The sequence below is a fragment of the Sphingomonas telluris genome, from assembly GCF_022568775.1.
GTDB lineage: Bacteria > Pseudomonadota > Alphaproteobacteria > Sphingomonadales > Sphingomonadaceae > Sphingomicrobium > Sphingomicrobium telluris.
This window is the reverse complement of the sequence record NZ_JAKZHW010000001.1, coordinates 222,905-280,575: the sequence shown is the minus strand read 5'-3', so window position 1 is coordinate 280,575 and position 57,671 is coordinate 222,905. Positions and strand designations below refer to the sequence as shown.

The window sequence follows — 57,671 nt, the reverse complement described above, 5'->3', positions numbered from 1 at the left end:
CCGGGCGGACATCGATCACGCGAATGCCTTTGGGCGCGAGACGGTGGCGAAGGCCCTCGAGGAAGCGGCTGAGCCCGCCCTTAGCCGCGCCATAGACGTAATTGCTCTGCCGCCCGCGCTCGCCTGCGACGGAGGTGATTACTGCGACCGCAGCGCCGGAGTGAAGACGGTCCGCCAGCAGGTTCAGGAGGACGGCCGGGCTGGTAAAGTTCGTGAGCAGCGCTTTGGCGGTGAGGTCTGCGCTGCCCTCCGCGCCCTGCTGGTCGGGCAGCGTGCCGTAAGCGATGAGAGTCCGGTCGGGAGAGCCGCAGGCCTCCACCATCGGGCCGAAGGCCGCGACATCGTCGAAGTCGACGCCGTAGGTCGAAACGGCGGACGCTCCCCGAACCTGGAGGTCCTGCGCGATCGTATCCAACCGCTCCCGCTGACGCCCGGCGAGGAAGATCCTCGCGCCTTTCGCTGCGTACAGCCGCGCCACCTGCTCGGCGATGGCGGAGGTTGCACCAAATATCGCGACGCTAAGCGCCGAAGAACTATCGCGTGCCAGCGCTGCGTCTCCAGAAAGTCGATGAAAAGGCCGGGTCCACGTAGCGCCGAAAGGTTTCCAGTTTCGGAAAGCCCTGCACGAGCATTTCGGCTGATGCCCGGCCGTCCTTCGCCGCATAGACGCGACCGCCCGCGTCCAGCGTAATGGCGTCGAGCCTGTCGAGCAGCTCCAGCGTCCGCTCGCCGCGATTGGGAAAGTCGACCGCAAGCGTCGTGCCGGGCATCGGAAAGGACAGCATGCCCGGGCTGGTGATGTCTCCGAATTCCTTCAGGACCGTGAGGAAGGAGCCCTGCCTGTCCTCCGCGATTGTTGGCAGCAATGCAGCCGTGGATTCGCGGGCAAGATCCTTCGGAACGACGCATTGGTACTGATAGAAGCCGCCGCGCCCGTACATCTTGTTCCAATCGCTGACGCCATCGAGGGGAAAGAACACGGGGCCGTAAGGCGTGCATTCCGTTCTGCGCATCTCGCCGAACAGCTTGCGTCCGTAGACGGCGTTGAACAGCTTGATGGTCGGATGGCTGATCGCCCAGGACGGCGCTTCGACCGGCACGCGCGGGCCGCCGGACTTCGCCTCCTTTGAGTTCTCGCACGTTGTGAAGCGCGAGCGCGTGTAGATGCCGCGCCCTGCTGCTTTGCCCTCGGCGAGCACATCGACCCAGGCGGCGTGATGAGTCCAGCCACTACGGCTCTCCTCGGCAACCTCGAAATAATGGTCGAGGTTGCGAATGCGGATGTCCTCCACCTCGAGCATCAGGCTGGGGACCTTCATCAAGCGGATTGACGCGCGCGTGACCAGACCGGTCAGCCCCAGTCCGCCAATGGTAGCTGCGAACAGCTCCGCATTCTCTTCAGGCGAGCAGCGAAGAAGCTGCCCGTCCGAACGGGCGAGGTCGAACCAGTTCACGTGGCGGCCGAAGGTGCCCTCAACCTCATGGTTCTTACCGTGGACGTCGTTGGCGATGGCTCCGCCGACGGTCACGAACTTTGTGCCCGGCACGACCGGCAGGAACCAATAGCCATCGGTCTGAGGCTTCGTGGCAAGCAGGGCGAGGATCGCATCGAGCGACACCCCCGCCTCGCAAACGATCTCGCCCTTCGCCTCATCGAAGCTCACGAAATGGTCGAGGCGTTGCGTGTCGATGAGCACCGCATTGTCGTTGAGGCAGGAGTCTCCGTACGACCGGCCGAGCCCGAACGGCAGCACGGGCCCTTCCCCGCGCACTGCTTCTCGCGCCTCGTCGATGGTGCCGGGGATCAGCCGGACATGATCGAAGCGGTGGCACCGCCCCCAGGAGAGCACCTGTTCTGCGCGACGAGCGATTACCATGCGAGGAACAATGACACTCCGACCAGGACGCCCAGAGCGTAGGACGCGCGGTCCTTCAGGGCGAAGACGACCGGATCATCATGCATCTGGCCCCTAAGCGCCAGCAGCCACACGCGCAGGATCCAGTAGGCGAGCGCCGCCACCGACAGGCCGAGCCAGCCGGGATTGCGGAACAAGTTCCCGTCGAAATGCTGCGCGCCGAGGTAGATCAGGAAAACGACGATCGAGCAGAGGGCCGTACCGAGCCCGGCCGCGAGAACCAGAGGCAGGTCCTCCGACTGATAGCTTCGTCCGGGAAGCGATGCGCGCTCGCTCTGAACCGCCTGCGCCAGCTCCGTATAGCGCTTCACGAAGGCCAGGCTCGTGAAGAAGAACATGGAGAAGGCGTAGAGCCAATAGGGTGAGCTGTTCGGAAGCAGGGAGGCGCCCACCGCGATCCGCACCGTGAAGAGGAAGCCGAGACAGATGACGTCGAGGAGTGGCACCCGCTTCAGCTGGAACGAATAAGCAAGCGACACAGCCGCATAGACCAGCAGCGTCAGCGCGCATTGCACGGGCAGCGCAAGCGCGAGCGCGGTCGCAAGCGAGGCGAGCAGCGCAGCGACGATCGCGCCGTGCACTACGGAGATAGCGCCGCTCGCGAATGGCCGCGATTTCTTCGATGGATGCTCGCGATCGTGAGGCATATCCGCGACGTCGTTCACGACATAGGTCGCCGAAGCGACCGCGCAGAGCGCCACGAACGCCATTAGGGTGTTCAGCGCCTGGAATGTCGTGAGCAAGGGGATCGACAGGAGGGCCGGTACGAAGACCAGCAGGTTCTTCGACCATTGGTGAACGCGAAGCGCTCGGCTCCAAGTTTTGAGCCCTGCTCTCGGCGTGCTTAGTTCCCGCCCCACGTCCAACACGAATGTTCCCCCACGTGCGAGGTGGAAGCTAAACGATTACGCGCAAGGCAAAAAGCGAAAGCTGCGCGCCGCCCCAACGGCGCGCAGCTTTCGATCAGTGGCAACCGATGGAGTAGGTCGATCCATCGGGGGCTGCGGACGAGGTGCCGCAGTTCGACACGTTACCCAGTAGAAGCACACCAGCCATGTGCGGCGTGGCCATCGAGGTGCCAGACAAGGTCGCGTATCCACCGCCCTTGTAGGTCGAATAGATGCTTACGCCCGGGTCGGCGTAATCGACCGGCGGCTTGCCGTAGTTCGACCAGGACGCGAGCGTCTTCGCGGAGTCCACCGCCGCGACCGTATAGATGTTCGGTCCGTTCGCGCTGGCCGGGCTATGGTTGTTGGCGTTGTCGCCTTCATTGCCGGCTGCGAGCGCGAACTTCACCTTGCTGGACGCTGCGACGACCGCGTCGTTCAGCGCCTGCGAATAGCCGCCGCCCAGGCTCATATTCGCCACGTCGCCGGCGATGCCGTGGTCGGCGACATAATCGATGCCGGCAATCACGCCCGAGGTCGATCCCGAGCCGCTCGCGCCGAGAACCTGGACTGCCACGAGCTTCACGCCCGGAGCCACGCCGACGACGCCCTTGCCGTCCTTCTTCGCGCCGATCGTTCCCGACACGTGTGTGCCATGGCCGTTCCGGTCGCTACCCGTTCCGCCGACGAAGCTGACGCTGCGCGCGACATCGACGTTGAGATCGGGGTGGGTAAAGTCGATGCCGGTATCGATGACCCATGCCGTCTTGCCGGAGTTCGACTGGTCCGTCGTGCCGCCCCTGACCATCGTGACGCCGTAAGGTGTCTGTTCCGACCCGCCGCCGCCTCCAGGCTTGCCCGAAGGCTTCGCGACGACCGCCCGCATCACCTGGTCTTCTTCGCATCCGGTGATCCGCGGGTTCTTCGCCCGCATCTCGGCGATCGGGCTGCGTCCGTTAGAGAGCGCTGCGGCCCGGACTGCGAAGCCCTTGATCGAATGTTCGTAGGTGTGGAGCACCTGCCCGAGCACCGGGCCCGCCGCCTTATTGGCTTCGTTGCGCACGCTCGCCCCAGGCATGGAGCGGTCGAACGTGCAGATATACTGGTTGCTGATCTTCGCGAGAGTCGCGTCCGATTGAGCGTCCGGTCCTTGCCCGCTTGCCGGACTGGCAACTCCAAGAATGGCAGCAGCCGACGCGTACAGCACCCATGATGCGCGCATTGTAGATCCCCCTGTTCCAAGGCCCCGAGTCGAGAAAGGGGATGCTCCGCCTCATCTAACTCGCTGTCAACATAGGTGAATTTCGGTGTTAGCGACGCCCGTCCCACTTTGCTCCACCACTTGACTTCTGAGCGCTCTCGTCTAACTGGCGCTCCTCGCGTGAGCCTTCGGGCGCGCGCAACCGTCCGAGACAGTTGCTGGGGCTCGCCCCTTAATTTGCAGCCTAGACGGGGACAGGAATCATTCGAAGCGCTTGCCGCTTCGTCGTGCGTTGCATGCAACGCCATCGAAACCAACTCCCCACGGACACGAGTGCCTGAGCGGCTTCGCTCAGGTTTTGTTGAACCTCGCTCGAAGCAATTCGAGCGGAATACGGAGTTGGCATGGATCGTTCGCAAAAAGCCGATCTGGTCGACGAGCTGAAGAACGTCTTCACCGAGACGAGCGTGGTTGTGGTCACCCGCAACAACGGTCTTTCGGTGGCGCAGTCCACGGACCTGCGCCTGAAGATGCGCGACGCCGGCGCCCAGTATAAAGTTGCGAAGAACCGGCTTGCACTCATTGCGCTGGACGGCACGCGTTACAGCCCGATCGGGGACCTTCTGAAGGGCCCGACCGCGCTTGCAACGTCTACCGACCCTGTCGCGGCCGCCAAGGTCGCGGTGGAATTCGCCAAGACGAACGACAAGTTCGAAATCGTCGGCGGAGCAATGGGCGACACCGTGCTCGACGTGAACGGGATCAAGGCGCTCGCCGCCCTCCCGTCGCTCGACGAACTGCGTGCGACGATCGTGGGCCTCATCCAGGCGCCCGCGAGCAAGATCGCCCGCACCGTCAACGAGCCCGGCGCACAGCTTGCCCGAGTCTTCGGTGCCTATGCGGCTCAGGCTGCCTAAGGCCGACCTTTTCAAACAACGCACGACACATGGGGCTGAAGCCCCGCAAAGGAGTATCAAATGGCTGACATTGCTAAGCTGGTCGACCAGCTGTCCGAACTGACCGTTCTCGAGGCTGCGGATCTCGCCAAGGCCCTCGAAGAGAAGTGGGGCGTTTCCGCTGCGGCTGCTGTCGCGGCTGCTCCGGCTGCTGGCGGCGGCGCTGCTGCCCCGGCCGCTGAAGAGAAGACCGAGTTCGACGTCATCCTCACCGGCGACGGCGGCAAGAAGATCAACGTGATCAAGGAAGTTCGCGTGATCACCGGTCTCGGCCTCGGCGAAGCCAAGGCGCTGGTCGAAGGCGCTCCGAAGGCGCTCAAGGAAGGCGTCAACAAGGACGAAGCCGAGAAGATCAAGAAGCAGATCGAGGAAGCCGGCGGCACCGTCGAGCTCAAGTAAGCTTCTACCAGCTTCAAGCTACAAGAGAGGGGGCGGCTCCGCTGGGGCCGCCCCTTTTCTATGTTCTCACGTGAATGACCGCCCAGCGGTCGGCGTAGACTCGCTTCCAGCGCGGGTCGTGGTCCAGGACGGGGATCAGTGGCGATCCGGGCTGTAGCATGGTCCAGTGGACACCGAAGCGCTGCACCGCGCGCTCGAATGCTGCGCCGTCGCCGAGGACCATGGCATTGTGGTCGGCGGTGAAAGCGTCTCCGTACATGTCCGCCCGACCATCGATGTAGGGGCGGATGCCGTTGAGAATGAGCGGGCCGCCGAAGCTGTAACTGTTGAAGACCGGCTGGGTGCGGAGTTCCGGCGGAATGGCGGCGAGGGCCCTCGCTGGATAGGTTCCGCTATCGGCTCGCGTCTCCGGAAAGGCGGATCGGATGAGCGCTGCTGCGGCGATGACCGGCACTAGCCAGATGAGCGCCTTGCCCCCGCTTTCTGCGCGGCGTTCGGTTGGCGGCAGGACCAAAGCGGACACCAGAACGAAGAGCGGCTGATGGCGCGAGTGAAGGACGGCCATCAGCGCCAGTCCGGCGAGAAGGACCAATCGGACTAGTCCGAGCTCTCGGCCCCGCAGGATTGCGGCGACGGCCGCCGCGGCCAGCAGAATGAAGAACAGAAGATCGTCGGGGAGGCGACTTGAACGCCACTCCTGAATGAGCGGCAATGTCTTCATACCGCTTACTTGCAGGGGATAGAGGAAGCCCTGGATGCCGTGCGGGGTCACGAAGGCCAACGCGGCCGAAAGCAGCCCGAACGCTCCCCATTCGATGATCACCCGTCGGCGGTCCCGCTCCTGCAGCAGCGCCTCCAGCGCAAAGGCCGCGGCGATGGCGAGCCCCATCAGGTAGCTCGCATGAAGGTTCGCCCAGACGATCATCAAACCCGCCCAGGCGAGCGGCGGAGCACGATGCCGCTCCCGGGCGCGAATGAGGGCTGAGACCCACAGCACCAGAATTGGCCAGGTCAGGACGTGGGGCCGCGCGAGCATGAAAGGCGCCAATACGGCCGCGATCCCGGCAAGTCCGAGCAGTACGTATCGAAGCGGTAGCCAGCGCAGGAGCTGGCGAGCCAAGAGCGTCAGGGTGATCGCAATGACGGCTGCGAAGAGCGCCGTCAGGCCCGCCCAAGCGCCGGCGCCGAACGCCAACGCCATGAGAACCTCGGCGAGCCACTCGTGCGCGGTCCAGGCGTGTCCGGCGAAGGTGAAGGAGAAGGGATCGACGTGCGGAATGGCTCGGGTGGCGAGGATCAGCTTGCCGGTGGCGAGGTGCCAGCTCGTGTCGCCGTCATTGAGGATGGACTGGGTCAGGGCAAGGTAAAGGAACACCGCGAGGATCGCGGCGCCAACGAGACCCTCCCCGCCCAACAAGACTGACCGGAAACCGACCGCGCGGCTGTTCGCCATCCCCACCCCCGCGTACGGGTTAGAACAAGCTCAGAAACCGGGCAATGGAATGGCTACTGCCCGTTGGTGACGGTCTTCTCGATGGGCTGGCCGGACTGGGGTGGGTTGGGCTGGTCCGGCGTATTGGGCCGCGCTTGAGCCGACGGCGGGGTCGTGTCCGTGTTCGTCATGGCCGCGGCATTGCCCGCTTCCTGCAGCGCCTCCTGAGGTGGAGTTCCAGCCTCCGCGGCATTGTTGAGAACTTCAGCGGACGCAGGATCGGACTGGTTGGCGGCTTCCTGCAGCTGCTCTTCGTTCGACTTGCCGCACGCGGCGAGAAGGATGGTCGCGGCAATGATAAGGCTGGTACGCATGGGGCCCTCGGAACTGGTGACGACTTGCCAACCGAAGGCCCGGCGGCCGGGTTCCGCAAAAATCCTACACCTGCCCCTTCACAAGGGCGGAAATAGGATTATATCGGTTCCATCCAACAAATAGACGGCTCCGCCGCACGGTGACGTGCGCCCGGGGCTTTTCCCGTCCTCTCCGGGACAGGGTCCGACAAGCGCACGGACCGAACGCATTGGAGAGGAAAAACGGGGGTAGCGCTCCAAACTCCACTCCGGTCAACGCCGGAGAACCGAGCTGGGCTCCCGCTTCCTATGCGTGAGCTTCGGCTCCAGCGCAGGGAAGACAATGGCGACCAAGGCGATCGACGCACCGGCCAAGAGCCGTTCCACCAACTCGCGGCGCATCCGGAAGATTTTCGGCAACGTCCACGAAATCTCCGAGATGCCGAACCTCATCGAGGTTCAGCGCGAGAGCTACGAGCAGTTCCTCCGTTCCGATCCCGCGACCGGTTACGTTTCCGGCCTTGAGAAGACCCTGCGTTCGGTCTTTCCGATCGAGGATTTCGCCGGCACCGCGCACCTGGACTTCGACCGCTATGAGCTCGAACCGCCGAAGTACGACACGGACGAGTGCCGCCAGCGTGGCCTGACCTACGCCGCGCCGATGCGCGTCACCCTGCGCCTGACCACCTTCGAGATCGATCCCGAGACTGAGACCAAGTCGGTCATCGATATCAAGGAGCAGGACGTTTACATGGGCGACATGCCGCTCATGACGCAGAACGGCACCTTCATCGTCAACGGCACCGAGCGCGTGATCGTCAGCCAGATGCACCGTTCGCCGGGCGTCCTCTTCGACCACGACCGCGGCAAGACCCATGCTTCGGGCAAGTTCCTGTTCGCGGCCCGCGTCATTCCCTATCGCGGCAGCTGGCTCGACTTCGAGTTCGACGCCAAGGACATCGTCAACGTCCGCATCGACCGCAAGCGCAAGCTGCCGGTCACGACTCTGCTGCTTGCGCTGCAGCTAGGGCCGGAGGAAATCCTCAACCTCTTCTACAACACGGTCAGCTACGTCCGAGGCAAGAACGGCTGGGAAATCCCCTACGTTGCCGACGCATGGCGCGGCCAGAAGCCGCTACACGACCTGGCCAACGCCGAAACCGGCGAGATCGTCTTCAAGGCCGGCGAGAAGATCACTCCGCGCCGCGCCAACCAGGCGGCCAAGGACGGCCTGAAGGCCCTCGTCGTTCCTACCGAGGAAATCTTCGGCCGCTTCTCCGCACACGACCTTGTCAACGACAAGACCGGCGAGATTTACATCGAGGCCGGTGACGAGGTCACTCCGGAGAACCTCGAGAAGCTCGACAAGGCGGGCGTGAAGACGCTCGAACTGCTCGACATCGATTACGTGAACACGGGTCCGTGGATCCGCAACACGCTGAAGGCCGACAAGAACGAGGAAGCGGATTCGGCGCTTGCCGATATCTATCGCGTCATGCGCCCCGGCGAGCCGCCGACCCGGGAAACCGCGGATGCGCTCTTCTACGGCCTGTTCTTCGACCCCGAGCGCTATGACCTTTCGGCGGTTGGCCGCGTGAAGCTGAACATGCGCCTGGGCCTCGACGTCGAGGACACGGTCACGACCCTTCGCCGCGAGGACATCCTGGCGGTCGTCAAGGAGCTGGTGAACCTGAAGGACGGCAAGGGCGAGATCGATGACATCGACAATCTCGCGAACCGCCGCGTCCGTTCTGTCGGCGAGCTGCTGGAGAACCAGTATCGCATCGGCCTGCTCCGCATGGAGCGCGCCGTGAAAGAGCGCATGAGCAGCGTCGACGTGTCGACGGTCATGCCGAACGACCTGATCAACGCGAAGCCGGCGGTTGCCGCGGTCCGCGAATTCTTCGGCTCATCGCAGCTGTCGCAGTTCATGGACCAGACCAACCCGCTGTCGGAAGTAACGCACAAGCGTCGCGTATCGGCCCTCGGGCCGGGCGGCCTCACCCGCGAGCGCGCGGGCTTCGAGGTTCGCGACGTTCACCCGACGCACTACGGCCGCATCTGCCCGATCGAGACGCCGGAAGGCCCGAACATCGGTCTGATCAACTCGCTCGCGAGCTTCAGCCGCGTGAACAAGTACGGCTTCATCGAGACGCCGTACCGCCGCGTGGTCGACGGCAAGGTGACGAAGGACGTCGTCTACCTCTCCGCGATGGAAGAGGCGAAGCACACGATCGCGCAGGCGAACGCTGAGCTCAACACCGACGGCACGTTCGGCGAAGAGATCGTCTCTTCACGTCGTGCCGGCGACTTCCTGATGGCCCCGCGCGATCAGATCACCCTCATGGACGTGTCGCCGAAGCAGCTCGTTTCGGTCGCGGCCTCGCTCATCCCGTTCCTCGAGAACGACGACGCCAACCGCGCTCTGATGGGCTCGAACATGCAGCGCCAGGCCGTGCCGCTGCTTCAGGCGGATGCACCGCTGGTCGGCACCGGCATGGAAGAGACCGTTGCGCGTGACTCCGGCGCGGCCATCGGCGCTCGCCGTTCGGGCATCGTCGACCAGGTCGACGCGACCCGTATCGTCGTTCGCGCCACCGGCGACCTGCGCGCGGGCGAATCGGGCGTCGACATCTACACGCTGATGAAGTTCCAGCGCTCCAACCAGAACACCTGCATCAACCAGCGCCCGCTGGTGAAGGTCGGTGACACGGTCGAGGCCGGGGAAATCATCGCCGACGGTCCGTCGACCCAGTTCGGTGAGCTCGCGCTCGGCCGGAACGTGCTCGTCGCGTTCATGCCGTGGAACGGCTACAACTATGAGGACTCGATCCTGATCTCCGAGCGGATCGTGAAGGACGACGTCTTCACCTCGATCCACATCGAAGAGTTCGAGGTCATGGCCCGCGACACCAAGCTCGGGCCGGAAGACATCACCCGCGACATCCCGAACGTCGGCGAGGAAGCGCTTCGCAACCTCGACGAGGCGGGCATCGTCTACATCGGTGCCGAAGTGGAGCCGGGCGACATCCTGTGCGGCAAGATCACGCCGAAGGGCGAGAGCCCGATGACGCCGGAAGAGAAACTCCTCCGCGCCATCTTCGGTGAAAAGGCGTCGGACGTGCGCGACACGTCGCTCCGCCTGCCCCCGGGCGTGTCCGGCACCGTGGTCGAGGTCCGCGTCTTCAACCGTCACGGCATCGACATCGACGACCGTACTCGTGCCATCCAGGCCGAGGAAAAAGACCGCCTGAAGAAGGACGCCGACGACGAGCGCGCCATCCTCAACCGTGCGACCTTCGCGCGTCTGAGGGAAATGCTGCTCGGCCAGGTGGCCACGGCTGCTCCGAAGACCATTAAGAAGGGCGCGACCCTCGACGATGCGGCTCTCGAGGCGACCGAGCGTCACGACTGGTGGAAGATCGCGGTGAAGGACGATGCCCGCCAGGCGGACATCGAGGCGCTGAAGGGCCAGTACGACGAGGCTGCCAACGTCATCACCCGCCGCTTCGACGACCGCGTCGAGAAGCTGGAGCGTGGCGACGAGCTGCCGCCGGGCGTGCTCAAGATGGTCAAGGTCTTCGTCGCCGTGAAGCGCAAGCTTCAGCCGGGCGACAAGATGGCCGGCCGTCACGGCAACAAGGGCGTGATCAGCCGCATCCTTCCGCAGGAGGACATGCCGTTCCTCGAGGACGGCACTCCGGTGGACATCGTGCTGAACCCGCTCGGCGTGCCGTCGCGCATGAACGTCGGTCAGATCTTCGAGACGCACCTTGGCTGGGCGGCTCGCGGTCTCGGCAAGCAGATCCAGGAGATGCTCGAAGGGATCCATGAGCGCGGCAAGGACGTCGCGGGCAAGGACGCCAAGCAGCTCCGCGTGAAGCTGAAGGATATCTACGGCGACAATTACGCCAAGGATATCGACGCTCGTGACGACGATGCAGTGATCGAGCTGGCCTCCAACCTCGTCGGCGGCATCCCGATGGGCACTCCGGTGTTCGACGGTGCCCGCGAAAGCGACGTCTCGGCCATGCTCGACAAGGCCGGTCTGAACACTTCGGGTCAGGTGACTCTGTTCGACGGCCGCACCGGAGATCCGTTCGACCGTCAGGTGACCGTGGGCTACATCTACATGCTGAAGCTCCACCACCTCGTGGACGACAAGATCCACGCACGTTCGATCGGGCCGTACAGCCTCGTCACCCAGCAGCCGCTGGGCGGTAAGGCCCAGTTCGGCGGACAGCGCTTCGGCGAAATGGAGGTGTGGGCACTGCAGGCTTACGGCGCCGCCTACACGCTTCAGGAAATGCTGACCGTGAAGTCGGACGACGTCGTCGGCCGTACCAAGGTCTACGAAGCGATCGTCAAGGGCGACGACACGTTCGAGGCGGGCATCCCCGAGAGCTTCAACGTTCTCGTGAAGGAAATGCGCAGCCTTGGCCTCAACGTCGACCTCGACAGCGTCGTGGACCCGGACGCGGAGCCGCCTGCGCTCGCAGCGGAGTAACGACACGAAATCGGCGGGGCTTCGGCCCCGCCACCCCGTCCCTGCCCCTCTCAGGAACCGAGGGGACTAGAGGAAGAGAAACAAGATGAACGAACTGACCCCATTCGCAAATCCGATCGCCAAGCCGGAGACGTTCGACGAGATCCGCATCGGCATCGCGAGCCCGGAGAAGATCCGCAGCTGGTCGTTCGGCGAGATCAAGAAGCCGGAGACCATCAACTACCGCACGTTCAAGCCGGAGCGTGACGGCCTGTTCTGCGCGCGCATCTTCGGCCCGATCAAGGACTACGAATGCTTGTGCGGCAAGTACAAGCGCATGAAGTACAAGGGAATCGTGTGCGAGAAGTGCGGCGTCGAGGTCACCGTCTCGAAGGTCCGCCGCGAGCGCATGGGCCACATCGAGCTCGCCGCGCCCGTCGCGCACATCTGGTTCCTCAAGTCGCTTCCGAGCCGCATCGGCCTACTTCTCGACATGCAGCTGAAGCAGCTCGAGCGCATCCTGTACTTCGAGAGCTATGTCGTTCTTGAGCCGGGCCTGACCCCGCTCGAGCGCCTCCAGCTGCTCACCGAGGACGAGCTTCTCGCCGCCCAGGACGAATATGGCGAGGACGCCTTCTCGGCCGGCATCGGCGCCGAGGCCGTGAAGCAGATGCTCATGGATCTCGACCTCGAGGGCGAGAAGGAAGCGCTGCTCAAGGAATTGGCCGAGACCAAGTCCGAGCTGAAGCCGAAGAAGATCATCAAGCGCCTCAAGGTCGTCGAGAGCTTCCTCGAGTCCGGCAACCGTCCCGAGTGGATGATCATGGAAGTCATTCCGGTCATCCCGCCGGAGCTCCGCCCGCTCGTTCCGCTGGACGGCGGCCGCTTCGCGACGTCGGACCTGAACGACCTCTATCGCCGCGTCATCAACCGTAACAACCGTCTGAAGCGGCTCATCGAGCTGCGCGCTCCGGACATCATCGTCCGCAACGAAAAGCGCATGCTTCAGGAGGCCGTCGACGCTTTGTTCGACAACGGCCGCCGCGGCCGCACGATCACGGGCGCCAACAAGCGTCCGCTGAAGTCGCTGTCCGACATGCTCAAGGGCAAGCAGGGCCGCTTCCGTCAGAACTTGCTCGGCAAGCGCGTCGACTATTCGGGCCGTTCGGTCATCGTGACCGGTCCGGAGCTCAAGCTTCACCAGTGTGGCCTGCCGAAGAAGATGGCGCTCGAGCTGTTCAAGCCGTTCATCTACTCGCGCCTCGACGCCAAGGGCCTCAGCATGACGCTGAAGCAGGCGAAGAAGTGGGTCGAGAAGGAGCGCAAGGAAGTCTGGGACATCCTCGACGAGGTGATCCGCGAGCACCCGGTTCTGCTGAACCGCGCGCCGACGCTTCACCGTCTCGGCATCCAGGCCTTCGAGCCGGTCCTCATTGAGGGCAAGGCGATCCAGCTTCACCCGTTGGTCTGCGCCGCGTTCAACGCCGACTTCGACGGGGACCAGATGGCCGTTCACGTCCCGCTGAGCCTAGAGGCCCAGCTGGAAGCGCGCGTGCTCATGATGTCGACCAACAACATCCTGTCCCCCGCGAACGGCAAGCCGATCATCGTCCCCTCGCAGGACATGGTCCTGGGTCTCTATTACCTTTCGCTCGAGAAGGCGGATGAGCCGGGCCAGGGCATGCTGCTTAGCGACATGCAGGAAGTCCACCAGGCGCTCGCCGCCGGTGCGGTGACCCTGCACTCGAAGATCGTCAGCCGCGTCCCGCAGACGGACGAGGAGGGCAACACCTACATGAAGCGGTTCGAGACCACTGCGGGCCGCATGCTCCTCGGTGAGACCCTGCCGAAGAGCCACAAGGTGCCCTTCGAGACGGTCAACCGCGTCCTGACCAAGAAGGAGATCGGCGACGTCATCGACATCGTTTATCGCCACACTGGTCAGAAGGAGACGGTGCTGTTCGCCGATGCCATCATGGCGCTCGGTTTCCGCCACGCGTTCCGCGCTGGCATTTCCTTCGGCAAGGACGACATGGTCATCCCGGCCGACAAGGAGAAGCTGGTCGACGAGACCCGCGCGCTCGTGAAGGATTACGAGCAGCAGTACCAGGACGGCCTGATCACCCAGCAGGAAAAGTACAACAAGGTGATCGACGCCTGGTCGCGTTGCGGTGACCAGGTCGCCAGCGCGATGATGAAGGAAATTTCGGCAACGCCGAAGCGTCCGGACGGCCGCCAGGCTGACCTGAATTCGATCTACATGATGGCCCACTCGGGCGCTCGTGGTTCGCAGGCTCAGATCAAGCAGCTTGCCGGCATGCGCGGCCTCATGGCCAAGCCGTCGGGCGAGATCATCGAAACGCCGATCATCTCGAACTTCAAGGAAGGCCTGACCGTCCTTGAGTACTTCAACTCAACCCACGGCGCCCGCAAGGGCCTGGCGGACACGGCGCTAAAGACGGCGAACTCGGGTTACCTGACCCGCCGTCTCGTCGACGTGTCGCAGGACGCCGTGATCATCGAGGACGACTGCGGTACCGAGCGTGCGCTGGAAATGCGCGCGATCGTACAGGGCGGCGCCGTCATCGCTTCGCTCGCGGAGCGCGTGCTGGGCCGCACGATGGCCGAGGACGTGGTTGACCCGAAGTCGGGCGAGGTCATCATACCGGAGGGCGCGCTGCTCGACGAGGCGATGGTTGCCCAGATCGAGGCTGCCGGCCTGCAGGGCGTGAAGATCCGCTCACCGCTGGTCTGCGCGTCGAAGCAGGGCGTTTGCGGCAAGTGCTACGGCCGTGACCTTGCTCGCGGTACGCCGGTGAACATCGGTGAGGCTGTCGGCGTCATTGCCGCCCAGTCGATCGGCGAGCCGGGCACGCAGCTGACGATGCGGACCTTCCACATCGGCGGCGCGGCGCAGCTCAACGAGCAGTCGAACCTCGAAGCGCCGGTCGACGGCACCATCGAGCTTCGCGACATGCCGACGATCATCGATCCGCGCGGTCGCCACCTGTCGCTGTCGCGTTCGGGTGAGATCGCCATCCTCGACATGGACGGTCGTGAGCTTTCGACCCACCGCGTACCGTACGGGGCCCACCTGCTGTGCGAGAGCGGACACATCGTCAGCAAGGGCGACCGGATTGCCGAATGGGATCCGTCGTTCAGCCCGGTCATCACCGAGCGTGCCGGTACCGTGAAGTACCAGGACCTCATCGAGAACCGGACGATGTCGGAGCAGACGGACGAGTCCACGGGTATCGCTCAGCGCGTCGTCACCGACGACATGGGCAAGTCGAAGAAGGACTCGCTCCATCCGCGGCTGACCCTCACGGGCGGCAAGGCTGAAGAGGCAGGCGTCTATCGCCTCGCCCCGGGTGCCATCGTTGCGGTCGAGGACGGCCAGCATGTCGAAGCCGGCGAAGTGCTCGCCCGTATGCCGCGGGAAGCCGCGCGTACCCGCGACATCACCGGTGGTCTGCCGCGCGTTGCCGAGCTCTTCGAGGCGCGCACTCCGAAGGACAAGGCGATCATCGCCCGCGTCTCCGGCCGAGTGCAGTTCCTGAAGGACTACAAGGCGAAGCGTAAGATCGCGATCGTGCCGGACGACGGTTCCTCTCCGCATGAGGAGCTGGTGCCCAAATCGCGCGTGATCGAGGTGCAGGAAGGCGATTACGTGAAGCGGGGCGACAACCTCGTAGGCGGCTCGCCGGATCCGCACGACATCCTGGAGGCGCTCGGCGTCGAGGCACTCGCGGAGTACCTCGTGAGCGAGATCCAGGAGGTCTATCGACTGCAGGGCGTGAAGATCAACGACAAGCACATCGAGGTGATCGTTCGCCAGATGCTGCAGAAGGTCGAGATCACCGACGACGGCGACACCACGCTCCTCAAGGGCGAGCAGGTCGACCGTGAGGAGATGGACGAGATCAACTCCCGTCTCGGCAAGGGTAAGAAGCCTGCGCAGGGCAAGCCGGTTCTCCTGGGCATCACCAAGGCGAGCCTGCAGACCCGCAGCTTCATCTCTGCGGCGTCGTTCCAGGAGACCACGCGCGTCCTCACCGAGGCCGCCGTGCAGGGCAAGCGCGACACGCTCACGGGTCTCAAGGAGAACGTGATCGTCGGACGCCTGATCCCGGCCGGCACGGGCTCGAGCATGAAGGAGCTTCGGGTTGCGGCGACCAGCCGTGACGCGGCTCTGCGGGCGACCCACCGCCGGATGCAGGAAGCGCTTGTCGCTCCTGAATCCGCGGATGAGCTTCGCGCTGCCGAGAAGGCGCGCTCGGTTCGTGACGATACGGCTGGAACGGGTCCCGACCCGCTGGCCGAGGTCGTTCCGAGCGGCCACGGCACCGATGCGGATGCCGGCGACTACCTCACCGAGTAGTCGCTGGCCTCCCTAGGCAAAAAGAAAGCCCCGCCGGCGCAAACCGGCGGGGCTTTTCGTTTTAGGATTGCTGCGCGGTTAGCAGCGACCGCCGTGCATCGCGTTCTGCGTGCAATTGGCAGCCGAGCCGACGTCCGATGCAGCGCCGCGGACCGTGTTGCATGCGGCAAGGGCCATGCATGTTCCGATCAGAATCGCGGTAACCAGCTTCGAAGTCATTATTCCACCCTCCTTACGAACCCGAAACAACAATGGCGTCATGCATCCGGCTTGTCGACTGTCTGCCGGATTAACAACGCGTGCCCCGAAAGACTCAGCAGCCGTGAAAAAGCCCCGTCAGCGAGGCCGACGGGGCTTCATCGAGATTGAACGGATTACGCGCAGATACTCAGCACTTGCCGCCGTTCATGGCATTTTCAGTGCAGTTCGCAACCGAATTGACGTCCGACGCAGCACCATGAACGGTGTTGCAGGCAGCCGTGGCAAGGGCCGCCGTGATAAGCGCAGCCGTCACGAGCTTCTGAATCATCAGGACACTCCTCTATTGATGTCAGTTTGAACGCGCTTTCAGCCGATGGGTGCCATTGCGCAGCCGAAATTTTCGAAGATTCGGCTTGGCTCAGACGGCAACTGGCGCGGAAATGTGCGGGTGAGGATCGTACGCTTCGAAGACGAAGTCCTCGGGCTCGTAGTCGAAAATCGACTGGCCGCGATCCTTGAGGATCAGTTGCGGCAGCGAGCGCGGCTCGCGCGAGAGCTGAAGCCGCGCCTGTTCCAGGTGATTGGAGTAAAGATGGACGTCGCCGCCGGTCCACACGAACGTCCCCGGCTCATTCCCTGTCTCGCGCGCCAGCATGTGCGTCAGCAGCGCGTAGCTCGCGATGTTGAAGGGAACGCCCAGGAAGAAGTCGGCGCTGCGTTGGTAGAGCTGCAGGTTCAGCCGCCCGCCCGCGACCTGCGTCTGGAACAGGCAATGGCACGGGGCGAGCGCCATGCGATGGATCTCGCCCGGGTTCCAGGCCGTGACGATCTGCCGCCGCGATGAGGGATCGCGCTGGATCAGGTCGATGAGATTTTTGATCTGGTCGATGTGGCGGCCGTCCGCCGTCTCCCAGCTGCGCCACTGCTTTCCGTAGACCGGACCCAGGTCGCCCTCTTCGTCCGCCCATTCGTCCCAGATGCTGACCTTGCGCTCCTTCAGCCACCGGATGTTGGTGTCGCCGCGCAGGAACCACAGCAGCTCGACGATGATCGAGCGGAGGTGCAGCTTCTTGGTCGTCAGAAGCGGAAAGCCGTCGCGAAGGTCGAACCGCATCTGGGCGCCGAAGTGCGAAAGCGTGCCCGTGCCGGTCCGGTCCTGCTGCTCGACACCTTCGTCGAGAATCCGCTGCATGAGATCGAGGTATTGCTGCATCGGATTCGAGACTAATCCGCTCGGGCCTGCAAACAAGTCCGTCGACTACATCCGTAGTGGATAAAATCTGCACTCCAAAAGGGACTCGCTTGGAGTCGTCGCGCAGCCGTTACCCGCATAACTGACTCGGATGCGCTTTCAGCGTGCCGAACCACTCAAGCTGGAGGGATTCGCCGCAGCCCGGGCCTTCTTTGCGAGCTGCTTTGGCGAGTCCGATCCAGCTTGTGAGGTTCTGTGGGTGGCGCACTTGGACCGGGCAGCCAACTGCCTTCACCTCGCTAGCAAAGTCGGCGACGAGTGCGCGTCGAGTCTTCCCGTGCGAACCATCATCGCGGACGCGCTTCGACGCGGTAGTTCCGGCCTGCTGCTCGCGCATAACCACCCGAGCGGAGATCCTCGCCCCAGCCTAAGCGATTGCCTCGCGACGCGGCACCTCGCCTGCGCCGCACAAGCCATCGACTGTCGCCTCATCGACCATTTGGTCTTCGGCGGAGGCGAGTGCACCAGCTTCCGCAGCCTCGGCCTACTCTAGCTGCCCTTGCATGGCTGGATCTGATCAGGCTCCGGGCGCGGCCCCGCAATCTTGAATGCCGCGTAATAGGCTTCACCCGCCGCAATCGGCTCGAAGTGAACGAGCTTAAGGCCCAGCGCACCCAACTCGCACTTCACGTCGCGAGGCGGGATTCCGTGACGCATCGGGGCCCTGTCGGCATCGACGACGATGATCTGACCGTCCGGCTTCAGGCCTTCCCGCAAGTGCCACAGGAAGGCGTAGGGCGACTCCACCTCGTGGTACATGTGGACGAGGAAGATGCGGTCGAAGGAGTTCGCCGGAAGCTTCGGGTTGTCCGGCTCACCCAGCACGATTGCGACATTGTCGAGGCTCTCGCGATGAACTCGCTGACCGAGCGCGTCGATCGTCTGAGGGACGATGTCCTCGGCGAGCACGCGTCCGCGCCTGCCGACGACGGGCGCCAGGCGAACCGTGTAATAGCCCTCGCCCGCACCGATGTCGGCCACCGACATTCCGGGCTGGATACCGGCGAGATGAATGACGCGCTCCGCCTCCCCAAGACGGTCGCGCGCGTCCTCGGTCGAGAAAGCATCGTTGACGATCGGCGCCACCTCGCGATGCGCCTTCGGAAATTGCGGTGTTTCCGGAGCCTGGCGGCAAGACGCCAGACCGGCTGATGCGAAAAGGAGGGCGGCTAGCGCCCTATTCGACATCCTCGACCTCGACGCGCTCGCCCGTGACCCGCTGCGACAGAGCGGCGGCCATGAACCGGTCCAGATCCCCGTCGAGTACGTCGCTGGGACTGGTCGAGGTCACGCCGGTGCGCAGATCCTTCACCAGCTGGTACGGCTGGAGAACGTAGCTGCGGATCTGGTGGCCCCAGCCGATGTCGGTTTTGGCAGCGTTGGCGGCGTTGGCCTCGGCCTCGCGCTTCTGGAGCTCGGCCTCATAGAGACGCGCCTTGAGCTGCTTGAACGCAGAGGCGCGGTTCTTGTGTTGCGAACGCTCGTTCTGGCAGGCGACCACGATGCCCGTGGGGATATGCGTGATGCGCACTGCGCTGTCGGTCGTGTTCACGTGCTGCCCGCCGGCACCCGACGCGCGGTACGTGTCGATGCGCAGCTCGGCTTCGTTGATCTGGATGTCGATGTCGTCGTCGACTTCCGGATAGACCCAGACGCTGGAAAAGCTGGTGTGGCGGCGGGCGTTGGCATCGTACGGGCTGATGCGGACAAGGCGGTGGACGCCGCTCTCGACCTTGAGATTGCCGTAGGCGTTCTCACCCTTGATCAGGATGGTGGCGGACTTGATGCCCGCCTGCTCGCCCGAGTGGTGGTCGATCATCTCGACCTTGTAGCCGTGCCGCTCGCCCCAGCGCGTGTACATGCGCAGCAGCATCTCGGCCCAGTCCTGGCTCTCGGTGCCGCCTGCGCCCGCGTTGACCTCGACATAGCTGCTGTTGGCGTCGGCCTCGCCTGCCAGCAGGGCCGCGACCTTGTCGCGCTCGGCGCGCTCGGCGAGATCGCCAAGGGCGCGCGTGCCGTCATCGACAAGCGCTTCGTCGCCCTCGGCCTCGGCCATTCCGATCAGCTCGACCGTGTCGGTCAGCTCACGCTCGATCGCACGGGTTGCGGAGATGGCTTCGTCGAGCCGGCGCCGCTCACGCATGACATCCTGCGCCTTCTTGGGATCGTCCCAAAGTGTGGAGTCCTCGACCTTGGCGTTCAACTCGTCGAGACGCTTCAGCGCGCGGTCCCAATCGAGGAACCGGCGCAGGAGTTCGAGCGCGGCATTGATCTGGTCGACATGAGCCTGCGCTTCGGCGCGCATGAGGAAAGGCCTTCACTAGAGATTGGGTGCTGGCCCTCAGCTAGTGGATGGCACCCTGATTTTGCAAGCGGTCCGCCGAAGCTTGCGGCGGGATTGCCGGTGCGGGCTGAGGCGCCGGAGCCGGTTGTGTGGGCGCCGGCTGCGATTGCGGCGCAGCCTGTTGCGGCCTGACGATCTTGACGCGCCGGACGTTGGCGGCGGGCGCTTGCGTGTCATTCTGGGCAATCTCGTCAGGCGATCCAGGCAGGCCCGGAATGCGCGAACGACGGAAGGCGCGGCGCGGCTCCGTCTGCGGCTGGAACGCTTCCCAGATGACTGCGGACTTCGGATCTTCCTGCACCGGGAAGGTGCCGTAGACGATCCGCCCACTCGCGCGATCCACCCTCGCCCAGCGGATGCCCTGCGGCGCCACGAACGGAATTTTCGGCTGATCCTTGAGCGCGGTCTGCGCCCATTCCTTGAAGATCGGAGCGGCAATGCGGCCGCCCTGCGCATATCCGCCCATGCTGCGCGGCTGGTCGTAGCCAAGATAGGTACCGGCAACGACTTCGGGTGTGCCGCCGACGAACCAGACGTTGGTCGGGCCCGACGTCGTGCCCGTCTTGCCGAACAGCGGCCGGTTGAGATCGCGAAGGACGACGGCCGTGCCGCGCTCGATCACGCCTTCCATGATGTGGACCATCTGGAACGCGGCCATCGGCTCGAGCACCTGGCGGTCGCGCGACGGCGGCCGAGGCATGCCCTTCCCGTCCCAATCCGCGGCATTGCAATTGCCCATCACGGCGCAGCGGTTGTCGGTGCGGTAGATGACCTTGCCGTTGCGGTCCTGGACGTAGTCGATCAGCGTCGGCTTCACGGCCCGGCCCTGGTTGGCCAACATTGCGTAGGCGTTCACGAGCCGAAGCACCGTCGTCTCGCCAGCGCCTAGCGAGATGGAGAGGTACGGCTTGTAATCGCCGACTCCGAGCTTCTTGGCTGTCGCCACGACCTTCTCCATGCCCGTCTGCGAAGCCGTGCGAACCGTCATCAGGTTGCGCGACTGCTCGACGCCCCAGCGCATCGTCTTGGGGCCGGCGTAGCGCTTGTCGAAGTTGACGAAGCATTTGTTGCCGAGGCCGGCGCCCTGCCAAACGCAGAACGGCGCATCGACGACGATCGAGGCCGGCGTCATGCCGTTTTCGAGAGCAGTCTCGTAGACCACCGGCTTAAAGGCCGAGCCGGGCTGCCGAAGCGCCTGCGTCGCGCGGTTATAGGAGGAACCAATGACGTCGAAGCCGCCCTGCATCGCCAGCACCCGGCCGGTTCGGACTTCCTCAGCCACGAAGCCGCCACCGATCTCCGGAATCGAACGCAGAGCATAGGTGCTTGAACCGAGCTGCTTCACGATGACGATCATGCCGGGGCGAAGGAAATCAAAAGCAGTGCCACCGGCGGAAGAACAGGACGAAGCGCCGGAACTGGACTCAAAAACGCACCCTTTGCGCTTGGCCATTGCAGCGGAAGAACGAGGCAACGTGCCCATCGAGCCGTTGGTAAAGCCAATTGACGCGCTATCGCCGCTCTTCGAAAGCACGACCGCCTTGCGCCAGTCCGGAAATCCCGTTCCAACCGGAGCGCGGTCAAGCTGACCAGCCCAATCCTTGCTAATGTCGACGCTGAGGCCGAGGTCGCGCCAGCCACGCCCCCCGTCGAACTTGGCGAGCCCTTCGCGGAGCGCGTTGGCCGCAGCATCCTGCATGACCGGGTTCATCGAAGAACGCACCCAGAGCCCACCCGCGTAAAGGCTGTTCGGCCCATCGTCGGCCTTCTCGCCAAAACTCTTGATGAGCGTCCGGCGCACTTCTTCCATGAAGTAGCCGCCCTGCTGCCGAAACTTCTCGTTGCTGCCGTAGCGGATGGTGCCAAGCGGCGTCGCGGCCGCCTGCTGCCACTGTGCTTCGGTGATGTAGCCGTTTCGGAACATCTCGCGGAGAACGTAATTGCGGCGGTCGGTCGCTTTCTGGGTCGCCCGCACCGGGTCGTAGTTCGAAGGAGCCTTGGGCAGGACGGCGAGATAGGCCGCCTCCGGCAGCGTCAAATCGTTGACGTCCTTGTCGAAATAGGCGCGGCTCGCGGCCTGAACGCCGTAAGCATTGCGGCCGAGGAAGATCGAATTGAGGTATATCTCCAGGATCTGCTGCTTGCTGAGCGTCGATTCCAGCCGGAACGCCAGGATTGCTTCACGGGCCTTGCGGCCGATCGAATAGCTGTTGTCCTGCAACAGGTACTTCGCGACCTGCTGCGTGATCGTCGATCCGCCCCTTGCGCGTCCGCCGCCCGTCGCCGTCTTGGTCGTGAAGTCGAACACGGCGCCAACGAGGCCCGGATAGTCGATGCCGCCATGCTTGAAGAAGGTCTTGTCCTCGGCGGAAATGAACGCCTGCACGACCATCGGCGGGAATTCGTCGTAAGACAGCTCGACGCGCCGCTCGCGTGCGAAGGTCTGCACCGGCGCTCCGTCATAGCCGCGGACGTTGGTCGGAAGAGATGGTCGGTAGGCGAGCAGCGTATCGGAGGACGGCAGGTTGCTCGCGAAATAGAGCCACACCCCCGAGAACAGCAGGAAACCGGCGACGAAGGCGATCGCCAGAGCCCGGATCCAGCGGCGCTGGAACCACGGATCGATCCGCTCGTGCACCCTGTTGTTGAAGGCGACGAGGTCGGGGAGCTGGAATCCGGGAGCGCGGAGACGTTCGAAACGCATGTGGAGCAAGCCTCTAGCGCCTCCTGAGCCGCGCCGAAAGGCTATAGGTTAGCGGACGGTGCGCGAGGCGACATCGGCTTCGATTGCCTGTGCCAATGCGACGACGATCTGCTCCCTCTTGTCCGACATCAGGAGCAGGGCCTCGTCGTCGGCATTGCTGATGTAGCCGGCCTCGAAGAGAACCGCCGGAACTTCGGCCCGGCGAAGCACCCGGAAATCGGCGAAACGATGCGGCTCCGGCCGCAAAAGGTAGCGTCCTGACGATTTGCGCACGAGCCGCTCGGCCAGCGACGCCGAGGCGTTCATCTGCTCGCGCAGGGCTAAGTCGGACAGCATCCCGCGAACGGAGCCATCCGCGGCGCTGGACAAGGCGTCGCCTGCCTTGTTCTCCCGCGCCGCAAGCCGGGCAGCCTCGGAGTCAGAAGCCACGTCCGAAAGCGAATAGATCGTCGCTCCACGGGCCAGCGGATTGGGCGCACTGTCGATATGAAGCGAAAGGTAGACGCTAGCGCCCAGCTTGCGGGCAATCTCGGCGCGCTGGTCGAGCGTTAGGTAGCGATCGTCCTCGCGGGTGAGCGCAACGCGCACCCTGCCCCGCTCGGCAAGCTCCGCGCGAAGCTCGCGCGCGAGCGTTAGTGTCAGGTCCTTCTCGGTGCTGTTTCCAGACACGCCCGGAGCGCCTGGATCGCGCCCGCCATGGCCCGGATCGATGACGACGATCGGCCGGCCCGGCGTCTTCGCTTCGGTTAGCTTGACCTCGCCCACAGCCGGGGAAAGCTCGACGGTCACCGAGTTCGGGCGGGCCTCGCCGAGCAGGGCGCGGGATTGCGCATCGGAGGCGGCGTCACCACGTTGGCTGGTGCCGAGCGCCATGATGGCGATCAGCACACCCGCGAGGCTGAACGCAGCACCCGCAACCGCCCTTCTGCGCTTCGCTTCCGTCATTTACCCCGGTCCGGCCCGTTGCCTTGAAAGCATCCTATCACGTGAATATGGTTAACGTGCAATTATCGGTGGATTTCAGCGGTTCCGCCGCGGCTGTGGCAGTTGCGGCACTCGCCGGGGGATGCTAACCGCAATCAATCCCGCACCGCACAGGTGAACGTGGATTTACCCGCCGCTCCCGAAAAGGACGCGGCATCACAGGTTGAAGCTGCATGATGCCAAGTTACGCCCCTCGCCCGCTCCATGAAGAGCGGCAAGGCGCGTCTCCCGCACAGCAATCCGGGATGGCAACTGCAGCAGAGGCAAAATCACCACAGATCGCCATAGCCGCCGGCACAGGCCCGGCCGCAGTGGCCCATGCAATCGCGCGCCGTCGCTCCCATTGGAGCGGACCGCGCGCCCGGAGAATTTTCAATGTCCACGCGCATGCTGATCGACGCGCGCCACCCGGAGGAAACCCGGGTCGCCGTCGTGACCGGAAACCGTATCGAGGAATTTGATTTCGAGTCCGCTGAGCACAAACAGCTCAAAGGGAATATCTATCTCGCCAAGGTTACCAGGGTAGAACCGTCGCTTCAGGCGGCGTTTGTCGATTACGGCGGAAACCGCCACGGCTTCCTGGCCTTCAGCGAGATCCATCCCGACTATTACCAGATCCCGAAGGCTGATCGCGAAGCTCTGCTCCGCGAAGAGGCCGAACACGCCGCCGAGGAAGAGCGCCTGCGCGCGGCCGAGGATGACGATTACGAGGACGAAGGCGCCGACGCGTCGCCTGCTTCCGATGAGGAAGGCGAGAGCGAAGCCTCCAGCGAAGGCGAAAACGGCGCCGAGGAAACCGGCACCGGCTCGAACCGTTCGCCGGTGGACGAGTCCGCCGCAGACGAGCTGCGCAAGAAGCGCCAGAACCTCCGCCGCCGCTACAAAATTCAGGACGTCATCCAGCGCCGCCAGGTCCTGCTGGTCCAGGTCGTCAAGGAAGAGCGCGGCAACAAGGGCGCGGCCCTCACGACCTATCTCAGCCTGGCCGGCCGCTACTGCGTCCTGATGCCGAACACGTCGCACGGTGGCGGCATCAGCCGGAAGATTTCGAACGGCTCGGACCGCAAGCGGCTGAAGTCGATCATGTCGGATCTCAACCTGCCGAAGACGATGGGACTTATCGTCCGCACGGCTGGTCTTTCGCGCACCAAGACCGAGATCAAGCGCGACTTCGACTATCTCGCGCGCCTTTGGGACGAAATCCGCGAGCGCACGCTTGGCAGCAGCGCGCCGGCGTTGATCTATCGCGACAGCGACCTCATCAAGCGCGCGATCCGCGACCTTTATCATCGCGACATCGACGAAGTGATCGTCGAGGGTGAAGACGGTTACAAGGCGGCTCGCGGCTTCATGAAGCTGCTGATGCCCAGCCACGTCCGGCGCGTGAAGACGCACACGGAATCGACGCCGATCTTCCAGCGTCATGGCGTCGAGGATCAGCTTTCGGCGATGTACCAGCCGGTCGTCCAGCTGAAGTCGGGCGGTTATCTGGTCATCAACCCGACCGAGGCTTTGGTCTCGATCGACATCAACTCGGGCCGTTCGACCCGCGAGCACAATATCGAGCAGACCGCGTTCGCGACGAACCTCGAAGCGGCGAACGAGATAGCCCGCCAGCTTCGCCTGCGCGACATGGCCGGCCTCATCGTCATCGACTTCATCGACATGGAGCAGAACAGCCATGTCCGTAAGGTCGAGAAGGCGATGAAGGAGGCGCTTAAGAACGACCGCGCCCGCATTCAGGTTGGCCGCATCTCCAGCTTCGGCCTGATGGAAATGAGCCGCCAGCGCCTGCGCACCGGCGTCCTCGAAGCGTCGACCAAGCCCTGCGCGCATTGCGAAGGCACCGGCCTGATGCGGACCGCCGCGTCCGCCGGCCTGTCCGCGCTGCGCATCCTCGAAGATGAGGCTGCCCGCGGCCGTGGCGAGCGCATCCTGCTTCGTGCCGGCCGTGAAGCCGCCATCTATCTGCTCAACAAGAAGCGCGCCGAGTTGGGCGAGATCGAGGAGCGCTACGGCGTCTCCATCGAAGTCGCGATCGACGAGAGCTTCGAAGGCGCCCGGATGACGGTCGAAAGCTCGGGCCCGAGACCGGTGGTCCAGCGCCGTCCTGAGCCGACGCCGATCGAAGAGGACCTCGAGGAAGTCGAAGCGCTTCTCGACGAAGAAGACGAGGAAGAGGCCGAGGAGGAAGAAGCCTCCGAGGATTCTCGCGGACCTGAAGAAGATCGGCCGGGACGCCGTCGCCGTCGCCGCCGTCGCGGTGGACGCGGACGCGGTCGCCGCGAAGGCGGCGAAGCGCCTTTGGAGGGCGCCGAGGGCGAAGAGCCCGCCGAGGCGGTAACCGAGGAAGCGGCCGCCGAACAGCCGGAACAGGAAGAGGCAGCGCCGTCGGGTGATCGCAAGCGCCGCCGCCGTCGCGGCCGTCGCGGCGAAGGCGCTGCGGAGGCTGGCGAGGCAACTCCCGCCGAAGAGCCAAATCCGGCGATGATCGAAACCCCGATCGAGCAGGAAGCTCCGATCGCCGAAGTTGAAGCCGCTGCTGAGCCGCAGCCGAAGAAGCGCCGCTCGCGCAAGAAGGCCGAAGAGCCTGCACCGGAAGCGGTAGCAGTTCCGGAGCCCGCTCCTGCGGAAGCGCCGCCGGCAGAAACCGCTGAGGATGCGCCTCCCGCCAAGCCGGCTCGCCGTTCACGTGCCAAGAAGGCGGCCGCGGAAGCGCCCATCCCCGCTCCAGCGCCCGAGGCTGCCGAATCCACCGTCCCTTTCGCCGACAATGACGAGGCGGATGCCACGGGCGACGACGGTCAGCCGAGGCGCGGCTGGTGGCAGCGAACCTTCGGATAGACCTGTCGAATGGCTCCTTTTCATCGCCCGTTCACGCGGGCGGTGAGAAGGGCCGCGGCATGAGCTCGCCGCTTTCCCGCTTCGTGCGGATGCTGATGCTCGCGCTCGTCCTCAGCCTCGCGGTGGTGAGGCCGGCTGCAGCTCAGGATCTGGAACAAGGGCCGACTTCGCTCCGCGACACGGAGACCGAGGTGCTGTTCCGCAACATCTCCGCGCCGCTGATCAAGGCGGCTCAGCTCGACCCGAAGAACGTCGACATCGTTCTCCTGAACGACTCCGACATCAACGCCTTCGTTGCCGGCGGCCAGGTCGTCTACGTCAACTCCGGCCTGATCCTGCAGGCCGATAATGCCAACCAAGTCCAGGGGGTCATCGCGCACGAGCTTGGCCACGTCGCCGGCGGGCACGCGATCCGCATCGGCGAGGGCGCTAAGGCGGCGACGGGAATTACCATCGCCACGATGATCCTGGGCGCCATAGCGATCGCCGCGGGCGCTGGTGACGCCGGCATGGGCCTGATGATGATGGGTCAGCGTGCAGCGCTCGGCGAGTTCCTGGCCTTTACCAGGGCTCAGGAAACCAGCGCCGACCTCGCGGGTGCGAAATATCTTTCGATCGCAGGGATTAGCGGCAAGGGCAGCCTGGAGTTCTTCAAGAAGATTCAGAACCAGGAATATCGGCTCGCGATCTACGCCACCGACAGCTACGACCGGACCCACCCCCTCTCGAGCGAGCGCATCGCCATGCTCGAGGACATCTACAAGAAGGATCCGGCCTGGAACAACAAAACGGATCCGAAGCTGGAGGCCAGCTTTCAGCGGGTGAAAGCCAAGCTGCTCGGCTTCCTCGATCCCAAGGCCGCGACGCGGAAATATCCCGAAACCGACCAGAGCATTCCCGCGCACTATGCGCGCGCTTACGCCTATCACCTGGGCGCGTACCCCGACAAAGCGCTGTCTGAGACTGACGCGCTGCTAAAGACCGACGCGCACGACCCCTATTTCCTCGAGTTGAAGGGTCAGATCCTGCTGGAGAGTGGCAAGCCCGCGGACGCGATCGTGCCCCTTCGCGAGGCGGTGGAGCGGTCGCAGAACGCCCCCTTGATCGCCTCGATGCTCGGGCACGCGCTGATCGCGACCGAGGACACGAAGAACTTCCCCGAAGCCAAGGCGATCCTGAAGACGGCCGTCGCCAAAGATAATGAGAACCCCTTCGCCTGGTATCAGCTTGGGGTCATCTACGCGCAGGAAGGTGATGAGCCCCGCGCCGCGCTCGCGACTGCCGAGCGGAACAATCTGGAGGGCAATCCCAAGCTGGCGCTGGCCAGTGCCGAAATGGCACTTCGGGGCATTCCGCAGGGGACGCCCGACTATCTTCGCGCTCAGGATATCGCCATGGTCTCGAAGACTGCACTTAAGGACAAGAAGCACCGTGGCAACGACAGCGACCGAAACTAGAGGCTCCTCGCTGGGCTCGGCGATTCTTGGAGGGGTCGTCGGCGCGGTCCTCACCGCTGCCGTGCTGCTTTATGCAGTGCCGCAATATTTCAGCAGCCGTATTGTCCGGCAGGGCATGCTCGCCGATCCGAATATTCTAGCCGAGGCCGCGGACGCGCTGCGGGACCGCCAATATGCACCGACGTTGGCGGCCAACCGCGCCGCGATAGAAACGCCATTCGCCTCGTCATGGAGAGGCGCGGCCAAGCCCGAGGTCACGCTCGTCGAATTCTACGACTACGCCTGTCCCTACTGCAAAGCGAGCAATCCGCACGTCGACCAGCTGCTGAAGGAATATCCGGGCCTGCGCGTCGTCTATCGCGAGCTTCCGATCCTCGGAGCGCCGAGCGTCGATGCCGCACGCCTGTCGCTCGCTGCGTCCAAGGCCGGCCGCTTCAGCCAGTTCCACGCCGCACTCTACGCCGCCGGACGCCCCGCGGCCGATACAAATGCCGCGGCAGCCCGCGTCGCGAACATTCCGCCGGTTCCGACCCAAGATCCAGCTATCGAGAATGAACTCAAGCGCAACTTCCAGCTCGCGGGCCAGCTTGGCGCGACGGGCACGCCGCTCTTCGTCATCGGCGACCGCGTCATGAATGGCGCCGTCGGCTACGATGCACTGAAACAGGCCATCGAAGACGCGCGCAGGACGGCCAAACAGGCCTCCTGACACTCCGAACCAAATCGTCCCTGCTCCGTTTGCTGCGTACCAGGCATACGGAGGCCGCGATGAAGCTTTCCCCACAAGCCATATTGGGCGGGCTCGCCCTGCTCTGCGCGACCAGTCCGGCAGCGGCCGCCGGCCCTCGGGTCAGCATGGAGCGCATGTCCGAGATCACGCGCGTACTCGCGTCCGACGAGTTCCAGGGCCGCTCCATGGGGACGGCTGGCGAGGACAAGACGATCGCCTACCTGACCGAGCAGTTCAAAGCGGCCGGGATGGAACCGGGCGGCGAGACTGGCGGCTGGACTCAGACCGTTCCGATGATCCGCACGAAGCTCCGCGCGCCGATGAGCTTCTCGATCGCGCAGGGGGCGAACTCAACGAACCTGCGGTTCCCTGACGACATCTATCTGAGCACCGTCCGCCCGATTGAGCAGGCGCGGATCGACAAGGCACCGATGGTCTTCGTCGGCTACGGCGTCAGCGCTCCGGAGCGCGACTGGGACGACTTCAAGGGTGTGGACCTGAAAGGCAAGGTCGCAGTCATCCTCGTCAACGATCCGGACTTCGAGGCTGCACCCAGTGAAGCCGTCGCCGGCAAGTTCGGCGGCAAGACGATGACCTATTACGGCCGCTGGACTTACAAGTACGAGGAAGCGGCACGCCGCGGCGCAATCGCCGCGCTGATCATCCACGACACCGAGGGCGCCGGCTACGGCTGGAACGTGGTGAAGAGCGCGTCCGGCGAGAACTTCAACATCGTGCTGCCTGCGAGTGCCCAGCAGCCGGTGCTTCTCCAGGGTTGGATGCAGCAGTCCGTGGGCGCCGAGCTGCTCAAGCGGGCCGGATACGATTTCGACACGGTAAAGCGTCAGGCCCGAACGGCAGCGTTCAAGCCGATCGACCTCAAGGCGACCTTCTCGGCCAATGCGCCGGTCGACCTATCGAAGATCACCAGCCACAACGTGATCGGGAAGATCACCGGGTCGAAATACCCCGACGAGACCGTGAGCTACAGCGGGCACTGGGACGCCTATGGCGTGGGGCCGGCCGACGCTCAGGGGCGGACGGTCCGGCCGGGCGCATCGGACGATGCCTTGGGTCTCGCGGCGATGATCGAGGTGGCGCGCCTCTTCTCCACCGGACCGAAGCCGCAGCGCACAATCCTGTTCGCCGCCTGGACGTCGGAAGAACGCGGCCTGCTGGGCTCGGAATATTACGCGCAGCACCCGCTCTATCCGTTTGAAACGATGGCTGCGAACCTGACGTTCGACACGCTGCAGTGGGCCGGCCCGGTCAAGGACGTCGTCCTGATCGGCAAGGGACAGAGCCAGTTGGAAGACCTGCTTGCGGAAGGCGCGAAGGCGCAGGGCCGCTACGTCACGCCGGAGAACCATCCTGAGCGTGGCCTCTTCTACCGTGCCGACCATTTCTCCTTCGCCAAGCGCGGCGTTCCGGTGCTTCTGAACATGGCCCTGGCCGGGGCTTACGACCTGCAAAGCGGTGGACGCGAAGCAGGCGAGAAGTGGCTCTCCACCTTCACCACCAATTGCTATCACCAGACCTGCGACGCCTGGTCGCCGAGCTGGGACCTGAGAGGCGCGGCACAGGAGGCAGAGCTGTTCTACGCAATCGGCGCTCGCCTCGCGAACGGCCGCGAGTGGCCGAGCTGGTCGCCGAAGTCAGAATTCAAGGCGATCCGCGACAAGAGCGCGGCCGCCAGGCCGGCCTCCCGCTAATCCGTGTCGGGGACGAAGCGGAGGATATCGCCGGGCTGACAGCCGAGAGCCTCGCAGATCGCATCGAGGGTCGAGAAGCGCATCGCCCGGGCTTTCCCGGTCTTGAGGACCGAGAGGTTCGCAAGCGTAATGTCCACCTGCTCCGCCAGTTGACTGAGCGTCATCCGGCGGTCGTAAAGCACCTCGTCCAATTTTACCCGGATCGCCACCTTCAGATCGTCCCTTCGAGGTCTTCGCGCATCAGGGCGCCTTCGACGAAGACACGGGCGAGGACGAACGTCAGAAGCACCGCAAGCCACCCGTTGATTGAGAAGCCGGCGTCGAGGTGGACGGGATGCGTGGGCGTGGACACGGACCGTCCGATCGCCCCGATGATGATACTGAGAACTTGGAGGCCCAGAAGCAGCCAGGCGATCGCCTGCAGGCGATAGGCGTTGGCGCTCACGAACGGGTCGCCTGCCCGCACCGTCGCGACCATCGCGAGCAGGCGCTTCAAGATCGCGTAATTGATCGGAACCACCACGAGGCCGAGCACCGCGACCGCTCGCAAACCCATAACGAGCCGGTCCGCGTCGGGACCAGGTGAAAGGTCGAAGGAGGACATAATCCATCGCTCGTTCGGCATGGCTACGAGCAGGACGAGGATCGCTGCCCCCATGAGCCAGTTGAGGATGACGAGGATCCGCAGAAAGACGTAAGCGATCGGCAGCGCGGCGGAATAGGATCGAGACATCAGCAAGCACTCCAACGACTCGTATTATCGATAAACGATACCATGTTTATCGATAGTCGTGAAGTTCCTTATCGATAATCGGATATTCGCTCTTGAACCCTTGAGCGATGACATACCACTCGGACGAGTCCTTGCGGCTGGCGGGCGGTTTGGCGTGCTTCACGGTCGTGAAGTGCCGCTTCATCTCCGCGACCAGCTGGTTGTCCGCTCCCCCGGCAAGCACCTTGGCGACATAAGCGCCGCCGGGACGCAGCACTTCCGTCGCGAACAGAAGCCCTGCTTCGACCAGCGCCATGGTGCGTAAATGATCCGTTTGCTGATGGCCTACCGTGTTCGCCGCCATATCCGACAGGACGAGATCGGCCTGACCGCCGAGCGCCTCCTTCAGCCGGTCCGGCGCGGACTCGTCCATGAAATCCATCTGGAAGATGGTGACCCCGTCGATCGGATCGGTGGGGAGAAGGTCGATGCCGACGACGCTGGCTTGGGGCGTGCGGCGCCTGACCACCTGCGACCAGCCGCCCGGAGTGATGCCGAGATCGACGACGGCCTTCACGCCCTTAAGCAGCCCGAACTTCTCATCGAGCTCAAGCAGCTTGTAGGCGGCGCGGCTGCGGTAATTCTCCGCCTTGGCGCGGCGGACGTAGGGATCGTTCAGCTGGCGCTCGAGCCAGCGGGTCGAGGAAACCTTCCGCCCCTTGGCGGTTCGAATGCGCTTCACAGGATGTGGCCGTCCCTCGCCATCAGCGAGCGCAATATCCCTTCGCGGATCCCGCGGTCGGCCACGCCCAGCTTCTCCGCGGGCCATATCTCGACGATGGCCTCAAGAAGCGCGCAGCCGGCGACGACCAGGTCGGCGCGGTCGCGGCCGATGCACGGCAGGGCCGCACGCTCGTCGTGATCCATTTCCGCGATCATCGTGCTGATCTTCTGCATCGCGTCGACAGGCACGTGCAGGCCGTCGACGGCACGGCGGTCGTAGGCAGGCAGTGCTAGGTGGACGCTAGCGAGCGTCGTCACCGTCCCGCTGGTGCCTAGGAGGCGGATGCCCTCCACGTGGCTGGGAAGCGTGGAGGCGAAGCTGGCGAAGGCCCGCCGCGCCCGCTCGCGCATCCGGCCATAAGCCTGCAGCCGGTCCGGTCCTTCCAGAGCGATCCTTCCCTCGCTTTCGGTAAGAGAGACCACCCCCCAGGGCGCGCTCCACCAGCTGCGGATCTTGGGGACGCCGTCGATCTGCTCGATCAGCACCAGCTCGGTAGAGCCGCCGCCGATGTCGAAGATCAGCGCCGGTCCATCCCCGGGCTCCAGCAGCTTGTGGCAACCGAGAACGGCGAGACGCGCCTCTTCCTGTGGTTCGATGATGTCGAGGACGATACCCGTCTCGTCGCGGACTCGGTCGACGAAATCCGCACCGTTTTCCGCGCGGCGGCAGGCTTCGGTTGCGACGGAACGCGACAAAGAGACGTTGCGGCGCCTGAGCTTGTCCGCACATATGCTGAGCGCGCCAACAGCCCGGTCCATCGCCTCTTGTGAAAGGCGGCCCGTGTGCGAAAGTCCCTCCCCCAGCCGGACGATGCGCGAAAAAGCGTCGACCACGGTGAAGCCGCCGTCGACGGGTTTGGCAATGAGGAGGCGGCAGTTGTTCGTGCCGAGATCGACCGCGCCATAGGTATGGCGCCAAAACGGTCGCCGGTCCGGCGGTCTGTCCGATGCCGGTCCCTGGCTAAAAGAGGGAGCCGGCGCACTGGCGACACTCTGCGCCATGAACTACGCCCGTTTCTATCCTGCGCCGTCCAAAGTTGAACGGTTGACTTGATGCGCATTTAATAGCGAAGCGCAGGTGAGGGCAAGCGCCGCAGGGAAACCGCCGCGGAGCGTTGACAGTATGAAGGCCGCTTTCTATCTCGCGGCCTCTCCAATCGGTGCCCCGTCGTCTAATGGTAAGACTACGGACTCTGACTCCGTCAATCGTGGTTCGAATCCACGCGGGGCATCCAGCCTAAACTAAATTCCCGTAAATCTTGTGGCAGAAGCGCTCCGCCCATTAGCGCTAACTTTGGATAAGGTTCGCCGCGTCCAGCGGACGGGTAGCTTGCTTTACGGAGCCTGTTCAACGGAGAGCGACGCCGGGGGCTCGGGTTCCACTCCCAACGTGCGGCTCGGACGGCCTCCATCGTCCGAGCCGCTTTTTGCGAGACGATCTTGATGGCCATTATCGTTCGTTTGTCGGTCGCGTGGATCATCTTCGGTTTCATTGCTGCGGTCATGTCTTTCGGGCCCGCGCTGTTGCGGATGATCGCTTTCGGCCCGATCAGCCTCATCTACAATTTCATGGCGTAGCAAGCGCGGCCCCTCAGTTCCGGGCGGCCCGGTTCTTCCGGTAGATGGCGAACAGGATCAGCAGGAAAGCCGCCAGCCGGAAGAGATAGATCGAGCCCCTTTCCTCCGTCGGAATGTTCGCGAGCGCGAGGATGGTCTGCCCGACCCCCAGCAGCACGAAAGCCAGCGCAAAGGTCAGGAACAACTCGTCGCGCGAGCGGCGCCAGTAGCGCATGAGGAACAGACTGCAGGTAAAAAACCCGAAAGCCACTGCGCCGGAGAGGAAATCGTAGAGCGTCATCGCCTCACTCCTCCTCGACGTCCCAGATGAAACCCCACAAGAGGGACACCACCGCGGCCATTGCCATCAACAGCCGAGGAAGGCGAAGGTCAACCTCGGGCTGCGGCCAGACGGCTAGATCGAGCACAAGCAGCAAGTTGTTCAACGCGAGGAAGCCGAAGCAGATGCTGCTCCACATAAGGAGCCTCACCTGCGAACGGCGATAGCTTCTGCCCAGCAGCCAAGCACAGCACGCGCTGGTCAGGAAGCAAAGCACATAGACGATGGTGGGGAAAACGGCCCCCATCAGTCTCTCCTCAACTTGAACGCATCGGCGAAGGCGCTGGCGCCGCTCGACGAGACCGAAACAATGGCGCGGCGAACCGCGTCGGGCCTCACCAAATAGAGCTCTTCCAGCTGGTTCACGCAGCGTGACACCTGTTCGTTGATGGGCATGTACACCACCCCTCCGCTCTCGACCGATGCGAGGCCCGCCGCGACGAGCCCTTCGAGCGCCTTGCTGACGACCAGTTCACTGGCGCGCATGGTCGACACCAGCTCGGCGGCGGGCCAGGGCCGTCGATCGCTTTTCAGGGTCAGGAGCAGCTCGAGCGCCCATATGGATCGGAAGCTCGAACCGACGAACCGCAACAGGTCATCGGAAGGAATGGGGGAGGCATCGTCCGGGGTGGCCGGTCCTGACATCTCGACGCCCCGTAGCGGCGCGGCTACGAAATTTGCAATAGGCGCCAGAAAATCTTGATCCAGATGAGGATTTTTTTAGGAAGAAGAAACCAATTTTTGGATTAATGTCGTTCGCGCAGCCGGGGGGCTGCTCGTGTAGTCAACCGGGCGGGGGGAGTAAAACCGACCGGAGAGTAGAGTGAACGTTCAGACCCAGCGGGACTTTATCGATCGCCGCCAGCTCGTCAGCGCTCTACGCGCGCTGCGCCGGGGCGACTTTAGCGTTCGCCTCCCGGAGGAAGTCGACGGAGTCGACGGCGAAATCGCCAGCCTCTTCAACGAAGTCGTCTCTCTCAACGAAGAGATGGCCCAGGAATTCCAGCGCCTCTCCAAGGTCGTCGGCAAAGAAGGAAAAATCACGCAGCGCGGTCGCTTGAAGAATGCGCGGGGCGGCTGGGAAACGGCCGTCCGGTCCGTCAACGAGTTGATCGAGGACATGGTCCAGCCGACCGCGGAAGTGGCCCGCGTCATCGGCGCGGTCGCCAAGGGCGACCTCTCTCAGAGCATGACGGTCGAAATCGACGGTCGTCCCCTGCGCGGCGAGTTCCTGCGCATCGGCAAGATCGTGAACACGATGGTCGAGCAGCTCGCGAGCTTCGCGTCGGAAGTGACCCGCGTGGCCCGTGAAGTCGGCACCGAAGGAAAGCTGGGCGGCCAGGCGAACGTGAAGGGCGTCGCCGGCACCTGGAAGGACCTCACAGACAACGTGAACGCGATGGCGACCAACCTGACGGGCCAGGTGCGCAACATCGCCGAAGTGACGACCGCCGTGGCCCGCGGCGACTTGTCCAAGAAGATCACCGTCGAGGTGAAGGGCGAAATCCTGGAGCTCAAGAACACCATCAACGTCATGGTGGACCAGCTCAACGCCTTCGCCAGCGAAGTGACCCGCGTGGCGCGCGAAGTCGGTACGGAAGGCAAGCTCGGTGGTCAGGCCCGCGTGGAAGGCGTCGCCGGCACGTGGAAGGACCTTACCGACAACGTGAACCTGATGGCCGACAACCTTACCGGCCAGGTGCGTAACATCGCCGAAGTGACGACCGCCGTGGCTCGCGGCGACTTGTCCAAGAAGATCACCGTGGACGTGAAGGGCGAAATCCTCGAGCTGAAGAACACCATCAATGTCATGGTGGACCAGCTCAATGGCTTCGCATCCGAGGTGACCCGCGTGGCTCGCGAAGTGGGCACCGAAGGCAAGCTCGGCGGCCAAGCGCAGGTGCCGGGCGTGGCGGGAACCTGGGCCGACCTTACGGACAATGTGAACCTGATGGCGGCGAACCTGACGGGCCAGGTCCGCAATATCGCAGAGGTTACGACCGCGGTCGCGAAGGGCGACCTCTCGAAAAAGATCACGGTCGACGTGCGAGGCGAAATCCTCGAGCTGAAGGACACCATCAACACGATGGTGGACCAGCTGAACTCCTTCGCGAGCGAAGTGACGCGCGTGGCGCGCGAAGTGGGCTCGGAAGGAAAGCTCGGCGGGCAGGCGCAGGTGGAAGGCGTCGCCGGTACCTGGGCCGACTTGACCGACAGTGTGAACCTCATGGCCGGCAATTTGACGGGTCAGGTCCGTAACATCGCCGAAGTGACAACCGCCGTGGCCCGCGGCGATCTTTCCAAGAAGATCACCGTCGACGTGAAGGGCGAGATTCTCGAGCTCAAGAACACCATCAACGTCATGGTGGACCAGCTGAACTCGTTCGCCTCGGAAGTGACCCGCGTGGCGCGCGAAGTGGGCTCGGAAGGCAAGCTCGGCGGTCAGGCGCAGGTGGAGGGCGTCGCCGGCACCTGGGCCGACTTGACCGACAGCGTGAACCTGATGGCCGGCAATTTGACGGGTCAGGTCCGTAACATCGCCGAAGTGACGACCGCCGTGGCCCGCGGCGATCTTTCCAAGAAGATCACCGTCGACGTGAAGGGCGAGATCCTCGAGCTGAAGAACACCATCAACGTCATGGTGGATCAGCTCAACGGCTTCGCCTCCGAGGTGACCCGCGTGGCTCGCGAAGTCGGTACCGAAGGAAAGCTCGGTGGACAGGCGCAGGTTCCGGGCGTCGGCGGCACGTGGAAAGACCTCACCGACAACGTGAACGCCATGGCCGCGAACCTCACGGGTCAGGTCCGCAACATCGCCGAAGTGACGACCGCGGTCGCCTTGGGCGACTTGTCCAAGAAGATCACCGTGGACGTGAAGGGCGAAATCCTCGAGCTGAAGAGCACCATCAACACGATGGTGGACCAGCTCAACTCGTTTGCCGGCGAGGTGACCCGCGTGGCCCGCGAAGTGGGAACCGAGGGTAAGCTCGGCGGTCAGGCGCAGGTGCGCGGCGTCGCCGGCACTTGGAAGGACCTTACCGACAACGTGAACCTGATGGCCGCGAACCTCACCGGTCAGGTACGTAACATCGCGGATGTAACCACCGCCGTGGCGCGCGGCGACTTGTCAAAGAAGATCACCGTGGACGTGAAGGGCGAGATCCTCGCCCTCAAGGACACGATCAACGTCATGGTCGATCAGCTGAACGCCTTTGCGTCCGAGGTGACCCGTGTGGCCCGCGAAGTGGGTACCGAGGGCAAGCTGGGTGGTCAGGCGAATGTTCCGGGCGTCGGCGGCACCTGGAAGGACCTTACCGACAACGTGAACTTGATGGCCAACAATCTGACCAACCAGGTGCGCGGCATCGCCGACGTCGTGACCGCGGTTGCGCAGGGCAACCTGAAGCGGAAGCTGACGCTCGACGCGAAGGGCGAAATCGCCGCGCTCGCCGAGACGATCAACTTCATGATCGAAACGCTCGCGACTTTCGCCGACCAAGTGACCAACATGGCCCGCGAAGTCGGCATCGAAGGCAAGCTGGGCGGTCAGGCGCGCGTGCCGGGCGCCGCCGGTCTGTGGCGCGACCTTACCGACAACGTGAACGCGATGGCGAACAACCTGACCAGCCAGGTGCGCTCGATCGCGGACGTGGCCACCGCAGTGACCAAGGGCGACCTCACCCGCTCCATCGCCGTCGAGGCGTCGGGCGAGATGGCGGCGCTCAAGGACAACATCAACGAGATGATCCGCAACCTCAAGGAACAGACGTTGAAGAATGCGGAGCAGGATTGGCTCAAGACCAACCTCGCGCGCTTCAGCCGCATGCTGCAGGGCGAACGCGACCTCGCGACCGTCTCGAACCTGATCATGTCCGAGCTCGCACCGCTGGTGAACGCGCAATACGGCGTGTTCTACGTCAGCAATCGCGATGAAGAGGATACGAAACTGGAGCTCGTCGCCAGCTACGGCGCCGAGAACTCCGACGCGCTGAAGAAGGAGTTCAAGCTCCGCGAAGGCCTTGTCGGGCAAGCGGCCGCCGATAAGCGGCCGGTTCTCCTCAAGGACGTGCCGCCCGACTTCATCCGCATCGGCTCGGGCCTCGGCCACGCGACGCCGGCCAACGTCAACATCCTCCCCGCGTTGTTCGAGGACGAGGTGAAGGCCGTCATTGAGCTCGCGTCGTTCGGCGAGTTCAACGAGACGCACCAGACCTTCCTCGACCAGCTCATGGAATCGGTCGGCATCGTGCTCAACACGATCGCGGCGACCATGCGTACCGAGGGCCTGCTGAAGCAGTCGCAGCTGCTGACGCAGGAACTTCAGGCGCGTCAGACCGAGCTGACGACAAAGCAGGAAGAGCTGCACAATACCAACGAGGAGCTGCAGGAGAAAGCGCAGCTTCTCGAAAACGAGAAGAAGCAGGTGGAAGCCAAGAACCTTGAGATCGAGATGGCCCGCCGCGCGCTGGAGGAAAAGGCGGAACAGCTCGCCCTCACCTCCAAGTACAAGTCGGAATTCCTGGCGAACATGAGCCACGAGCTGCGCACGCCGCTCAACTCGCTGCTTATCCTGTCGAAGTTGCTGTCCGACAACCAGCAGGGCAATCTCAACGACAAGCAGGTCGAGTTCGCGAAGACGATCAACTCGGCCGGCTCCGACCTTCTCAGCCTCATCAATGACATCCTGGACCTCTCGAAGATCGAATCCGGCACGGTGACTATCGAGGTCGGCGAGATGCCGATGGCGACGCTGAAGCAGCACATGGAGCGCACGTTCCGTCAGCTCGCTGCCGACAAGGGTCTCGATTTCAACGTCAAGTTCGACGAGACCCTGCCGCCCGCGATCCGGACGGACGAAAAGCGGCTTCAGCAGATCGTGCTCAACCTGCTGTCGAATGCCTTCAAGTTCACCGCGCGCGGCAGCGTCACGCTCAACGTCAGCTGCGCCACCCGCGGCTGGAGCCCGATGCACCCGGTGCTTCGCAATGCCGATCGGGCGATCGAGATCGCGGTCACGGATACCGGCATCGGCATCCCCGAGGACAAGCAGAAGCTCATCTTCGAGGCGTTCCAGCAAGCCGACGGAACTACCAGCCGCAAGTACGGCGGTACGGGCCTGGGCCTCTCCATCAGCCGCGAGATCGCCCGCTTGCTCGGTGGCGAGCTGCAGGTGCGCTCGAAGCCCGGCGAAGGATCGACCTTCATCCTGTACATGCCGCTAGAAGCTGCTCCCGCCGCGGCGAACGCGGGTGGCGAGGGCCAGGCGCGGTTCGACAACACCGGCGCGACCGTTCCCTCGGCCTTGCCGACCGGGTTCGAGGTCAATGACGACCGCGACGAACTCGGCGACGATCCGTTCGTGCTGATCGTCGAGGATGATCCGACGTTTGCGTCGATCCTTCTCGATCTCGCGCGCGACGCAGGTCTCAAGGGCGTGGTCTCCACTGCAGGTGCCGGCACGCTCGCAATGGCCCGCAAGCTGCAGCCCAATGCGATCACCCTGGATCTCGGTCTCAGCGACATTGATGGCTTCGTGCTTCTCGACCTCTTGAAGCACGACCCGGAGACGAAGCACGTCCCGATCCACGTCATTTCGGGCGCGGACAAGAGCGAGTCCGTGCTCGGCATGGGCGCGTTCGGCGTAACGGAAAAACCCGCGGATCAGGCTGAGCTCGCTAAGGTCTTCAAGAACCTGCTCGAACAGGCGCGGAAGGCGAAGCGCAAGAAGCGCCCAGCCACACAAGAGGGGTCGCCCGTGGCTCGCGATGTGCCGGAGCTGGCAGGCGCCCGAGTGCTCATCGTCGACGACGACATCCGCAACATCTTCTCGCTGACGAGCGTCCTGGAAAGCTACGACGTGCAGGTGCTCCACGCCGAACGCGGCAAGGAAGGCATCCGCATCCTGGAAGAAATGCCGGGTATCGACGTCGCACTCATCGACATCATGATGCCGGAGATGGATGGTTACGAGACGATGCAGCAAATCCGGCAGCGTCCGCAGCTTGCCGACCTGCCACTAATCGCGGTGACGGCGAAGGCCATGAAGGGCGACCGTCAGAAATGCCTCGATGCAGGCGCTTCCGACTACATCGCCAAGCCGGTCGACATCGAGCTCTTGCTGGCGCTGCTTCGCGTGTGGGTCAGCCGTTCCCGCGACGTGGCACAACCCGGCGGGAAGATCGTTCAGGCGGCGGAATAAGACGTGAACGTGCGTAGCAAAGTGGGCAAATCCGATGTGGCGACGACCGAGGACGTCGAACGGCCGCGCGTGCTCGTCGTCGATGACGACGAGCGAAACCTGCTTGCCATTCAGACCGTCCTGGAGGACGTCGGCGAGGTCATCACCGCCCGCTCAGGCGAAGAGGCACTCCGCTTCCTCCTAAAAGGCGAGTTCGCGGTCATACTGCTCGACGTCTACATGCCGGGCCTCGACGGCTACGAGACCGCGCAGATCATTCGCAGCCGCGAGCAATCGAAGCGTATCCCGATCGTCTTCTTGTCCGCCGTGAACAAGGAGACCGAGCATCTCATGCGCGGCTATTCGATGGGCGCCGTCGACTATGTCTTCAAACCCGTCGATCCGATCGTGCTGCGCTCCAAGGTCGCCGTGTTCGTCGACCTGTTCGCCAAGACCAAGGAGATCGAGCGCAAGGCGCGGCAGGAACAAGCGCTCTTAGACGCAAACCTCAAGGCCAACTCAGAGCTTCTGCGCGCCGAGCAAGACCTGCGCCGCGCCGAGCAGCAGCAGGCGGCGATCATCCAGTCGCTTCCAATCGTTCTGTATCTCGAACCGATCGACTGCGAGCCGCGGTGCCCCAACTTCGTCAGCGGCAACCTCGAGGCCATAACGGGCTACGGATTTTCCGTTGTGCGCGAGCAGCCTTCGATCTGGCAGGAACGCCTGCACGAGGACGACCGGACCCGCGTGCTGGCCGCCCTCGAGAAGCGGAAAAGTACTGGCAGTTTCTCTGTCGAATACCGCTGGCTGTGCGCCGACGGCACATACCGGCATTTCCACGACCAGGCAGTCTTGCTCACCGATCAGGATGGGAGCCCGATCGAATTTGCTGGAACGCTGACGGACGTCACGGAACGGCGGCTGCTCGAGGGCCAATTGGTTCAGGCGCAAAAGATGGACGCTATCGGAAAGCTGACCGGCGGCATCGCGCACGACTTCAACAATCTCCTCGCTGCAGTGCTCGGTGGCCTAGGGATTCTCGAACGGCGAGCGGGCCTCGAGGAAGAGCATCTCAAGATCTTGACCATGACCCAGCGTGCCGCCGATCAGGGCGCGGAGCTGGTGAAGCGGCTGTTGGCGTTCGCGCGTAGGCAGCAGTTGCAGCCGGCTCCGCTCGACCCGCGCGAGCTGGCGAGCGGCGTGGACGAGCTTCTGAGCCACACGCTCGGCGGACTGGTTGAGCTGGAATGGTCATTGGAAGAGACGCCGTGGTGCGCGTTCGCCGACCAGTCCCAGCTCGAGCTCGCCCTGATGAACCTGATAATCAACGCGCGCGATGCCATGCCCGAGGGCGGCACGATCAAGATCGCCGTGGACCACCGAACCGCGAGCGAGAAGGACGCACCGGACCTGAAGCCCGGCGACTATGTCGTCTTCACCGTCGAGGACGCAGGCTCGGGCATTGCACCGGAGATTCTCGAGAAGGTGATGGAACCCTTCTTCACCACGAAGGAGGTCGGCAAGGGAACGGGCCTCGGCCTCAGCATGGTCTACGGATTCGCCCAGCAGTCGAACGGCTCGATCCAGCTGCAAAGCGAGGTCGGCAAGGGCACCCGGGCAGAGCTCTGGATCCCGCGTGCGGAGGAAGCGCCGGTCGCGAAGCCGCCGAAGAAAGTAAAGCTCGATGAAAGCAACGGCACGCGCTTGACGATCCTTCTCGTTGACGACCACGAGGAGGTTCGTCTGGCCACGGCTCACATGTTCAAGGATCTTGGGCACGAAGTCGTCGAGGCGAGCAATGGAGCGGACGCCCTGCAGCTTCTCCGCGAGCGAGGAGTCGATCTCCTGGTCAGCGATTACGCCATGCCACAGCTCTCAGGCACGGACCTCGTTCGCGACGCGCGCTCGCACAAGCCGGACCTGACCGCCCTGATCATCACGGGATATGCCGACGCCGACGATATCGGCGACCTTCCGACGGACGTCATCGTCCTGCCAAAACCGTTCGATCTGCCAGCTCTTTCGGCGGCCGTCGCTGAGGCTACGAGAGTACGGCCATCCGCGACGAACTGAGGCACTGACCCGGCTTCGCGGAGTTATTTTCACTCACATAAATCACAAATCGTCGCGTGGACCATGGATGAAGAAGAGTATGTCGCCCCGGAAGTCGAACGGGCGACGGCAGGTCTCCAGGATGGGCTGGAAACCTGCCACAAGATCGTCAGCGATTACCGTTCAATGCTGTTGAGCCTTGAGCACCCGGACCTCACGACATCGCGAGGCGAAGGTTCTGTCGAAAGCTAGTTCGCCGCCTTCGCCGGCGTGAAGAGCAGATCCTGATAGTCCCAGCTGAAGTCCGCTCTGGGTGAGACGGGCTTCATGGTGACGCGATCGACCTTGCCGTCGGCACCGATCGAGAAGGTGACGTAGGCAGGCTCGACCCAATCCAGCTTCGGATTCATCTTGAACGTGTCGAACTGGTAGTGATTGAGCGGACCCTCCATCCCGCTCGAGTGCGGGAACTCGATGGCCAGGTCCTTCCCGTTCTCGCGGACCTTGATCGTGCCGTACCAGGGGTCGTTGTAATCGCCGACATAGTTCGCGAGCGGAAGCGACGGGCCGATCTTCGCGGGCTTCGCCTCGGCAGTTTGCACCGCTTTTGCCGCCGCATTCAGGCGCGCGACCTTGAAGGCGCGCCATTTCTCCGGCCACTGAGCCTGCGGGTAGCCAAGATAATGGTCCAGCAACTCGAACAGCAGGCCGCGGATGATCTCCCCGTCCTCGCTGTTGGCTGCAATGAAGATGCCGACGTTCTTCTCCGAAAGGAGGGCGACCGTCGCCTGGGACCCTAGGACCGCGCCGTCATGGCCGACGACCTGCGCGCCGCGGTAATCTGATAGCCCCCAACCTAAGGCATAGAGATCGTAATGCGGCTGGGCGGCGGCGAACTCCGCCGGATATTGCGGCACCGGCGTGATCACGGCTCCGGTCCACATCTGTTCGGACTGTTCTTGAGAGAACAGCCGTTTGTCGCTGTCCGGAATCTTGCCGCGGCCGAGCTGGGTCAGCAGCCACTGACTCATGTCGTTCGCGCTGATCGCCAGCCCGCCGGCCGGGGCGGCGTTCTGCGCGATCGTCGCGTTTTCATCGAGCGGCGTCTGCGTTCCCATTCCATGGACCGGGCCGTCGTTGCGGCTGTGCGGCCGGGCATGGTTCGCATTGGCCTGGAATTCCGCATCGGTATCAGTCGAGTTCTTCATGCCCAGAGGCCCGAAAACATGCTTGTGGATGTACTGCTCCCACGTCTCACCGCTGACTTCCTCGATCAGCTGACCGGCGGCCATGTAGAGGATGTTGTCGTAGGCATATCCGCTGCGGAAGCTGGTTGCCGGCTTGAGATAACGGATCCGGCGCACCGTCTCCTTGCGAGAAAGGGTGCTGTTCGGAAGGAACAGAAGGTCGCCTTGGCCGAGCCCAAGGCCGCTGCGGTGAACGAGCAGGTCGCGGATCGTCATCTCGCGCGTGACCCACGGATCGTACATCCGGAAGTCGGGCATGTGGTCGATGACCTTGTCGTCCCAACCGATCTTGCCTTCGTCCACCAGCGTAGCGAGGGCCGCATTGGTGAACGCCTTGCCCGTAGATCCGGTGAAGAAGATCGTGTCGGCGTCGACCGGCGCATTCGTGGTGATGTCGCGAACGCCCCAACCATGGGCGAGCGTGACCTTGCCGTCCTCGACGATGGCGATCGTGACGCCGGGCACGCCGATGCTCTTGCGGAGCTGTTCGACCCGCTGCTCGAACCCGGCAGGCGGTGCGGCCAGCGCGGGCGCTGACAGCGCTCCCAGCGAAACGGCGACCAGCAGTGCACGCGACGCGAAACGACCCATGACCAAACTCCCCTTTAGTTCTGAAGCGCCGGCTCGCTGTCGCGATCGTTGCGCACGATCTTCCACACGCCCACCGTCAGGAGCGGCAGGACGAAGACGGCCAGGAAAATGTAGGCGAGCGCCCGGTATCCCTTTGCGATGAGGTCGACGAGGCCGAAGCGACCCGCGGCAAACATGCACAATGCGAGCAACACGAGGCCGATCGTCAGGCGCGCGCGATGCGTCAGCTCGGTCCCGCGCTGCGCCTGCCAGGCTTGAGAGATGCGTTCGTTGACCGCGTGCACCGCGCTGGTGCCGCTCTCGAGCAGCGCCGAGAAGATCATCGCCTGGAACAGGTAGTGGAACCAAGGTTGGCCCATCTTCTGAAGCAGGAAATCGGACGGCAGCGGCGCGTCCTTGATGGCTGGGTAGAAGGCGACCATCGGGATGAAGAACAGCAGCGCCGGGACCATCGTCAGCGGCCCGGCGATGATGCCCGAAACCACTGCGTCGCGGTCGCTTACGAGATGGCGGAGGACCGGCAGGATGATGACCGCGCCGACGGTGTTGTAGCTGGCGTAGGTGAGCCCACCCATGGCCCACCCGCTGGTCTCGCTGTGGGCAGCGAAAGCCGGGCCGATGAGATGACCGAACGTCGCCAGCGCAAAGACGATAAACAGCGCATAGACGCCGTAGAGAAGGTAAGAGACGCCGGTGAAGAGCTCCTCCGCGGCCTTGTTGCCGAAGGCGACGACGCCCGCGATCCCGAGCATCAGGACTACGGTGCCGACCCATCCTGCCGCGCCGAACACGGCAGTGCCGATCGCGCCTGCCGCGGCCCCGTAGACGGCGAGGATCAGGACGACGAGTGCGAGATAGGCAAGCTCGAACGCGATCCATCCTGGACCCACGAGCCGCTTGAAGAACGTGCGGTAATCGAACGCCCGCAGCCGCCGAGCGACCACGAAGGTAATGACCGAGAGCAGACTCATGATCACGGTCGCGAAGGCAATCGCCATCAGGCCGCCGCGAGGTCCCGACGGCAGGAAGAATTCGGCCAGCTCCCGACCCGTGGCGTAGCCGCCGCCGATGACGAAGGCCTTGAGCGCCAGGCCCGGAAGGAGAATCCGCTTGAACCAGCTGTGCTGGGGATCGGCGGCCGTCGCGGTCACGCTTTCAGGCACTCGTCGATCAGGGCATCAAACGCCGGACCGCGGCGGATCGGGTCCGCAGCCGGCAAGCCGAGACGAGCCGTCTCCGTCCTGCAGAGTTCGTCGGCTTCACTTGCGTCCAGCGCGGAGGTATTCAGCGAAATGCCGCCGCAGCGGATCGCCGGATTGGTCCGCCGCCCAAGCGCGATCGTGAGGTCGATGATCTCCTCGACCGGGGGAACGGCGAATTCCTCGTCACCCAGCAGGCATGAGCGGCTCGGGTCATGGCAGACGACGAACACGTCCGGCTGGCTGCCGTGCAGCAGTGCAAGCGACACGCCGGCATAGGCCGGGTGCAGGATGGAGCCCTGCCCCTCGATCACATCCCAATGATCCGGGGCGGCACCGGGGCTAAGCAGCTCAGCAGCACCGGCGGCGAAATCAGCCACGACCGCATCCATCGGGATGCCGCCGCCTGAAATCATGATTCCTGTTTGCCCGGTCGCGCGGAAGTCGGTTTTCACGCCCCTGTCCGCGAAGGCGCGGGCGATCGAGAGCGCGGTGTACTTCTTGCCGAGCGCGCAATCCGTGCCGACTGTCAGCAACCTCTTGCCCGTCCGCTTCAGCCCCGTGGCAATGGGAAGGTTCGCGGGCGGCGTTCGAATGTCGATCAGTCGCCGTCCCAGCCGCTCCGCGCCGTAGCGAAGCTCGGGAATGCACACGAGCTTCGCGTGCATCCCGCTGACGATGTCGAGACCCGCTTCGAGGGCTTCGACCAGCGCCGGGATCCAGGACTCCGCGATGTAGCCGCCGGAATTGGCGACACCGATCACCAGCGCCCGAGCGCCCTTGTCGGCCGCGTCCGCAGGTCGCATTTGGGGAAGCCCGACGGTAACCTGCGCGCCGGGGAGCGCGAACTCACCGACGCACAGGTCAGGAGCCCAGTCGCGAAGACCGAACGCCGTCTTCGCAAAACCAGCCTCAACCGTGTCACCCAGGAACAGAAGGTACGGCTGCGGTAATCGGCCTGAACTCGCCGAGCCTGACTCAATTCCCCGTTGCAGCCGTGCCTCCTGTGCCATGTTGTGATCGACTAGAACCGGGTTCCGACCGACAGTCCGACTGTCCGGGGACGGATGATGCCGATCGCCCCAGCGTCGTTCGCGAACGTGCCGGGATCGATTGAAGTAACGCTGGTGATCCCCTGTGAATCGAACAGGTTGCGAACATAGGCCTGCACAATCCAGCGGCCTGTTTCGACACCCGCTCTCAGGTCGAAGGTTTCGTAGGAATCGAGATGCAGGAGTTCTCCATCGGGGGCCCGATCTCCGAAGTCCGGCGTGCGATCGCTGACGTAGCTAATGCTTGTTCCGACGAATGCATTCAGAGTGTCGGTGATCGGCCATTCGTAGTCCGCGTTGAAGCCAAAGCTCCAATCAGGAATATAGGGCAGCGGGTCGCCCTTCAGGCCGCCGATAAGCGGATCGGTTTTCTTCGTTAGATGCGCGTCCGTGTACGCACCGTTCAAGGATAGCGAAAGTCCCGCGATGGGCCGCCCGGTTAGAGTGAACTCGAAGCCCTTGCTCACCGCCGTGCCGCCATTGGCGTTGACGCCGAAGTCGTTGATCACTGCAAAGAGCTGGATATCTTTCCAGTCGAGATAAAAGGCCGAGAAGTCGAGCGAGAGGCGACGGTTGAACCAGTCCGCCTTCAGGCCAGCCTCATAGCTGATCAGCCGATCGGAGTCGTACGTCGCCGGAGCATCGGCACCCGGCTGAAGAACGTTCGGTCCGCCAGGACGGTAGCCGCTCGCGACACGCGCATAGACGGAAGTGTTCTCGGTGATTTCGTAGCGCGGTGCGACCGAGTAGGTGAAGACGGACTCGTCAGACTTCAGTCCGGAGAATTCGATCACGGCACCGCCGAGGAGGTCCCCAGTGAAGAACTGCTCCGCAGACTGCTTGTTGTGACTCCAACGTCCGCCGAGCGTCAGATCGAACTTGGGGGTGACATGTAGGGTCCCGTTCGCGAACGCCGCATATTCCTTGAATTTCGAATTCAGGAAGCCTTCGACCAGCAATGGAATGCTCGACATTGGCTCACCGGAGATTGCATCAACAGCCACGTAGTTTTGAGGATTAATTCCTGAATCTTCGTTGGTGTAGAAAGCGCCCACAAGCCATTCGAACTTATCATTGTCAGGCGATGCAAGGCGCAGTTCCTGCACAAATTTCTTGGTCGACGTGACTTGCTCGAGCAGCGCACTGAGACGGGGGTCCCCCGTTCCGTATAGCAGGTCGACAAGTGGTCCCAGCGGAGTGCCCGGCCCCGTCAGCCCGGTGTTCAGAGTCAGGTCCCGGTGCAAGTTTTCGGAGAATTTTCCGTAGCTCGTCGAGGAAGTCAGGTTAGCGAACCCGAAGTCGTAGTCGAGCACCCCGCTGTAGACGCGATATTTGATCTTCGTGGGCTCGTTCAGATAGCGCGACTGAACCAGTCCGCCATACCTCTGATCCAACGTGACCGGATCAACCTCAACATAGTCCGAATTGTCGCTGTTGGTGTTCTGGACGAGCGCGCTCAGACGAATGGAAAGATCATCCGTCGCGTTGAACAGCAGCGATGCGCGGCCGCCGTACGACTTCAGCTCGTTGATGTTCTTGTCGACACGCGAGCCGGGAATGATCACGTCAGCGGGATCAATCAGGCTGGTGACCGGATTGTTGCCAATAGAGTCGATGTAGCCGGCGTCCTTGCGGTAAAAGCCGCTGGCGCGGAACGCGATCTTGTCGTTCAGTGGCACGTTGACCATGCCCGTTCCAGAATAACCGAGACCGCCGTGCGCCACGTCTTCGAGCGAAACCTGCGCGCGAGCTTCGAACTTGTTTGGGTTCGGCGCATTGGTGACGAACTTCAGAACGCCGCCTAGCGAGCTGGCGCCATAGAGAGTCCCCTGAGGACCGCGCAGCACCTCGATCCGGGCAACGTCAAACGTGTCGAAGTCGCCGGCGAGGATGGCGCCGTTTGCCAGGCCGCTGCTCGATCCGAACGGAACTTCATCGACGTAGACGCCGACCGTCGACGCGACGCCACCCGTGTTGATGCCGCGCAGCGAGATGCGGGACACGCCGCGAGTTTCGCCCGTCAGGCTGAGGCCCGGAACGAGTGCCAAATAGTCTTGGAGGTTGTCAGCCTGCTGCCGCTCCAGCGTGTCGCCACCGACCACGCTGACCGACTGAGCTACGTCCGACAACGCTTCGACGCGCTTCTGCGCCGTGACGACGATTTCGCCGCCCGACGCATTTTGCTGATCCGCCGTGGACTGAGCAGTTTCCGTTCCTTGAGAGACTACCGCTTCAGATGTGGACGGCTGTGCGTCCTGCGCAGAGGCCGCGGTCGAGGCGACCGTGCTGATGAATGCCGCCGACGCAAACAATGTGATCCGTGAACCGAGCCTAGTCATTACAATTCCCCTTCATTCAATTGCCCGACCTCCCCAAGGTCAGGCCCAGGTCGCCCCCAACAGGCGCCTGAAGTTTCCTCCGAGAACGAGTTTGATGTTCGCGTCCGAGTAGCCGCGACGGATGAGCTCTTCGGTGAGATCGAAGACTTTCGTCGGATGATCGAACCCGTCGATGTCGATCTTGTCGCGGAACGCGTAGCTGGATTTGTACGACGCCTTCAGCGCCTTGTACTGGTCGGGCGCCATGTCGTCGTAGCCGTTGAGGTCGGCGTCCGATCCGATGCCGACATACTCCACGCCGACCAGCTTCGTGACGTGTTCTACGTGATCCGCCATGTCCGACACGGTCGTCGGATCCTTGTCCTTTACGAACATGCGGACGCCCGTGATCCCCATCACGCCGCCCTTCGCCGCGAGCTTCTTGATGACCTCGTCGGACTTGTTGCGCGGGTGCGGGTTGAGCGCCTTGCAATTGGAGTGCGTGACCGCGATCGCCTTGGGCGACAGCTCGATCGCGTCGAGCGTGGTCCTCTCCCCGCAATGCGATGTGTCGACCAGCATGCCGACCTTGTTCATCGCCTTGATGATCGCTTCGCCGAAGTCGCTGACGCCGCCGTCGATCCGGTCCGTCGAGCCGGAGCCGATCAGGTTCTGGCTGTTGTAGGTCAGCTGCGCGCAGCGCAGCCCGAGCCGGTAGAAGTCCTGAACGTCCTCGGCTTTCTGGAACATCTCCGCGTTCTGAAGGCCCATGATGACGGCGTACTTGCCCTCGGCCTTCGCGTGGTCGAGGTCGCCGACCGTTCCGACGAGCGTGAACAGGTCCGCCTGCCGTCCTACCCAGCCCTGGTAGGAAGCGAGGAACTGAAGCGCCTGCTCCTTGGCATCCGGGCCGCCGATGCCGACGCTGTGGTGGAAGCCAGTGATGCCCGACGCCTTGTAATCGGCGAGGTCCTTGGCTCCGAAACCCTGGTCGAAGAACTTTGGATCGAAGTCGAGCTTCAGCGGCGCGAGCATATCGATCACGAGGGACTCGCGGACGACCTTGACCGCACGGGCGGAATAGGCCCGCCCCGGCGCCGCGGCGAAGGCAAAACTGCCGCGATTGATCATCGGGAATGCAGCAGCGCCGACCGCAAGTCCTCCCAGCAATACGCCACGCCTGTTCACTCGCGCCTCAAGCATTCTGCGGCCTCGCAATTCCTTCGGGAACATCGGTGAGATCGTCGGCGACGCGCGCCTGCGCCTGGGCAAGCACGCGCTTGGTCGGACCGTCGAGAAGATAGAGCAGGACTGCCGCGCAGCTTGCGATCGCGGCCAGCATCACGAAGAATTGCGCGTGGCCGAAGTGGCTCCACAGGCGTCCGACCTGACCCGCGAGCAGGCTCCCGGTGAAGATCGCCAAGTACCAAGAGGCGACCGTTGTCGCGCCGAGCTTCGGCGGAGCCAGACGGGCAAACACGCCGAGCCCGTTCGGAAGGATGTAGAGTTCGCCCAGCGTGAACAGCAGGAAGTAGGACAGCAGCCAGATCCAGTGCGCCCGTCCGCCGCCGCTGAACGCCTCGGCGCCAGCGACGAGCAGGTAGGACGCGGCCACGATCAGCGCGCCAACGGCCATCTTGTGCATCACCGACAGCTCACGTCCCCGCTCCGCCTGCTTCTTCCAGCGGGCGAGCAGCAGCGGCGTCATGACCATGACCAGCAGCGGGTTGAGCGAGAAGAACATGGAGGCGCCGACCTCGACCCCGTCGATGACGCGGTCGACGTCGTCGCGCATCCAGAGCGCGAATGTGTTGCCGATCTGCTCGTAAGCGCCGCGGAAGATCGTGACGGCGAGGCCGATGCCCAGCAGCAGCAACACCGTGTCACGGCCGCGGTGAGTGCCGGCCTTCGCAGGCGGAAGCACCTGCCTGGCCGCCTCGGAGGGCAGGTAGCGGTTGCCCCACAAATAGATGGCGAGGCCCGCGAGCATGCCGACTCCGGCGGCCGCAAAGCCATAGTGCCAGCCGTAGGTCTCGCCGAGGAACCCGCAAACGAGCGGCGCGAGGAAAGCGCCGACGTTCACGCCGACATAATAGACGTTATAGGCCCACGGCCGGCGCGGATCGTCGGCCGTGTAGAGGTCGTTGATCTGGCTCGGCAGGGTTGGGAGAAAGAGCCCGTTGCCCAGCGCGATCGTCGCGAGCGCGAAGTAGAAGGCGGGCTCGAACGCCATCATGAAATGGCCCGCCGCCATGACGGTCGCGCCAATGATCACGGCGCGGCGCTTGCCCAGCCAGCGGTCGGCGATCGTGCCGCCGATGATCGGCGTGAAGTACGCGAACGCCGTGTACAGGCCGTAGATGCTGGAGGACTTCTCCTGCCCGAACAGCAGGGTCGTCGTCATGTAATAGACGAGCAGCGCACGCATGCCGAAGTAGGAGAATTGCTCCCACATGTTCGTGAGGAACAGAATGGTCAGTCCTCGCGGCTGACCGAACCAGTTCGACGGTTGGCTCACGCCGCGAGCACCGCCGCGGGTGTTCCCCACACGTCGTCGGAGCACCAGATCTGGCCCGCTTCGTAATCGACGCCGGGAACGCGATCCTCCTTGAGGAAGGTCGGGCCGTCGAGGTCCACGAAGTCGCAGAATTGGCCGAGGATGAAGGCCGGAGCCATGGCCCAGCTCGTCCCGACCATGTTGCCGACCATCACGCGAATGCCGAGACGCCTCGCCTCGTCGGCAATCAGCAGCGCTTCCGTCAGCCCGCCGCACTTGTCGAGCTTGATGTTCACGACGTCGAAGCGACCAACGAGCCCGGGAACGTCGGCCAGCGAGAGCGCGCTCTCGTCCGCCGCAATCGGGATCGGGCTCTGGAAGCCTTCGAGATCAGCCTCGTTGCCGCGCGGCAGAGGCTGCTCGATCAGCGAAACCTTCTGCTCGCCCATCGCCTGGACGAGCGCGGGCAGATCGTGCTTCCCAAAACCCTGGTTCGCATCGACGCCGAGCCAGACGTCGGGCCGCGCTTCACGGATCGCGCGAACGCGCGCGATGTCGAGCTGCAGCGTGCCGGTTAGCTTGATCTTGATGGCCTTGGCGCCCGCGTACTTCCGCGCGCCTTCCGCCATGACATCCGGATCATCGGCGCCCAGCGTGAAGGTCGTGACGAGCGGCCGCGGCGTATCGACTCCGGCGAGGCGGTACGCTGGAGTGCCCGTCCGCAGCGCCTCCAGCTCCCACATCGCGCAATCGATGGCGTTGCGGGCTCCGCCGGCCGGTAGAAGCTGACGAAGGGCCTCGCGGCTTTCGCAAGCTTCGATCGCCGACCGGTTCGCCTCGAGCTGCTCCACCATCTGCGGAGCCTCGTCCCGCAAGTAATAGACGCCCGCCGCCTCGCCCCGGCCCCGGTGCTGGCCGTCGTCGAGCTCGACGACGACCACATCGGATGCCTCGAACACATAGCCCGAGATTCGGAACGGGGCGGCGAGACGGTGGGTCTCCACCCGATAGGTAAGCGTCTGCCCCATCAGTACTGGGTCGTCAGGCCGACGAGGTGGTAGACGAGGGCGATCCACAGCACGGTCAGCGCCGAGATCACGAGCAGCACGCTCCAGGTCTTGGCCTTCCACGTGGCCTTGAACCCGCCCTTACGCTTCCACACGATGGAGGCGTACCAGAGCACCGCGAGGAGGCCGCCGAAGAAGGCGACGATCGCGAGGACCTGGAGGATCAAGACGACCGGTACGAAGGCCGAGCTGAGCAGGTTGAGGTCACTGAACATCATCGAGATGGCGACCATCCAGGCGACCAGAGTCAGCAGGATCGCGGTCGCTCCGATGCGGCTCGCCCGGTAGGCTTTCAACTCGCGCTTATCGAGCTCGAGAGCCTGACCGTAGCGCTTCCGGACCACTGCCCGGACCGGCCAGAACACGGCCGTCAGGAACAGGACCGCAAGGCTGAGGTAGGTCAGCGGCAGCAGCCAGGACGAGTTCTGGTACCAGGGCGTGCGATCCCAGACGATGATCGGAGCAACACTGCCCAGGCTCCAGCGAACGACCTTGCCGTCGACGACTTTCGCGCCGAGCGTCTCGTGACTGTTCGCATCCCGCCACAGCATCGGGCCGGCCGCGATCCACTTGCGCGGTTGGCCGTTCAAGCCGGCGGCGAGGCCGTCGGCGATGAGCGGGTTGCCGTCCTTGTCGACGCCGATCTTAGTCTGGCCGATGAGGTCGGTGATGCTGATGAAGCTGGAGAAGGACCGGCGCGACGTCGACCAGGTGCCGGCAAGCTTTTCAGCGTTCTCGCGAGCCGTCTTGGCGTCGATCTTCCGCGTGTCCGCGGGACCCGGGAAATAGCGGTCCGCGAACTCTTCGAGCAACGCGTTGCGCAGGCCGTGAGCCGCACCCGCCGTGCCCGGGCTGTTGAAGGAGACGAACAGGCCGACGCCGTCGTTCAGGAACAGGTGCAGGTCGCTGTGGAAAGCGACGGTGTCACCACCGTGCGAGTCCACGCGGTGCCCGTTGATGTCCGACTGGTAGAAGCCGAGCGACATCTTCTGCAGGCCCGGGATCGGGTCGTTCGCAGTCGTGTGCATCAGCGCCTTGGTCTGCGGGTTCAGCAGGGGGCTCGGATTCGCGAGATGGGCGATCATGAACCGCCCCATGTCGTCGCCGCTGGCGGCGAGGCTGCCGGCCGGACCGACGCCGACATATTCATAGCCGTAAGCCTTGTCGCTGCCGGGCTGATAACCTTCCGCCATGTAAGGCTTCAGGTTGGCCGGAAGCGGCTGCTGGAACGTAGCGAGCTTCATGCCCGCCGGAGCTATGACGTGGTTCTGGATGTACTGTTCGAACGGCTCACCCGAAACGCGGCTGACGATGTAGCCGGCGAGAGCGGTCGCCCAGTTCGAATAGGCCGGAGTCGTGCCCGGATCGTACACGCGCTTCGGAACCCAGCGCTTCAGGATCTGGTCGTACGGGACGTACTTCTTCTGGTCGACCGCGATCAGGTCCTTGACCTGCTCTTCGAAGCCGGACGTGTGCGTCATGATGTTGCGCAGCGTGATCGGCTTGCCGTTCCGCGGCGGAATCTTGAAGTCCAGGTACTTGTTGACGTCCTCGTCGAGATTGAGCTTGCCCGCCTGGACCTGCTGCATGACGGCGGTCCAGGTGAACAGCTTGGAGATGGAGCCCGGGCGGAAAAGGGTCGTATGCGGATCGACCCGCTTGCGCTTGGCGACGTCCGCAAAGCCATAACCTCGGCTGGTCAGGATCTGGCCGTCCTTGACGACCACGACGACCGCGCCGGGGATGTCGTTCTTGCCGATCGAGATCGGCACGAAACCGTCGAGCCACGCGTTCACGTTCTCTGCGGTCAGGGGCTGAGCGCCCTCCGGCTGAGCAGTCGTAACCGGCGGCACCGGCATCTGCTGCGTTTTCGGCGCCGGCGTCGGCACCAAAGTCGGTTGAGCGGACTGGGCGTACGCCCCAGAAAGAATCGCACAACCCAGAACCGCCGCAAGGAATGCAGCCGATTTCCGCATTTTTGTCTCCCCTTTCGAACGATTTGCTCGCCAGAGCGAAATCGCCTTATTATGCCAACGTGTGTCGGATGAGGCCATAATGGTCCTGATTGGAAAAATGTCAAACCTGTTACGGGAGCATCTTCGTTGAGCGGTCGACCGACACTGGGACGGATTCTGAAAGAGCTGAGAAGCCATCGGAATTGGACGCTTCGCGAGATGAGCGAGCGCAGCGGCATCCCCGTATCGACCCTGTCGAAGGTAGAGAACGACCGGCTTACTCTGACCTACGACAAGCTCGCCCAGGTCAGCGAAAACCTTCAGATTCCGATCTCGGAGCTCTTCGCCGAATCGGAGCCGCCGGAGGCCGTCACCGCTCGGCGCAGCATCGGTCGCCTGGAGGACGCGATCCGCGTCGAAACCTCCAACTACGACTATTATTATCTATGCACGGAGCTTCGCCGGAAGCGGATGATCCCCGTGCTGACCCGCATCCGTGCGAAGTCTCTGGCGGAGTTCGGGGACCTCGTCTCCCATTCGGGCGAGGAATATATCCACGTCCTCGAAGGCTCGATCATCGTCCACACGGAATTCTACGATCCCGTCACGCTCAAGGCGGGCGAGGCGATCTACATCGATTCGAACATGGGCCACGCCTATGTCGCGGCGGAGGAATGCGACGAGGCTTTGGTCCTCGGCGTCTGCTCGAGCGACGATGACGCGCTGATGAGCTCGCTCATGCACATTCACGAGCCGGCCAACGAAGGAGTCGAGCGCATGGCCGATCAAAGCAACGCGCGCGTGCGCACGCTTCGGCGCCCAGCAGCCTGATCGGAAACACGGGGCCGAGCTCGTTCCGCCCCACCACCAAAGAAAACGGCGCCCCACCCGAAGGTGAGGCGCCGCCCCTTTTTAACTCTCGAACGAAGCTCGCTTAGAAAGCGAGGCTCAGCGTTCCGGAGATCGTGCGAGGAGCGCCGATCTGGACGAACGCCGGGTTACCGTAGTTCGTGCCGCTGAAGGCCTGGTTGAGGCTGCCGCCGAACCCGCCGACGTAGAACTTGTCGAACAGGTTGTAGACGTTGAGCTGGAAGTAGCTGTTCTCCAGCCCCTTCAGCATGGTCAGCTTCATGCGGGCGTCGAGGTTCACCAGCGTGTAGGCCGGGGCCTTCGCCGGGAAGATCTCGACCACATCCGGCGAACCCAGCGCACCCGAGAAGGTCGGCAGGTTCGTGTCGAACACGTACCGCGGACCCGTCCGCTTCACGGTGGCACCCAGCTCGAAGATGCTGAATCGGCCAACCGCCGAACCGCCGAACGTGTACTTCGGCGAGCCGGATTCAAAGTTGCCGGCCGTCAGTGCGCAGCTGCGCAGGATGTCGGCGTCGGTGGCCGTGCTCGGAATGTTGTCGCAATCTGTGATGCCGCCGAAGGTGCCGATCTGGATGTTGTCCTTGATGTCGGACTGCTGCCACGAACCGAAGGCGTAGAGCGTCAGCTCGCGGATCGGTTCGTAAGCAACCGAGCCGTCGATGCCCCACTTGTCCACTCGGCCGAGGTTGCGGAATACGGTACGATCGAGTTCCGGATCGTAGGCCGAAGCCAGGCGATCGTTGAACTTGGTGAACCAGCCGGCGAGCTGCGCCTGGACCTTCGAGCTGCGATAGCGAACGCCGGCGTCGAAGGAATCCGTCGTTTCAGGATTCGGCTTCGCGCTGGCCGTATCGGCCGGGAAGAAGAAAGCGTTGTACAAATTGTCCGTGCTCGGGACCGAGATGTTCTTGGTATAGCTCGCGAAGGCCGAGATGGTGGGCGAGAAGTCGTAAACCACGCCGAGGCTCGGCAGCAGCTTGTTGTACTTCAACAGGCGCTTCTGCGGGCCCTGAACGGTCGGGAACTCCTCGGCATAGGCCTGCTCGAGTTGAGCATCGCCACCGAAGCAGTCCACGAAACCGTTCGCCGACGTGGTGAAGCAATAGTTCTCCAGATCGCGCTTGAAGTAGGGCAGGCTGGCACCGACGTTGACGCGCAGCGCGCCGAACTGACCGCGATATTCCGCCGCGAACTTGTTGAGGATCGCATAGGACTGGCGGTCGCGCTTCTGCACGACATTGCCGTTCGAATCCTCGATGGGGTCGTTGACCGGAAAGACGTCGACAGGCTCGCCGTTCGCCTTCAGGAACCCGACTTCGCCGGTCTGGCGATGGTTCGAATAATCATGGGTGTAGGTCACGCGGACGAGGTGATCAGGATTGATCTCGTAAGCGAGACCGGCAACGACCGCGTAGCGGCGCGTGCGGGTCTGGCTTGGCGCGAGCAGCGTCACGCCTTCGAAGCTGGAGCAGGCCGAACCCACAGGGCTGCAGGTGTCGATATCGTCACCGTCCCCGTTGAGGTCGTGGCCGAAGTAATACTGGCCGCCGATGAAGCCCGTGTACTCGATTCCGTCGATGATCCGCACGCCTTCACGGCCAGTGATCGTGCCACCGCCGTTTGCCTTGGTGTACTGATAGCTCGGGTCTACGGTCAGGGTGAGCTGGTCCGTAAGCGAGAACTTCGAATTTCCGCGGATGTTCACGCTGTTCGACGGGTTGTAGCGGCGGTCGAATTCGGTGCCGCAGGTGTTGGTCGAATCCACGATGCCGGCCTGCGGGACGTCGACCTGGCAAGGATAATTGATGTCGTACTCGCGCTCGTCATTGTTGTGCGGGAAGCGATTGCTCGATCCCGGGCCGACGACACGTGGCTGCCCGTTGGCCTGGGCCGTGTCCCAACGCAGCGGAAGCGAGCCGAAGAAATTGTTGCGGTCCTGGTTATAGCGGCCGGCGATCGAGACGAAGTCGCCGTTGCTGCCGATCGGCTGCCAGATCTTCGCATTGTACTGCTGACGATCGAGCTTGCCATAATTGTTGAAGGGGTTGTCGTACTTCGACGTGCTCGCGGCGACAAAGGCGCGAGTTCCCCACGGGGTGAAGACGCCGGTGTCGAACATCGCGAAGCCGCGGCGATAGTCGAACTGGCCGAGCGACAGGTTCATCAGGCCGCCCATCTTCTCCGACGGAGTGCGCGTGCGCTGGTTGATCGTTCCGCCGACGGCCGAAGCGGTCGGTGAATCGACGTCGGTCGAGCCGAGGTTGACGTTGACCTGCTCGATCAGTTCCGGATCGATCGAGAAGTTCGAGTAGATGTTGTAGTTGCCGCTGTCGTTCAGCTGGATGCCGTCGAGCGTGTAGCTCACGCGGGTCGAATCGAAGCCACGCATCGTCAGCGTGCCGCCGGCGTTGCCGTAGGCGTCGTTGTTCTGGAAGCTCACGCCCGGGACGATGTTGATCGTGTCGAGAACCGTTTGGCCCGGGCCGCTGCGGCTGATCATCTCCTGGGTGACGACGGCTTTTGCCTTCGGTGCGTCGGGCACCTGAATGCCGCCGACTTCCTTGGTGCGCTTGCCGGTAACGACAACCGCTTCCTTCTCAAACTCGACCGTACCCGTCGATTGGGCATAGGCAGCAGTAGGCATAATGCACGCCGCTGTCGTGCACAGCAGAACGACTTTTTTCACGCTTGGAACCCCGATGATGATTGTTTGGAAACTGACTCGAAGCGTTGCGCTTCGAGCGCGGCCCAGCCGCTAGGGGTCCATTAAGACAAGGAAGTGACAGCCGTAACCGGTTCCCAGTTTTAATATGGAACTGTTGTTTTCGAGCCACGGCTCGCTCGGAGCCGCCGCGCGAACTTGACGGATTACGCCGCCGTTTGGTCCAGTTTGCGCCCCAGCGCCACGAACAGATAGACTGCCGGCGGGACGAGGACGGCCGAAAGGACGACCTTCGCGAGCATCTGACCCAGCAGCAGTCCAGCGATGGGGAAGACCCCGTAAAATGCGA

Annotated in this window: 44 protein-coding genes and 1 tRNA gene (2 of these 45 running past the window's edge); 15 read left to right on the top strand and 30 right to left on the bottom strand. The window is 63.6% G+C overall.

Going from position 1 to position 57,671, the window contains the following annotated elements; all coding sequences use genetic code 11:
• The 4 genes from LZ016_RS01355 to LZ016_RS01340 form a co-directional block, all read right to left on the bottom strand.
• Window positions 1–511, bottom strand: the 5' portion of a protein-coding gene (locus tag LZ016_RS01355) for an SDR family oxidoreductase (RefSeq protein WP_366512906.1). The gene continues 197 nt to the left of window position 1, outside the view; only the first 511 of its 708 coding nucleotides appear in the window; it begins with the start codon at window positions 509–511; its stop codon lies beyond the left edge, outside the window.
• Window positions 512–533: 22 nt separating this feature from the next.
• Complete coding sequence (locus LZ016_RS01350; protein WP_241445320.1) at window positions 534–1,877, bottom strand: FAD-binding oxidoreductase; 1,344 nt, start codon at window positions 1,875–1,877, stop codon at window positions 534–536.
• Window positions 1,871–2,785, bottom strand: a complete 915-nt coding sequence (locus LZ016_RS01345; RefSeq protein ID WP_241445318.1) for a UbiA family prenyltransferase — start codon at window positions 2,783–2,785, stop codon at window positions 1,871–1,873. Before LZ016_RS01345 ends, LZ016_RS01350 begins: the two co-directional genes overlap by 7 nt.
• Window positions 2,786–2,879: 94 nt before the next feature.
• Complete coding sequence (locus LZ016_RS01340) at window positions 2,880–4,025, bottom strand: S8 family serine peptidase (protein ID WP_241445316.1); 1,146 nt, start codon at window positions 4,023–4,025, stop codon at window positions 2,880–2,882.
• A gap of 383 nt (window positions 4,026–4,408) precedes the next feature.
• On the opposite strand from LZ016_RS01340, the gene rplJ reads away from it, so the two are divergent.
• Complete coding sequence (rplJ, locus tag LZ016_RS01335) at window positions 4,409–4,921, top strand: 50S ribosomal protein L10 (RefSeq protein WP_241445315.1); 513 nt, start codon at window positions 4,409–4,411, stop codon at window positions 4,919–4,921.
• Window positions 4,922–4,981: 60 nt separating this feature from the next.
• Entirely contained in the window at window positions 4,982–5,359 is a 378-nt protein-coding gene (gene rplL, locus LZ016_RS01330) for a 50S ribosomal protein L7/L12 (RefSeq protein ID WP_241445313.1), read from the top strand.
• Between the two features lie 58 nt (window positions 5,360–5,417).
• Here rplL and LZ016_RS01325 read toward each other — a convergent pair whose 3' ends face one another.
• Together LZ016_RS01325 and LZ016_RS01320 are read right to left on the bottom strand one after the other, a co-directional pair.
• Entirely contained in the window at window positions 5,418–6,812 is a 1,395-nt protein-coding gene (locus tag LZ016_RS01325; RefSeq protein WP_241445312.1) for a hypothetical protein, read from the bottom strand.
• A gap of 53 nt (window positions 6,813–6,865) precedes the next feature.
• Window positions 6,866–7,165 carry a hypothetical protein gene (locus LZ016_RS01320; protein WP_241445311.1) on the bottom strand — a complete coding sequence of 100 codons (300 nt, stop codon included), beginning with the start codon at window positions 7,163–7,165 and terminating at the stop codon, window positions 6,866–6,868.
• 322 nt (window positions 7,166–7,487) lie between these two features.
• On the opposite strand from LZ016_RS01320, the gene rpoB reads away from it, so the two are divergent.
• A complete protein-coding gene (rpoB, locus tag LZ016_RS01315; RefSeq protein ID WP_241445310.1) occupies window positions 7,488–11,651 on the top strand; it encodes a DNA-directed RNA polymerase subunit beta in 4,164 nt (1,387 codons plus the stop codon).
• 85 nt (window positions 11,652–11,736) lie between these two features.
• Complete coding sequence (gene rpoC / locus LZ016_RS01310) at window positions 11,737–16,011, top strand: DNA-directed RNA polymerase subunit beta' (protein ID WP_241445308.1); 4,275 nt, start codon at window positions 11,737–11,739, stop codon at window positions 16,009–16,011.
• A 78-nt stretch (window positions 16,012–16,089) separates the two neighbouring features.
• On the opposite strand, the gene LZ016_RS01305 is transcribed toward rpoC, so the two are convergent.
• From LZ016_RS01305 to LZ016_RS01295, 3 genes are all read right to left on the bottom strand, one after another.
• Window positions 16,090–16,230 carry an entericidin EcnA/B family protein gene (locus LZ016_RS01305; RefSeq protein WP_241445306.1) on the bottom strand — a complete coding sequence of 47 codons (141 nt, stop codon included), beginning with the start codon at window positions 16,228–16,230 and terminating at the stop codon, window positions 16,090–16,092.
• A gap of 169 nt (window positions 16,231–16,399) precedes the next feature.
• Complete coding sequence (locus tag LZ016_RS01300) at window positions 16,400–16,540, bottom strand: entericidin EcnA/B family protein (RefSeq protein WP_241445304.1); 141 nt, start codon at window positions 16,538–16,540, stop codon at window positions 16,400–16,402.
• A 90-nt stretch (window positions 16,541–16,630) separates the two neighbouring features.
• Window positions 16,631–17,425 carry a thymidylate synthase gene (locus LZ016_RS01295; protein ID WP_241445303.1) on the bottom strand — a complete coding sequence of 265 codons (795 nt, stop codon included), beginning with the start codon at window positions 17,423–17,425 and terminating at the stop codon, window positions 16,631–16,633.
• Window positions 17,426–17,555: 130 nt separating this feature from the next.
• Here LZ016_RS01295 and LZ016_RS01290 point away from each other — a divergent pair, with 130 nt between their 5' ends.
• Window positions 17,556–17,957, top strand: coding sequence for a JAB domain-containing protein (locus tag LZ016_RS01290; RefSeq protein WP_241445300.1), 402 nt, complete (start codon window positions 17,556–17,558; stop codon window positions 17,955–17,957).
• Here LZ016_RS01290 and LZ016_RS01285 read toward each other — a convergent pair.
• Genes LZ016_RS01285 through LZ016_RS01270 form a run of 4 tightly spaced genes read right to left on the bottom strand, consistent with a single transcriptional unit; the run spans window position 17,954 to window position 23,457 of the window.
• Entirely contained in the window at window positions 17,954–18,652 is a 699-nt protein-coding gene (locus LZ016_RS01285) for a class I SAM-dependent methyltransferase (protein WP_277622485.1), read from the bottom strand. The genes LZ016_RS01290 and LZ016_RS01285 overlap by 4 nt on opposite strands.
• Window positions 18,642–19,769, bottom strand: a complete 1,128-nt coding sequence (gene prfB, locus LZ016_RS01280) for a peptide chain release factor 2 (RefSeq protein WP_241445296.1) — start codon at window positions 19,767–19,769, stop codon at window positions 18,642–18,644. The genes LZ016_RS01285 and prfB overlap by 11 nt, the downstream gene beginning before the upstream one ends.
• Window positions 19,770–19,809: 40 nt before the next feature.
• Complete coding sequence (locus LZ016_RS01275) at window positions 19,810–22,512, bottom strand: penicillin-binding protein 1A (protein ID WP_241445294.1); 2,703 nt, start codon at window positions 22,510–22,512, stop codon at window positions 19,810–19,812.
• Between the two features lie 48 nt (window positions 22,513–22,560).
• A complete protein-coding gene (locus LZ016_RS01270; RefSeq protein ID WP_241445281.1) occupies window positions 22,561–23,457 on the bottom strand; it encodes an N-acetylmuramoyl-L-alanine amidase family protein in 897 nt (298 codons plus the stop codon).
• Window positions 23,458–23,871: 414 nt separating this feature from the next.
• Between LZ016_RS01270 and LZ016_RS01265 the strand changes: the two genes are divergently transcribed.
• Genes LZ016_RS01265 through LZ016_RS01250 form a run of 4 tightly spaced genes read left to right on the top strand, consistent with a single transcriptional unit; the run spans window position 23,872 to window position 30,239 of the window.
• Window positions 23,872–26,340 (top strand): Rne/Rng family ribonuclease, encoded by a 2,469-nt coding sequence (locus LZ016_RS01265; RefSeq protein ID WP_241445278.1) that lies wholly within the window; start codon window positions 23,872–23,874, stop codon window positions 26,338–26,340.
• Between the two features lie 59 nt (window positions 26,341–26,399).
• Entirely contained in the window at window positions 26,400–27,797 is a 1,398-nt protein-coding gene (locus LZ016_RS01260) for a M48 family metalloprotease (RefSeq protein ID WP_436286354.1), read from the top strand.
• Window positions 27,772–28,506, top strand: coding sequence for a DsbA family protein (locus LZ016_RS01255; protein ID WP_241445277.1), 735 nt, complete (start codon window positions 27,772–27,774; stop codon window positions 28,504–28,506). The genes LZ016_RS01260 and LZ016_RS01255 overlap by 26 nt, the downstream gene beginning before the upstream one ends.
• A gap of 59 nt (window positions 28,507–28,565) precedes the next feature.
• Window positions 28,566–30,239 carry a M28 family metallopeptidase gene (locus tag LZ016_RS01250; protein ID WP_241445276.1) on the top strand — a complete coding sequence of 558 codons (1,674 nt, stop codon included), beginning with the start codon at window positions 28,566–28,568 and terminating at the stop codon, window positions 30,237–30,239.
• Here LZ016_RS01250 and LZ016_RS01245 read toward each other — a convergent pair.
• From LZ016_RS01245 to LZ016_RS01230, 4 genes are read right to left on the bottom strand one after another with little or no spacing between them, the layout of a single operon-like run.
• A complete protein-coding gene (locus tag LZ016_RS01245) occupies window positions 30,236–30,448 on the bottom strand; it encodes a helix-turn-helix domain-containing protein (RefSeq protein ID WP_241445274.1) in 213 nt (70 codons plus the stop codon). The genes LZ016_RS01250 and LZ016_RS01245 overlap by 4 nt on opposite strands.
• Window positions 30,449–30,450: 2 nt before the next feature.
• The gene (locus LZ016_RS01240; RefSeq protein WP_241445273.1) at window positions 30,451–30,972 is read right to left on the bottom strand and encodes a DUF2975 domain-containing protein; all 522 of its coding nucleotides are present in this window, start codon (window positions 30,970–30,972) and stop codon (window positions 30,451–30,453) included.
• 46 nt (window positions 30,973–31,018) lie between these two features.
• On the bottom strand, window positions 31,019–31,693 hold the full coding sequence (locus LZ016_RS01235) for an RlmE family RNA methyltransferase (RefSeq protein WP_241445269.1): 675 nt from the start codon (window positions 31,691–31,693) through the stop codon (window positions 31,019–31,021).
• Entirely contained in the window at window positions 31,690–32,736 is a 1,047-nt protein-coding gene (locus LZ016_RS01230; protein WP_241445266.1) for a Ppx/GppA phosphatase family protein, read from the bottom strand. Before LZ016_RS01230 ends, LZ016_RS01235 begins: the two co-directional genes overlap by 4 nt.
• 159 nt (window positions 32,737–32,895) lie before the next feature.
• Between LZ016_RS01230 and LZ016_RS01225 the strand changes: the two genes are divergently transcribed.
• Both LZ016_RS01225 and LZ016_RS15440 read left to right on the top strand, forming a co-directional pair.
• Window positions 32,896–32,969 (top strand) — tRNA-Gln (locus LZ016_RS01225).
• A 208-nt stretch (window positions 32,970–33,177) separates the two neighbouring features.
• Window positions 33,178–33,312, top strand: a complete 135-nt coding sequence (locus tag LZ016_RS15440; protein WP_277622482.1) for a hypothetical protein — start codon at window positions 33,178–33,180, stop codon at window positions 33,310–33,312.
• 13 nt (window positions 33,313–33,325) lie between these two features.
• On the opposite strand, the gene LZ016_RS01220 is transcribed toward LZ016_RS15440, so the two are convergent.
• From LZ016_RS01220 to LZ016_RS01210, 3 genes are read right to left on the bottom strand one after another with little or no spacing between them, the layout of a single operon-like run.
• Window positions 33,326–33,592, bottom strand: a complete 267-nt coding sequence (locus tag LZ016_RS01220) for a DUF5985 family protein (protein ID WP_241445265.1) — start codon at window positions 33,590–33,592, stop codon at window positions 33,326–33,328.
• Between the two features lie 4 nt (window positions 33,593–33,596).
• Entirely contained in the window at window positions 33,597–33,878 is a 282-nt protein-coding gene (locus LZ016_RS01215; RefSeq protein ID WP_241445263.1) for a DUF5985 family protein, read from the bottom strand.
• Window positions 33,878–34,276 carry a hypothetical protein gene (locus LZ016_RS01210; protein ID WP_241445262.1) on the bottom strand — a complete coding sequence of 133 codons (399 nt, stop codon included), beginning with the start codon at window positions 34,274–34,276 and terminating at the stop codon, window positions 33,878–33,880. The genes LZ016_RS01215 and LZ016_RS01210 overlap by 1 nt, the downstream gene beginning before the upstream one ends.
• 178 nt (window positions 34,277–34,454) lie before the next feature.
• Here LZ016_RS01210 and LZ016_RS01205 point away from each other — a divergent pair, with 178 nt between their 5' ends.
• From LZ016_RS01205 to LZ016_RS01195, 3 genes are all read left to right on the top strand, one after another.
• A complete protein-coding gene (locus LZ016_RS01205; RefSeq protein ID WP_241445261.1) occupies window positions 34,455–39,830 on the top strand; it encodes a HAMP domain-containing protein in 5,376 nt (1,791 codons plus the stop codon).
• A 9-nt stretch (window positions 39,831–39,839) separates the two neighbouring features.
• The gene (locus LZ016_RS15610; protein ID WP_241445259.1) at window positions 39,840–41,882 is read left to right on the top strand and encodes a response regulator; all 2,043 of its coding nucleotides are present in this window, start codon (window positions 39,840–39,842) and stop codon (window positions 41,880–41,882) included.
• A 63-nt stretch (window positions 41,883–41,945) separates the two neighbouring features.
• The gene (locus tag LZ016_RS01195) at window positions 41,946–42,113 is read left to right on the top strand and encodes a hypothetical protein (RefSeq protein WP_241445257.1); all 168 of its coding nucleotides are present in this window, start codon (window positions 41,946–41,948) and stop codon (window positions 42,111–42,113) included.
• Here the strand turns inward: LZ016_RS01195 and LZ016_RS01190 are convergent.
• Genes LZ016_RS01190 through LZ016_RS01155 form a run of 8 tightly spaced genes read right to left on the bottom strand, consistent with a single transcriptional unit; the run spans window position 42,110 to window position 53,808 of the window.
• A complete protein-coding gene (locus LZ016_RS01190; RefSeq protein WP_241445255.1) occupies window positions 42,110–43,699 on the bottom strand; it encodes a serine hydrolase in 1,590 nt (529 codons plus the stop codon). The genes LZ016_RS01195 and LZ016_RS01190 overlap by 4 nt on opposite strands.
• Before the next feature lie 14 nt (window positions 43,700–43,713).
• Entirely contained in the window at window positions 43,714–44,850 is a 1,137-nt protein-coding gene (locus LZ016_RS01185; RefSeq protein ID WP_241445253.1) for a YkvI family membrane protein, read from the bottom strand.
• Window positions 44,847–45,911, bottom strand: coding sequence for an N-acetyltransferase DgcN family protein (locus tag LZ016_RS01180; RefSeq protein ID WP_241445251.1), 1,065 nt, complete (start codon window positions 45,909–45,911; stop codon window positions 44,847–44,849). Before LZ016_RS01180 ends, LZ016_RS01185 begins: the two co-directional genes overlap by 4 nt.
• Before the next feature lie 11 nt (window positions 45,912–45,922).
• Window positions 45,923–48,289, bottom strand: coding sequence for a TonB-dependent receptor (locus LZ016_RS01175; RefSeq protein WP_241445250.1), 2,367 nt, complete (start codon window positions 48,287–48,289; stop codon window positions 45,923–45,925).
• Between the two features lie 39 nt (window positions 48,290–48,328).
• Entirely contained in the window at window positions 48,329–49,456 is a 1,128-nt protein-coding gene (locus tag LZ016_RS01170; protein ID WP_241445248.1) for a dipeptidase, read from the bottom strand.
• A 7-nt stretch (window positions 49,457–49,463) separates the two neighbouring features.
• Complete coding sequence (locus LZ016_RS01165; protein WP_241445247.1) at window positions 49,464–50,786, bottom strand: peptide MFS transporter; 1,323 nt, start codon at window positions 50,784–50,786, stop codon at window positions 49,464–49,466.
• On the bottom strand, window positions 50,783–51,793 hold the full coding sequence (locus tag LZ016_RS01160; RefSeq protein WP_241445246.1) for a dipeptide epimerase: 1,011 nt from the start codon (window positions 51,791–51,793) through the stop codon (window positions 50,783–50,785). The genes LZ016_RS01165 and LZ016_RS01160 overlap by 4 nt, the downstream gene beginning before the upstream one ends.
• Complete coding sequence (locus tag LZ016_RS01155; protein ID WP_241445245.1) at window positions 51,793–53,808, bottom strand: serine hydrolase domain-containing protein; 2,016 nt, start codon at window positions 53,806–53,808, stop codon at window positions 51,793–51,795. Before LZ016_RS01155 ends, LZ016_RS01160 begins: the two co-directional genes overlap by 1 nt.
• A gap of 198 nt (window positions 53,809–54,006) precedes the next feature.
• On the opposite strand from LZ016_RS01155, the gene LZ016_RS01150 reads away from it, so the two are divergent.
• The gene (locus tag LZ016_RS01150; protein ID WP_241445244.1) at window positions 54,007–54,618 is read left to right on the top strand and encodes a helix-turn-helix domain-containing protein; all 612 of its coding nucleotides are present in this window, start codon (window positions 54,007–54,009) and stop codon (window positions 54,616–54,618) included.
• A 103-nt stretch (window positions 54,619–54,721) separates the two neighbouring features.
• Here LZ016_RS01150 and LZ016_RS01145 read toward each other — a convergent pair whose 3' ends face one another.
• Window positions 54,722–57,304 (bottom strand): TonB-dependent receptor, encoded by a 2,583-nt coding sequence (locus tag LZ016_RS01145; RefSeq protein WP_241445243.1) that lies wholly within the window; start codon window positions 57,302–57,304, stop codon window positions 54,722–54,724.
• A gap of 224 nt (window positions 57,305–57,528) precedes the next feature.
• Window positions 57,529–57,671, bottom strand: the end of a protein-coding gene (locus tag LZ016_RS01140; protein WP_241445238.1) for a queuosine precursor transporter. Its footprint extends 535 nt past the window's final position; only the last 143 of its 678 coding nucleotides appear in the window; its start codon lies beyond the right edge, outside the window; the stop codon is at window positions 57,529–57,531.

Bases quoted from the DNA above. Each gene is read 5' to 3' on its own strand.
- LZ016_RS01350 (WP_241445320.1), bottom strand. From the start codon at position 1,877: ATGGTAATCGCTCGTCGCGCAGAACAGGTGCTCTCCTGGGGGCGGTGC.
- LZ016_RS01340 (WP_241445316.1), bottom strand. From the start codon at position 4,025: ATGCGCGCATCATGGGTGCTGTACGCGTCGGCTGCTGCCATTCTTGGA.
- rplJ (WP_241445315.1), top strand. From the start codon at position 4,409: ATGGATCGTTCGCAAAAAGCCGATCTGGTCGACGAGCTGAAGAACGTC.
- rplL (WP_241445313.1), top strand. From the start codon at position 4,982: ATGGCTGACATTGCTAAGCTGGTCGACCAGCTGTCCGAACTGACCGTT.
- LZ016_RS01325 (WP_241445312.1), bottom strand. From the start codon at position 6,812: ATGGCGAACAGCCGCGCGGTCGGTTTCCGGTCAGTCTTGTTGGGCGGG.
- LZ016_RS01320 (WP_241445311.1), bottom strand. From the start codon at position 7,165: ATGCGTACCAGCCTTATCATTGCCGCGACCATCCTTCTCGCCGCGTGC.
- rpoB (WP_241445310.1), top strand. From the start codon at position 7,488: ATGGCGACCAAGGCGATCGACGCACCGGCCAAGAGCCGTTCCACCAAC.
- rpoC (WP_241445308.1), top strand. From the start codon at position 11,737: ATGAACGAACTGACCCCATTCGCAAATCCGATCGCCAAGCCGGAGACG.
- LZ016_RS01305 (WP_241445306.1), bottom strand. From the start codon at position 16,230: ATGACTTCGAAGCTGGTTACCGCGATTCTGATCGGAACATGCATGGCC.
- LZ016_RS01300 (WP_241445304.1), bottom strand. From the start codon at position 16,540: ATGATTCAGAAGCTCGTGACGGCTGCGCTTATCACGGCGGCCCTTGCC.
- LZ016_RS01295 (WP_241445303.1), bottom strand. From the start codon at position 17,425: ATGCAGCAATACCTCGATCTCATGCAGCGGATTCTCGACGAAGGTGTC.
- LZ016_RS01290 (WP_241445300.1), top strand. From the start codon at position 17,556: ATGCGCTTTCAGCGTGCCGAACCACTCAAGCTGGAGGGATTCGCCGCA.
- LZ016_RS01285 (WP_277622485.1), bottom strand. From the start codon at position 18,652: ATGTCGAATAGGGCGCTAGCCGCCCTCCTTTTCGCATCAGCCGGTCTG.
- prfB (WP_241445296.1), bottom strand. From the start codon at position 19,769: ATGCGCGCCGAAGCGCAGGCTCATGTCGACCAGATCAATGCCGCGCTC.
- LZ016_RS01275 (WP_241445294.1), bottom strand. From the start codon at position 22,512: ATGCGTTTCGAACGTCTCCGCGCTCCCGGATTCCAGCTCCCCGACCTC.
- LZ016_RS01270 (WP_241445281.1), bottom strand. From the start codon at position 23,457: ATGACGGAAGCGAAGCGCAGAAGGGCGGTTGCGGGTGCTGCGTTCAGC.
- LZ016_RS01265 (WP_241445278.1), top strand. From the start codon at position 23,872: ATGTCCACGCGCATGCTGATCGACGCGCGCCACCCGGAGGAAACCCGG.
- LZ016_RS01260 (WP_436286354.1), top strand. From the start codon at position 26,400: ATGAGCTCGCCGCTTTCCCGCTTCGTGCGGATGCTGATGCTCGCGCTC.
- LZ016_RS01250 (WP_241445276.1), top strand. From the start codon at position 28,566: ATGAAGCTTTCCCCACAAGCCATATTGGGCGGGCTCGCCCTGCTCTGC.
- LZ016_RS01240 (WP_241445273.1), bottom strand. From the start codon at position 30,972: ATGTCTCGATCCTATTCCGCCGCGCTGCCGATCGCTTACGTCTTTCTG.
- LZ016_RS01230 (WP_241445266.1), bottom strand. From the start codon at position 32,736: ATGGCGCAGAGTGTCGCCAGTGCGCCGGCTCCCTCTTTTAGCCAGGGA.
- LZ016_RS15440 (WP_277622482.1), top strand. From the start codon at position 33,178: ATGGCCATTATCGTTCGTTTGTCGGTCGCGTGGATCATCTTCGGTTTC.
- LZ016_RS01220 (WP_241445265.1), bottom strand. From the start codon at position 33,592: ATGACGCTCTACGATTTCCTCTCCGGCGCAGTGGCTTTCGGGTTTTTT.
- LZ016_RS01215 (WP_241445263.1), bottom strand. From the start codon at position 33,878: ATGGGGGCCGTTTTCCCCACCATCGTCTATGTGCTTTGCTTCCTGACC.
- LZ016_RS01210 (WP_241445262.1), bottom strand. From the start codon at position 34,276: ATGTCAGGACCGGCCACCCCGGACGATGCCTCCCCCATTCCTTCCGAT.
- LZ016_RS01195 (WP_241445257.1), top strand. From the start codon at position 41,946: ATGGATGAAGAAGAGTATGTCGCCCCGGAAGTCGAACGGGCGACGGCA.
- LZ016_RS01190 (WP_241445255.1), bottom strand. From the start codon at position 43,699: ATGGGTCGTTTCGCGTCGCGTGCACTGCTGGTCGCCGTTTCGCTGGGA.
- LZ016_RS01180 (WP_241445251.1), bottom strand. From the start codon at position 45,911: ATGGCACAGGAGGCACGGCTGCAACGGGGAATTGAGTCAGGCTCGGCG.
- LZ016_RS01175 (WP_241445250.1), bottom strand. From the start codon at position 48,289: ATGACTAGGCTCGGTTCACGGATCACATTGTTTGCGTCGGCGGCATTC.
- LZ016_RS01160 (WP_241445246.1), bottom strand. From the start codon at position 51,793: ATGGGGCAGACGCTTACCTATCGGGTGGAGACCCACCGTCTCGCCGCC.
- LZ016_RS01155 (WP_241445245.1), bottom strand. From the start codon at position 53,808: ATGCGGAAATCGGCTGCATTCCTTGCGGCGGTTCTGGGTTGTGCGATT.
- LZ016_RS01150 (WP_241445244.1), top strand. From the start codon at position 54,007: ATGAGCGAGCGCAGCGGCATCCCCGTATCGACCCTGTCGAAGGTAGAG.
- LZ016_RS01145 (WP_241445243.1), bottom strand. From the start codon at position 57,304: ATGCCTACTGCTGCCTATGCCCAATCGACGGGTACGGTCGAGTTTGAG.